Below are 57671 nucleotides of genomic sequence, written 5' to 3'. Positions count from 1 at the left end.
TGGACGTCGCGACGATGATCAGGTTCATGTTGTTGCGGTAGTCGACCTTGGACAAGGTACGAATGCCACTGGCAGCCACGGTACCAAACAACACGATACCGGCACCGCCCAGCACCGAGGTAGGCACCGCGGCGATCACCCGCCCCATGAACGGCAACAGGCCGAGGATCACCAGGAACAATCCGCCGGTGGCGACCACGAAGCGGCTCTTGATCCCGGTGACTGCCACCAGCCCGACGTTCTGGGCAAAAGCACTCTGGGTGAAGGAGCCGAAGATCGGCGCAATCATGCTCGACAGCATGTCAGCACGCAGGCCATCACCGAGGCGCTTGGAGTCGACCTTGGTGTGGATGATTTCACCCACGGCCAGGATGTCCGCCGAGGTTTCCACCAGGGTCACCATGACCACGATGCACATCGACAGGATGGCCGCGATATGAAAGGTCGGCATGCCGAAATGGAACGGCGTGGGCAGGCCAAACATCGGCCCCTGGGTGACGCTGGAGAAGTCCGCCATGCCCAGGAACAGCGCAATCACCGTACCGATGATCATGGCCAACAGAATCGACAGCCGGGAAATCGCCGCGCTGCCAATCTTGCTCAGCAGCAGTACCAGCGCCAGGGTGATGGCCGCCAGGCCGATGTTCGACATGCTGCCGAAATCCGCCGCACGACTGTTGCCACCCATGGCCCAGCGCGCCGCCACCGGCATCAGCGTGAGGCCGATGGTGGTAATGACGATGCCGGTGACCAGGGGTGGAAAGAATTTGGTGATCCGCGAGAACACCGGCGTGATCAGCAGGCCGATCAGCGAAGCCACGATCACCGCGCCGAGAATCGACTGGAAACCACCCTCGCCGCCGCTGGTAACGATTGCCACCATGGTCGAGACACCGGCAAAGGACACCCCTTGCACCAACGGCAGCTTGCACCCGAAAAACGGCACGCCGAGGGTTTGCAGCAATGTAGCCAACCCCCCGGCAAACAACGATGCGGCAATCAGCAGGCCGATCTCCGCCGGCGATAAACCTGCAGCCTGGCCGACGATCAGCGGCACAGCAACGATGCCGCCATACATGGTCAGGACGTGTTGCAGGCCATAAGCCATATTCGCGCCAATGCCCAAATTCTCATCTTCGGGCCGCTGCTGTGAAACCTGAGGGGTATTCATGGTGTGGGGTTCCCTGTTTTTGTTATGCGCACACTGTATGCAACATTAAAGACAACTGTCTATATAATTGTATACAGTTTATCGGCCAACCTTCAGGCACATCCCCCTTGCGATTGCGCGGGCTGAAATCGATCTCCAGCCGTCGAGACTTCGACCTCTTACAACCTGAAACCGCCCCACCGCTGCCTTGCAACCTCCACCCTCGGCAGTACTGACCGATCCTGCCACGAACAGCGTCCTCACTCCCACGCCTGGAAAACAGCATAAAAAAAGGGCCGACCTCTCAGGGAGATCGACCCTTGCTCTGAATCAGCAGCCTACTCAGGAAGCCGGCACGCGGATTTTGTACACATTTGGCGCAACACGAATCCACTGATCGCTCACCAGCGGGTAGACCCGGGTCCGAGACGACAATCGCAACAACTGCGAGTTGATATTGCCCAGCGTCTTCACGTTACCGTCGCGCAGGTAGCTTTGCATGTTGCTGCGCAGATTGACGATGGTGTTCCAGGTGTCCTGGTTATTGATGATGTACTGGGCATTGGTTTCGAACTCCTCACCCGGGTCGTCGTTGCGGCCATTGGGCCCCAGGAACAGGTTCCACGGCATCCAGGTGTAGAAACCATGAAAGGTATCCCAGCCCAAAGGCCTTGGCGGCACACCGGCATTGGCTCGCACCACGCCACGGCCGATCTCCTCGAGCAAGGTCTTGCCCTGGTCGTAGTCCGCCGCCACTGGCGGGGTGACGTTGACCCCGTTATCCCGCCCATAGCTGGTGAAGCGCCCGCCAAAACCGTCCCAGAAGCCTTTCAGCTCCTTCAGGTGCCCACGCTGCACCACGGACATGTAGAAATCCCGCAGCTGGTTATAGGCAATGATGTGATGTCGGCTCACCGCAACCGTGTAGGCCGGCCCAACGCCCGAGGTTTTGAGATCAACGCTGTAGTTGTCGGACGGAGGAAAGGGCGAGCCGGCCCGGGCATCCATGTTGAGGTTGTAGTCACCGGCAGGGTTGGGCACCGCGAAACTGCTGGTCGAGCCCAGGCTGAGCAGCCCGAGCAGCCCTGCAAACAACCCTTGGCGCAGACGTCGTAACGGTGATGCGGAACTGCAAGACCTGTCTGATCGGTTGATTTTCTGCATGATTCTCTCCATAGAAAAGTGCCGTTTCGGCAGTCGATTCTAAGGAGCGACGATCCCCGAATTTAACCGGGAACCGATTCCGTGCCCGAGCGCTGCAGCCTTATCGAACGCAGCGGCTCAGGCCTCCAGCAACTGTTCGAGAACCCGCGGTAGGTCAGGATGCAACGGCAGGCGCAAGCCGAACTCATCCTGCAGCAGGCCCATCAGTTCCCGGGCATCAGTGATTTCCCGACGCTCGCTCGGCAGCCCCATGCGATGCAACGCATAGCTGCCATTGTTCAAGGTGCGACGTATTCCCGGCCCCATCAGCGCTACCTTCAGCTGACCGAGAAAAGGCGAATCCTTGTGGGTCGAGACGTACCAGTTGCCCATCTCGTAATCCACATCGCCCTGCACCTGCAGATCGAAGACATACATCGCCCGCCATTCATCCATGACCTTGACGCGCAAGGTGTAGCTGCCTTCGCGCTCAGTGATGCGGTAGGGCTCATGGGGCGTGGCCTGCTCCTCACAGGTATCCAGCAGCAACGGCGCAGTGGGCACCATGCCGCCAAAGCCGACATCGACAATGTACCGTCGCCCCTCCAGGTGCAGCAGCGCCAGGCGATGACTGCGCGCGGTATGCGCATCTTCTGGCCCACCGATCACCACGCGCCCAGTGATGCCCCGAGCCTCATAGCCCAGGTGCTGCAACAGCACCAGGAAGGTCTGATTGAGTTCATAGCAGTAGCCGCCACGCCCCTGATGGAGAATCTTGCGCTCCACCGAAGCCAGGTCGATGGGCACCGGCACTCGCAGCAGGGTCGAGAGACTCTCGAAGGCAAAACGGCAGACGTGCCGCAGTTGCAGCTCCTGCAGGGTCTCCAGGGTCGGCGGTGGCGCACGGTCATAACCGAGTCGGCGCAGGTAGAGGTCGAAGTTCATCAGGTGCGGCTGGCTCATGCACAAGTCCTTGAAATGAGTGTCGCGCAGGGACCCGATCCTACTTTTCCGGCCCTGACATATCGGAGCCATGTATAAGCCAAAAGAGCGAGCCCCCAACAATCAATTCGGTTGATATTTTTTATCGTACCAGCGCTGGACTGGCACTTGCCCAGCCAGCCCTGATCGCTCAGAACCCCAATCCGAGCACTCGGTTCTTCAAGAAAGGTTGGTGCTCGCTCAACGATCGGAGCGCTGCAATAGATCCTCGGCGGTTTCCCCTGACAATGTCGCTACTCGGTTGCGGCCATTGGCCTTGGCCTGATACAGCGCCGCATCCGCCCGTTCGATGAACACCTCGATGCTGTCGCGCCCAGCGGGGACAAAGGAGTAACAGCCCAGACTGACCGTCACACACCCTACCGGGGAGCCGGAGTGGGTGATATTGCGCGCCATGACGCTTTGGCGAATCTGCTCGGCCATGGCCAGCGCGCCATGAATATCAGTGTCGGGCAGCAGCACCGCGAACTCTTCGCCGCCATAGCGCACGGCCAAGTCGGCCTTGCGCTGGCAGCAGCCCTTCAGGGCTTGCGCCACCTCCGTCAGGCAGTGGTCACCCGCCACATGCCCGTAGGTATCGTTGTAGCGCTTGAAGTAGTCGATATCGGCCATGATCAGGCTCAGCGGCGTGCTCTGCCGCGCCCCCCGACTGAACTCGATCTCCAGGGAGCGCTCGAACAAGCGCCGATTGGCCAGGCCGGTCAGGCTGTCATGGGTAGCAATCACTTCCAAGGCTTCCTGGGCCTCTCGCAGGTCAGCCTCGATCCGCTCGCTATTGCGCACCTGATGCACAAACACCCAACCGAACAACCCCACCCCCAGCAAGACCAGGGCGACGATGGCCGTGGACTGATAGGCCGAGGCATACCAGCCCTTGAGAATCGAATCCCTGGAGTTCGCCGCCGCCACCACCAACGGATACGCCTGCAATTGGCGGTAGCCATACAAGCGCGTCACTCCGTCCACCACCGAGGTGATCATCGCGTTGCCAGCGGTAGCTTCAGGCAAGTACTTGCTGAAAATCTCGCCACGCGACAGCGAAGCACCGATCTGGCGCTCCTCGAAGGGGCGCCGCGCAATCAGGGTGCCGTCGGACAAGGCGAGGAACATCGAGCCCTGCTCATCGATATTGAAGCTTTTGAAGAACTGATCGAAGTACGCCAGCTTGATGCCAGCCATCAGTACACCCTGGAAATTCCCGTCTTCGTCATTGATTCGGCGTGAGATGGGAATGATCCATTCACCGTTGGCACGGCTGCGAATCGCTGGACTGATGTGCGCCTGCAGCGAGGCATTCTGCTGGTGGAAACGGAAGTAATCGCGGTCCGCTACGTCCTTGCCGTGGGGCGAATCATTAAAGGAACTGACGACCCACTGTCCCTGCTTGTCGTAGAGAAACACCCCGCTGAGCTGCGCCAGGGCCTGCACCCGCCGGGCGAAGATTTTCTGCAGACGCGACTGCTGCTGGGAAACCCCACCCAGAGCCTGGATCCAGTCGGAGAGGCTCATCAGCACCAGGTCTGCCTCCATGAAGGTGTCCTCGGCCTGCTGGGCGATGGCCCGGGTCAAGTTGGTGGAGTTGACCTCCGCCTGGGCCAGGTCATGGCGCCAGGACTGCTCCAACTGGAGATACAGCAGACCGCACAGGCACAGAAAGACTGTGGAGATGAAAGCCACCGCAGCCTTGAGCAATGGCAAGCGCTTCAGTGTGCCACCAGGGGCATGATGAGCATCGTATATGGGGACAGGCAAAAAGGTCGTCCTGAAGGGAAAAGGCGTGAGTGGCCTCGCCTCACTCGGAGGTTATCGGCCACACAGGGCAATGCCTAAAGCGTAGATCGCCGGCTGCAAGCATATTCGATGATGACCTTAGACAGCGCCGCAACCATGGCCGGGTCCGACTCGGGCGCGGTGAACAAGCGGAACTGGGCATCGGGCAACGCCGGTAAACCGTATTCTGCGCCCAACGCGGCGAGCCCTGGTCCCAATTGGCTGACCGCCATCGGCGCCACGGCAAAACCGGACAACACCGCCGCGCGCAAGGCCGCGTTGCTGCTGCAGAGCATTGCCGTACGCTGCGCGATACCGGCCTTGGCCAGCCGGCTCAAGGCCACGGCCCGATAAGGGCAGGGTTCAGGAAACAAGGCCAGAGGCAACGGCTCGGGCAGACGCGTAACCGGCTGTGGCAACCCGACCCAGACCAGAGGTTCGGACCAGAGCAACTGGCCCGACTCGGAGGTTTCACATAACGACCCCACCACCAACTGCAGACTGCCCTGGGCCAGACGGTCCAGAAGAGTACCGGGAACACTGACCTCTACGTCGATCTGGATGCCCGGGTACTGGCCGGCAAAATCTTGCAATGCCCGCAGCAGGCGAGGCTCGGCGAAATCCTCAGACAGACCGATGCCCATTCGTCCATGAAACGCCACCCGCTTCAGTTCGGTCCAGGCATCGCGGTTCAATGCCAGGATGGCCCGGGCATAGGCCATCAGCCGCTCGCCATCGGCGGTCAGTTGCTGTGAACGGGTCGTGCGCAGCAGCAGTGGCTTGCCGACCTGCTGTTCCAGGCGACGCAGGTGGCCACTGACTGCCGACTGGGTCAGGTGCAGTTTGTGCGCAGCACGACTGAATCCTTCCTCATCGACGACAGCGACAAAAGTGCGGAGCAACAAGACATCGAACATATTTCGATACGCCATCAATTGAGCGCTAATTGACAATTTATATTTAAAAAATAGCTATGTTGCAATAGTCGCTCCCCCTCCACCAAGAGACCTGTTCATGACCCGGCTCCTGCACATCCAATGCTCGCCTCGCCTACGCCGCTCCGCCTCACTGGAAATCGCTCGCAGCTTCATCCAACGCTTTCAACAGCATGTACCGGACGCCGAGGTCAGCACCCTGGACCTGTGGAATCTGCAACTGCCGGAACTCGATCAAACAACGATGGACGCCAAGTACGCCCACCTTGGCGGCCACTCATTGACTACAGCCGAACAGAGCGCCTGGACCCGCCTTCAGGAACTGGCCACCCCTCTGCATCAGGCCGACCTGCTGGTGCTCTCCATACCGCTGTGGAATTTCAGCATTCCCTACAAGCTCAAGCACTTCATCGACCTGGTGTCGCATCAAGGCATTCTGTTCAGCTTCAACCCCGAGCGTGGACTGCATGGCCTGCTACAGGACAAGACGGCCGTAGTGGCCTATGCCCGGGGCCTGGACTTTTCCACCCAGTCAAGCACGCCGGCACCCGCGTTCGACTTCCAGAAGCCCTATATCGAAGCCTGGTTGAATTTCATCGGTATCGACGACCAGCATTCGCTGATTGTGGAAAAAACCATCCTCGGAGCGGACACCGACCAAGCCTCCCGAAAAGTCACATCCCTGCAGGCACAAGCCCTGGCGGATCGCCTAGCAACACGATATCGCTAGTTTGATCGGCAAGCCTGGCGGACCGGCCAACGGACTCCGCCAGCCCTTCGCGAACCACCTTCCGGATGCTCCTCAAGAATGCCCTTCGGCCAATGCTGATAAAAAATACTTTTCACATCCTCGCTTCATGCATTTCTGGTCTATACACAATCCATTGAAATGCTTCGATTAAAACCGTCACCCCATTTCTCTGTACCTCTAGTAGCCGTACATGTCGTGATGTTGGAAGCTGATTGCCAAGGAGTGGACGTTGACAAGGGGTAACGCGCTGAATCGTTTTACTTTCAGGCCCTGGCGCCATCAAGAACTGCTATTGGCCCTGATTGAGCGCGAAGTCCTCGGCAGATATCGAGGTTCGATCGCGGGACTGCTCTGGTCCTTTCTCAACCCCCTTTTCATGCTGCTGGTGTACACCTTCGTATTCAGCGTGGTGTTCAAGGTGCGCTGGGGAAACGGCAGCGACTCCAAAAGCGAATTCGCCCTGCTGGTATTCACCGGCATGATGGTCTTCAACCTGTTTTCAGAATGCATCAGCCGCGCCCCCGGACTGATCCTGAGCAACGTCAACTACGTCAAAAAAGTGGTCTTCCCCTTGCATATCCTGCCGTGCGTGATGCTCGGGGCCGTAATGTTCCACACCTTGGTGAGCTTCATCGCCTGGCTGCTCTTCTATCTGCTGATGTTCGGCCTACCTCCGCTCACCGCCCTGCTGTTTCCCTTGGTGTTGCTGCCCTTGGCGCTGTTCACCCTCGGGCTGTCATGGATACTCGCCTCGCTGGGGGCCTATCTGCGGGATATCGGCCAGGTCATCGGGGTGCTGATGTCAGCCTTGATGCTGCTCTCCGCAGTGTTCTATCCGGTGAGCGCATTGCCTGAGTCCTACCAGCACTGGCTCTATCTGAACCCGCTGACCCTGGTGATCGAGTTCGCCCGCGACGTACTGATCTGGGGCGTGGTGCCCAATATCAACCTGTGGCTGGGGCAAATGGTGGTGGCTGCCGCCGTGGCATTCTGCGGGCGGGCGTGGTTCGAGAAAGCCCGCCAGGGGTTCGCCGATGTGCTCTGATCTAGCAATCAAGACCCAAGAACTGGGCAAGTGCTACCAGATCTACGAACAGCCCCGGGACCGCTTGCTGCAATTGCTGCGGCCTCGCGGCAAGCGACGCTATCGCGAGTTCTGGGCCCTGAAAGCGGTCTCGCTAGAGATTCGCCGGGGCGAGACCGTAGGCATCATCGGCCGCAACGGCAGTGGCAAGTCGACCTTGCTGCAACTGATCTGCGGCACCAGCACCGCCTCCACCGGAAGCGTGGTCTGTCACGGCCGGATCGCCGCCCTGCTGGAACTGGGTTCAGGCTTCAATCCGGAGTTCACCGGCCGCGAGAACGTCTATCTGAACGGCGCGGTGCTGGGCCTGAAGCGTGCGGAAATCGAGGCACGCTTCGACGAAATCGCCGCCTTCGCCAATATTGGCGAGTTCATCGACCACCCCACCAAGACCTACTCCAGCGGCATGCTGGTGCGCCTGGCCTTTGCCGTTTCGGTCTGTGTCGAGCCAGACATCCTGATTGTCGACGAAGCCCTGGCGGTCGGCGACGCGTCCTTTCAGTTCAAGTGCCTGGAGCGGCTGGATCGCCTGACTCGCCAAGGCATGACCCTGCTGTTCGTGTCCCACGACATGAGCATGGTCAAACGCTTCTGCAACCGGACGCTGTACCTACGTGACGGCGAGATTCGTGCCAGTGGTACGTCGGAGGCGATGGCCGAGCTCTACCTGCTGGACATGCGCGACGAGCAACGACGCTGGGCCAGTGACGGAGCGATTCAGGTCACCCCAAAAACGGCGCTCAACCCGGAGCGTGGCATGGCGTTCGGCACCGCTGAAGGACGGATCACCTCGGCCGTGTTCTGCAGTACCGGAACGCTGTACTCCAGTTTTGTCTATGGGGACACGATCGAGATCGCCGTCGACACCCTTATCAGCGATGCCATTACCCGACCCAATATCAGCCTGACCATCCAGGAAGCCCGGCTACTGGTGGTCAGCGGGATCAACGTGCCGCTGTGCAGCGATGCCGCCCGCAACGGCTGGCGCGACGCCCGGATCCGCCTGAAATTCGCTGCCAACCTGGCTGCGGGGCGCTACCACATCACCCTCAAGCTGATGAACGGCGAAACGGAAGAAACCTCCCACCTGATCGAAAAACAGGTGGCCCTCCTGGCCTTCGACATGCTGCCAGGCACCAAGCATTTCCTGGGAATCGTCGACTTGCACATCGAACCTGTACCCGCCGAACTTCAAGAACCCACGGCAATCGAGGAGCGCTCATGAGTGACAAAGAGTGGCAAGTCGCGATCTTCGGCACCTTTGACGTGGCCAATTACGGCGACCTGTTGTTTCCCCTTATCGCCAAGACAGAGTTGCAGGCACGCCTGGGCGCAGTGCAACTCCACGCTTTCTCCTATCACAGTCGCTCCACGCCGGAGTGGCCTTATCCGGTGACCTCGGTCAGCGAACTGCCGCGGTTGATAGACACCCTGGACGGAGTGCTGATCGGCGGCGGCTTCATCATTCGCTTCGACAAGCTGGTGGCCAGCGGTTACTACCCGCCGACTCCGGAGATTCACCACCCTACCGGGTATTGGCTGTCGCCGGCGCTGCTTGCCCTGCAACACGGTGTACCGTTGATATGGAACGCACCGGGCATGCACTGCAACGATATTCCGTCCTGGGCGACGCCGCTGCTCAAGCTGACCCTGGAACTCAGCCCCCACGTCCAAGTGCGCGATGCACTGTCGCAGGCAACCCTGTCGGCCTTGAGTGACCAGGCCCGGGTCGAGGTACTGCCGGACACCGCCTTTGGCCTGCCCAACCTCATCGACCTGCAGCAGCCGTCCAACGAGTACCGCCTGCTCTGTGAACAGGCCGGTTTGAACGGCCCCTACCTGGTGGTGCATTCGATTGCCGGCCTGGAAAGTTTTCTACAACTGTGGAAAACCCACTCGGCGCTATTTGCCCCTTGGCAACTGCTACTACTGCCCATCGGCCCAGTGCTGGGTGATCACGAGTCGATTCTCGGCGCCGACCTGCCACGGGCCGTGAGCCTGCCGACCTGGCCAGCCCCACTGCTGCTGGCTGAAATCCTCGGCCACGCCCAGGGCGTGATCGGCCACAGCTATCACCTGGCGATTACCGCCCTGGCCTTCGGTGTCCCCATCTTCAGTTCGGCCAACCTGAACAGCGGCAAATACACCGCCCTGCTGCAGTACCAGGGGATCTACCCACTGCACGCCAACCAGGTCATCGATCCGCAGTGGTTTGTCGAACGCCTGGGCCAGCGCTGTTCCTGCTCCAGATTGATCGAGTCCCAGGAACAGTTGCGCCGTCATTGGGATCAGGTGGCCGAACTCATCACCCAGGGTCATCGCCCCACCAGTCAGCCAATGAACCAGTTCTGGCAGTCACTGCCCAGCCTGCTGGAAGAAACCCGTCTGGACGGGCGCGAGGAATGCCTGAGCCAACAAGCAGAGCTGGATCAGTTGAAAACGCAGTGGCAGCAGTTGACACAACTGCACAGGCAGCAACAGGAACTCATGAGCCAGACCCGCAGCGAACTCGACCGGATGTATCGCTCCAGCTCGTATCGAATCACCGCACCGCTGCGCTCCATCCGCCGCCGTTTCAAATATCTATTGGGAAGATGACCACGATGCTAGACCTGACCAAGCTCACCAAACAGCCACTGCACAGCCAACCCTTTCGCTGGGGACAGATCGGTAATCTTTACTCAGCCGAGAATGCTGCCGCACTGGCAGCCACTTACCCCCATGACGCCTTCAAGAGGGTTTACGGGTATGGCGGAGAAAAAGACTACGAATATCAGGCACGACAACTGGTGGAAATGGGCACCGGGCGCATTGTCAATGCGCAAAGCCTGAGCCCTGCCTGGCTGCAACTGGCCCAAGAGCTGACTGCACCGGCCTATCGCCTGGCGCTGTCGGAACTGACCGATATCGACCTGCGGACAGCGCCCATGGAGGTCAACGTCTTCCACTATGGGCCGCAAGCCTGCCTGGGCCCTCATCCCGACCTCAGCGACAAGCTAGTGACCCATATCCTGTATTTCAACGATTCCTGGAACATCGAGGATGGTGGCTGCCTGAACATCCTGCACTCTGCGAACCCGAAGGATGTGATCGCGGTGATACCACCACTGGTGGGCAACTCCGCAGTGCTGGTGCGCGCCGACCATTCATGGCACGCGGTGTCGCAAGTGGTGGACAGTTGCCAAACCTCGCGCCGCAGCATGACCGTCACCTTCTACCGCCCGGACTCCCTGAGTTCGATGTGGCCAACTGGAGACCAGACACCACTGCATGACTATGAGGCCCCTCATGGCTAAAGCACACTCGCAGCGAATGGACCGCGCCGCCGCTCTGCAGTCAGCCAAGGATCACAATGCCTGATCGTGCGACGCTGTTCCGACATCTGCGCAATGCCTATCGAAGGCTGCCACTGCCCTATTCCCTGAGGGCATTATTGAGCCGGCTCTATCAGCGGATGTTGTTGCCTGCCCAAAAGGCAACCCGCCGACAGGTCCTGGCACATATCGAGTTTCAGCCTCCACCCGGTGTACTGCAGGAATCGCTCTCGAACCTTCCGGACTACATATTCTGGGGAGTTATCGACTGGGATTTTCGCCACCAGCGGCCACAGCATCTGGCCCAGGGACTGAGCCTCGGCGGACGCCGGGTGTTCTATGTCTCGGCCACTCTGGAAGATGACCTGCGCGCCGGCTTTTCGCTACGACCACTGGATCAGTCGGGGCGCCTGTTTGAGGTACGGCTGTTTGCCCGCGCAGCCCCGATCATCTACCACTCTGCTCCGGATCAGGCGGTGGTCCACCAGTTGCGCCACAGTATCGGCGAGCTCCTTGCCTGGGCGAACTCTACCCAGGTGATATCGCTGGTCCAGCATCCCTTCTGGTGGCCCATCGCCGGGGTGCTCCCCAACAGCCAAGTGGTCTATGACTGCATGGATCACCATCAAGGGTTTGGCAACAACGCCCAAGGTCTGTTGCCGCTGGAACAAGAGCTGATACACGAAGCCGATATGACGCTGTTTGCCTCGGCGTGGCTTAAACAGTACTGGAGCGAACACAGCCCGGTAGCACCTGGCAAACAGCGCGAGGTGCTGCGTAACGCCGCCGATTTCGGCTATTTCTCCAAGGTTCCGGAGCGCTGCTATCAGGACCCGCAAGGACGCCCGGTGATCGGCTATTACGGGGCGCTGGCGCCCTGGTTCGACTTAGAACTGGTATCCGCTATCGCCGACGCCTTTAGCGACTGTACGGTGCTGCTGATTGGCGCAGATACCGACCGCATAGGCCCACGCCTGCGGCGTCATGCCAACATCAAGCTGACCGGCGAAGTGCCTTATGGGCAACTGTCCGCTTACCTGCAGGCTTTCGACGTCTGCCTCCTGCCGTTCCGGATCGAGGCTCTGACTCTGGCGACCAATCCGGTCAAGGTTTACGAGTACCTGAGCGCCGGCAAGCCAGTGGTGGCGGTGGATCTTCCCGAATTGCATGAGTTCAGCCAGCAGGTCAGGATCGCCAAGGACGCCCCCGCCTTTATCGAGGCCATCGCCCAGGCGCTGAAGGAGCCCTTCCCCTCCACCGCCTCACGCCAACGCCAGGACTTCGCCGCGCAACAGACTTGGGAGCACCGGGTACAGACGCTGGTTGCCCTGACCGAGGGCGTTCATCACGAGCCGCTGGTGAGCGTGATCGTGGTGACCTACAACAATCTGGCTTTCACCCGCGACTGCCTGGCGAGTCTGGCCGCCGATCCCCAGGGGCAGCAGCTGGAAATCATTGTCGTCGACAACGCCTCCACCGATGGCAGCGTCGAGTTTCTACAGCAATGGGCCACCAACACTGGACACTCACTGATCCTCAATAGCGCCAACCTGGGCTTCGCCGCAGCCAACAACCAGGGACTGGCCCTGGCCAAGGGCGAGTTCCTGGCCCTGCTCAACAACGACACCCAGGTCACGCCCGGCTGGGCGCAGAGCCTTCGTCGTCACCTGCAGCGTAATCCCGGGCTCGGTCTGATCGGGCCGGTCACCAACAACATTGGCAATGAAGCGAAGATCGACATCAGCTACCCGTCACTGAGGGACATGCCGATCCGCGCCCGGCAATACACCTGGCGCCATATCGGCCTGACGATACCCTGCGCCACGCTCGGTTTTTTTGCCGTGATGCTGCCAAGATCAACCTACCAACGCGTGGGACCGCTGGACGAAGCCTTCGGCCTGGGCTTCTTCGAGGACGACGACTACTGCCGCCGGGTCGAACAAGCGGGGTTGTCCTGCGCCTTTGCCGAAGACGTGTTCATTCATCATCATCTTTCGGCCTCGTTCAACCAGATGCCCGAGAGCAAGCGCCAACAGCTGTTCGACCGTAACAAGGCCCTCTATGAAGCCAAATGGGGTCGCCCCTGGATCCCTCACACCTCCCGGGACACGCCATGAGGCTGGTCTATCTCTCGCCGGTCAGCTGGCACAGTTTTGCACAACGACCTCATGAACTGGTCCGGCAGTTCCACGCCAGAACCCAGGCCCCGGTGCTGTGGATCGACCCCTATCCCACACGCCTTCCGGTGGTTGCAGACCTGTTCACCCGGCACACACACCGCCAGCAAGACGAACCCACACCCGATTGGCTTACCCTGATCAAACCCTGGGCCCTGCCAATCGAGCCTCTGCCAGGCTCAGGCTGGCTGAATCGCCTGTTCTGGCAGGGCTTGATGCAGCAAGTTCGACACTTTGCCCAGGGGCCGACCCAACTGGGCATTGGCAAGCCCTCGCGACTGGCCCTGCAACTGTTGCAGGAGCCGATCTTCGACAACAGCTTTTACGACATCATGGACAATGTGCCCGCCTTCTACCGAGGCTGGTCGCGCCGCGCCATGCGTCAACGCCAGCACGAAACGGCCAAAGCCGTGACCACCGCCCTGGCCTCTTGCTCGACCTTGCAGCACTACTGGCAGCGGCAACAGGTTGACACGCGATTGCTGCTCAATGCCTGCGCCAGTGAACGACTGCCCTCTGTGCCGCTATCCCGGCCCGCTGGAAATGCCGGACGCCCCGTGTTCGGCTACGTCGGCACCCTCGCCAAGTGGTTCGACTGGGACTTCGTACTCTCCCTGGCACTGGCCTTTCCCCAGGCCGAAGTACGCTTGATCGGCCTGCAACACGGAGCCTCACCCACGTCACTGCCAGCCAATATTCTGCGCTTGCCAAGCCTTCCGCACTTGGCTGCACTGGCAGCAATGACTGAGTTCGACGTCGGTCTGATTCCGTTCAAGAGCAACGACATCACCCGTTTTGTCGACCCGATCAAGTACTACGAGTACCGGGCCCTGGGCTTGCCGGTGGTCAGCACGGCGTTTGGTGAAATGACCGTGCGCCGCCATATACCAGGGGTTTTTCTCAGCGATAGCGTCGCGGATATCCCCCGAAGCATCCAACAGGCATTGGCGTTTAGCGAACCGCTTGCGGACACCCTGAAGTTCCGCGAGGCCAACTCCTGGGCCAAACGTTTCGAGTCGGCCCATGCCGCAATCCTGTGACGTGGTGGTGGTCAACTACAACGCCGGCTCTCTGCTGGAAGATTGCGTGGCCTCGGTACTGGCCCAAGGGGTCAACAGCCTGGTACTGGTCGATAACGACTCCCATGACGACAGCCTGCAACGGCTACAGGCCCGCTACGGCACCGATCCACACCTGATCATCCTGCGCAATGCCAGCAACACCGGCTTCGCCGCTGGCTGCAACCTCGGCACCACTCAGTGCACGCGGCCCCACATCCTGTTCCTGAACCCCGATACCGTACTGCAAGCCGGGGCAATCGAAGAGATGATTGACGCCTTGTGCCGCTCCGAAGAGCTCGGCATGGCGGGCGGTTTGCTGTGCAACTTCGACGGCAGCGAACAGCCTGGTGGCCGCAGGGTCTTTCCTACCCCACGCCGAGCGACAGTCCGCGCCTTCAACCTGTCAGGCCTGGCCTGGCTATCGCCCCGACTGTTTTCCGACTTTCTCCTGCATCGAGAGCCCCTGCCCACCCGGCCGATGAACGTTGAGGCCATTTCCGGTGCCTGCATGCTGGTCAAGCGTGAAGCGCTGGACAGCGTCGGCGGCTGGGACGAAGGCTATTTCCTGCACTGTGAAGACTTGGACCTGTGCATGCGTTTCCGCCAGGGTGGCTGGAAGGTCTGCTTCGTGCCCCAAGCCAAGGTCTTCCACGCCTGGGGTGCCTGCAGCCGCTCACGACCGCTGTTTGTCGAATGGCACAAACATCGGGGCATGATTCGCTTCTATGGCAAGTTCTTCCGGGATGACTATCCCAAGGCTCTGTCCTGGTGCATTTGCGCCGGGGTGTGGACGAGGTTTGGCTTTATGGTGGGGTACCACTCGCTGACGCGCTTGGGTCGGATGTTTGGCATCAGCCAATGACTCGCTAAACGACCTCCGATGGTCCATTCCGGCTGAGGAACCAGCAGATTGCGCACCAACTTTCCTGATAAACTCGACGCCATCCATTCTTTTGTTCACGGTGCGAAGAAGCTTGCTTCATTTGCCGCCGCTACGCCTCAAAGCAGAGCCTCATGCCCTCGAACACCACCGCCTCCGTGCAGCCAATCCTTTCGCGCCGCTTCTCCGTGGCGCCGATGATGGATTGGACTGACCGTCACTGCCGCTACTTTCTACGTCTGCTGTCCAAACACACCCTGCTCTACACCGAAATGGTCACCACCGGCGCGCTGCTCAACGGCGATCATGAGCGGTTCCTGCGTTACCACCAGTCCGAGCATCCACTGGCGCTGCAACTGGGCGGCAGCACTGCGGCGGATCTGGCTGCCTGTGCACGCATGGCGCAGGAGCACGGCTACGACGAGGTCAACCTCAATGTCGGCTGCCCCAGCGATCGGGTGCAGAACAATATGATCGGCGCCTGCCTGATGGGACACCCGGCACTGGTGGCCGATTGCGTGAAGGCCATGCGTGATGCGGTGTCGATTCCGGTGACGGTCAAGCATCGGATCGGGATTAACGGACGTGACAGTTATGCCGAGCTGTGTGATTTCGTCGGTCAGGTTCATGAGGCCGGCTGTACCAGTTTTACCGTACATGCACGAATCGCCATTCTCGAAGGCCTGTCACCCAAGGAGAATCGGGACATCCCGCCACTGCGTTACGACGTGGCCGCACAGTTGAAGGTAGACTTTCCACAGTTGGAGATCATCCTCAATGGTGGAATCAAGACCCTGGAGGCCTGCCATGAGCACCTGCAGACCTTTGACGGGGTGATGCTGGGGCGTGAGGCCTATCACAATCCCTACCTGCTGGCCGAAGTGGACCAACAGTTGTTCGGCAGCAACGCACCGGTTATTTCCCGAGCGGAGGCACTGGCACAACTGCGGCCTTATATTGCTGACCACCTGGCGTCCGGTGGCGCCATGCACCACATCACTCGACATGTGTTGGGTTTGGGGACGGGGTTTCCGGGCGCACGTAAGTTCCGCCAACTATTGTCGGTGGACATTCACAAGACCAAGGACCCGCTGGCCCTGCTGGATCAAGCCGGGCAACTGCTTGAAGGACGTTAACCGCCAGCCGAGTTGAACCTGATCCGGCTTTTGGCATCGTATCTATCTGGATAGCGCCCCGGCATTCAAACACCTGTTTTCAGGTCGTTGCCTCCGGGGCCTTTGTAAGCATTCCGCGCCCTTGAGCGCCTGGCGGCGCTCGGGTAATGTCATCAGACCCACAGGACAGAGCACGCTCATGACTTCCAAGCTGGAACAACTGAAGAAATTCACCACCGTGGTGGCCGACACCGGCGACTTCGATGCCATCGCCCGGGTCAAGCCGGTGGATGCCACCACCAACCCTTCACTGCTGCTCAAGGCTGCGGCCATTCCTGGTTATGCCGACCTGCTGAACGCTTGTGTCCGCGACTGCAAAGGCGATGTCGGCCTGGCCAGTGACCGTTTTGCTGTTGCCGTCGGCCAAGAGATTCTCAAGGTCATTCCGGGCCGTATTTCCACCGAAGTGGACGCCCGCCTGTCTTTCGACACCGAAGCCATGCTCAAGCGCGCCCATCGCCTGGTCGAACTCTATGAGAACGCCGGCGTGGGTCGCGATCGGGTGCTGATCAAGATCGCTTCCACCTGGGAAGGTATCCGCGCTGCCGAGAAGCTGGAGCGTGAAGGCATCCAGACCAATCTCACCCTGCTGTTCTCCTTCGCACAGGCCGTTGCCTGCGCCGAAGCCGGAGTGTTCCTGATTTCGCCATTCGTGGGCCGGATCTACGACTGGTACAAGAAGGCCAACGGCAATGACTACACCGGCGCTGATGACCCAGGCGTTCAGTCGGTGGCTCGCATCTACAACTACTACAAGGCCAATGACTACAAGACCGTGGTCATGGGTGCCAGCTTCCGCAACCTGAACCAGATCGAGCAACTGGCCGGCTGCGACCGCCTGACCATCAGCCCGGACTTGATCGAGAAACTGGCAGCCGATACTGGCAAGCTGGAGCGCAAGCTGAGCCCGGGCAAGACTGGTGAAACTCGCCAGAGCCTGAACGAAGCGCAATTCCGTTGGGCCTCCAACGAGGACGCCATGGCCACCGAAAAACTGGCTGAAGGCATTCGTCAGTTCGCCCGTGACCAAGAGAAGCTTGAGGCCCTGTTGGCCGCCAAGCTCTGATTGCTCAGCAGCAACGCAAAAAGGGCGAACCCTCACAGGTTCGCCCTTTTTTGTGCGCCGGCGCTTCAGTCGATCAGTGACGCTCCAGGGCATTCACCAGATCGTGGAAAGCTTCGCGATTGGAGTCGTTGAGGCCCATGAGGATCTTATGGGCCTCCAGAACCTTGATCCGCACCACTTCTTCCGACTGGTCCTGAGACGGCAGGTCGGTCAGGCACTCGGGGCAAGGAATTGGACGATCGACGATGTTGAACACCTGATCGAAGCCCATGGACTGCAACAAGCGGGTGATGTCTTCGTGGGTGGTGACGACAGTGGGCAACAGACCGACCTTCTGCCGCGACAGGATCGACAATTTGGCCAGCAGGCCCAAAGTTGTGCTGTCGATGCTGCGGGTTTCAGTCAGGTCGATCACGATCGCCGAGAAGTTCAGCGCCGTGAAAATCCGCTCAATAGTCGCATCCAACGCCGAACATAGGGTCAGGCGCACTTCACCGACGAACTTCAAGACGAAGGTGCCGTCCTGCTCGGCGAACTGGATTCTACCGGTACTCATTAAAGGTTCCTGCTCAACACTAACAGGGCGATATCATCCGGCATCTCCCCTAGCGTGGCCAATCCAAAAACTTGCCGCAGGCCATCCAGGCTGCCGCCCGCCGCCCTCACCCGCTCGGGTAAGGCCGCTTCTTTCTCTTTGAGTGTAGGCTCAGGCAAAAGGTCCAGAATGCCGTCAGACATCAGCGTCAAGCTGAACACCGGCGGCAACTCCAGAATATGGTCTTCATAGGTGGCCTCATTGAACAGGCCTACCGGCAAACCACGCCCGTCCAGATAACCCACGCTGTCTGGGGTGTACAACACCGGCAACGGCAAGTGCCCGCCAATGCTATAGGTCAACAAACCAGTCTCCTCGTCGATGACTCCACCGACCATCGTGACATGCTTGCCCAGCTTACAGCTGATCAGGCCGCGGTTGATATGACCCAACACTTCCGAAGGCTTGAATTCCGGCAAAGTGCCGTTTCGCTTGGATTCGAACAGCAAGCGCGTGGTCATGAACTTCAACAGCACCGTGACAAAGGCCGAAGATGCGCCATGCCCGGAAACATCCGCCAGGTAAAAGGCCACCCGACGCTCGTCGACACGAAAATAATCGACAAAATCCCCCGACAGGTACAACGACGGGATGATCTGGTGAGCGAAGTTGAATTCATCGATCGACCAGGGACTGGTCGGTAGCATATTCATCTGCACCTGGCGACCGGCGTTCTGGTCTTCCTGAAGCAGGTTGAGGCTGGCTTCCAGCTCACGATTGGCCGCTTCGAGCTTGTCCCGGTAACGCTGGTTCTCCAGCAACAGGCGCGCGCGATCCAGGGCCCGGCGCACCGAGTGCTCGAGCACCGCCAGATCTTCCAACGGCTTGATCAGGTAGTCCGCCGCTCCCAGGCGCAAGGCTTCGACCGCATCGTTCATCACGCCCGCACCTGAAACCACGATCACCGGAGTTTGCGGCGAACGCTCAGTCACTTGGCGGATAAGCTCGAGACCGCCCATCTGCGGCATGCGCAGATCGCAGATCACCAGATCGGGGTTGTCGTGCTCGAATACCTGAAGACCCTGCTGGCCGTTAGCGGCCTGCAGAACGCTGAAGCCACTGTCTTCCAAATAGGCCGCGAGACTCGCGCGCACTACTTCGTCGTCATCGATTATCAGCAGCGTGGCACTGGTTTTTGGCATGTGGGCAAACGGCGCCAGAATTAGGTTGGCGTAGGTGGCTTGGCCTGGGGCCTGACGCACGCTACTGGATTTGCTTTCTAGCCACTCTTGAGGCGGAACCAGGACCCTCGGCCCTGCACGCCCGACCATCAGAGGTGCCCTTCTAAGGCGCAGACGGTACTCCCATCCGCGGGGCGTTTCAAGCTCATGCCGATGGTCGCCTGACGTCTTTACACCGCAAATCACTGGGAGTTATAAAAACCGCTAAAACCGCAACTCAATCGCAGGATGGAACCCATGAATCAAAACCAGCGCGACTACAGTGAAAAGCGCGATTACATCCGGATGCGGGTGGATGCCGAGGTCACGCTGATCCACCAGGGACAGGTGATTGAAGCAGTCTGCATCGATCTTTCCAGCAGCGGCATGCAGGTTCAGGCGCCCCGCTCCTTTCAGGTCGGAGATCAACTGAGTGTACGTATCGATTCGGAGCACGCAGCCCTCAGAGGATTGGAAGCGGAGACCGAAGTGGTCTGGATCCATTCACAGGAGGATGGCGGCCAGAAACTTGGGCTTACAATCATTAAAATGAAGTAAACCCGAGCCCCATGAAAAAGGCGGCCCGAGGGCCGCCTTTTTGGTTCAACAAGACAGTCAGTCGATTAAAAATCGTCTTCGACCTTGCCATCCTTGACCTTGAACTCACGGTTTTGCAGGTAGGCATTGCGAATGAAGGTGTACCTGTCGCCGCGAACCAGCTTGTCCGCTGACAACAGGCTGGCACGGGTATCAATGATGTCCACGCCGATGGTGGTGTTGCGCGCCGGAATGTCATTCATGTAGCGGTAGGGTTCGGTGTAGCTATCGACATACTTGGCCGGCGCATCGCGCAGGGTGCTTGGCCCCAGCAGCGGCAGCATGACGTACGGACCGCTACCCACGCCCCAATGGCCGAGGGTCTGACCAAAGTCTTCGTCGTTGCGCTGCAGGCCCATCTTGGTGCCGACATCAAAGAAACCGGCCAGGCCCAAGGTGGTGTTCATCAACAGGCGCGCAGTGTCGACACCGGCGGCGCGGGGCTTGGCCTGGAGAATGTCGTTGGCCAGGTTGCCGACGTCACCGATATTGCGAAACATGTTGTGGATGCCGTCTTCCAGAAACTGCGGCGTGACCGCCTGATAGCCTTGAGCCAATGGCTTCAGGGCATAGGTATCCAGCGTGTCGTTGAACGTGAAGATGGGACGGTTGATGCTTTCCCACGGATCCTCTTCGGCCGCCTGAGCGGCCAAGGGAGCCAGCGTCACACCGGCACTCATACATAGCGGAACTAGATAACGGCTCCAGCGCATAGCAGGAAACTCCTTGGATTGTTCTCTCGTGGGGCTATGCCCTGAGGGTAAGTTCAGGAGTATAAAACGGATAAGCCGGTTTAGGCAGCTTCACTGCAAGCAGTCTTGATACATTGGCCAGTCAATGCCGCTTACATTCACTCAATTGTCACCTGGATGTCATGTTCCACAGCTAGCCTCGAAAGGTATTTCAAGGATGCTGACATGCCCCACGCCGATGCCTCAGTGCAACCCTCTCGCCCTCTGGCTGCCGTGCTCTTCGGGCTCAGTGGCTGCCTGGTAGACTTCGGCGCGCGAACGCGCCTGCAAACCGCCGAGCAGCCTAGCCCGGAGCAGGCCCAGGCCACACCCGGAGCGCTGGATACCTTGCGCCGCCTGCATCAGCAAGGCATACCTTGCGCCTGGCTGGAACAACTGCCTATCGCCAGCAGCCGCCACCTGGCCGCCACCTTGCCGGAATGGCTCAAATCTACCCCGAACGCCCCTGCCCCCTGGCCCGCTCCCGACGCCTGCTGGCAGGCATTGATGGCACTTGAGGTCAAGGGGATCGACGGGTGCGTGTTGGTCAGCGGTGAACCACAGTTGCTGCAATCGGGGCTCAATGCTGGCCTCTGGACCATCGGCCTGGCGTCCTGCGGCTCTCTGTGCGGCATGACCCCCAGCGAATGGCAGGTGCTGAGCCAGCAGGAGCGCGAACTCAAGCGCGGCAAGGCCACCGTGCAACTCTTCGGCCTGGGCGTGCACTCGGTCATCGATCATCTGGGCGACCTGGGTACCTGCCTGGCGGACATCGAACTGCGCAGGCTCAAAGGCGAAAAACCCTGACATAAGCCTGTTGATCAGGATCATGCACAGCGCCTGGGAGTGGATTACTCTACGTTCTGGGCATGGACCTTTGCCTGAACCTCGTGGTCCATCCCTGTGCCTATCAATAAAGGGAGAACGCCATGCCTGCCCGCGAACTGCAAGAACAACTCGACACCCTGCGCGAGCAATTGGAGCAGAACCCTCCGCTTTCGGAAGCCGAGCGCACCAACCTGCAAGAGCTGATGCAGCAGATCGAGCTGCAACTCAAGCTGGAGACCAGCACCCACGACAGCAGCCTCGCCGACGGCGTCAACCTGGCGGTGGAGCGCTTCGAGTTGGAACACCCGGCCATTGCCGGAACCCTGCGCAATATCGTCCAGACCCTGGGCAACATCGGTATCTGATGACCGCCCGATAACACCAGCCCCATAAAACCAAAGCCCCGCACTGAGTGCGGGGCTTTGGCTTACTGGCGTACCAGTCGGTGATTGGCGAAATCCACCGTCTCGGTACTGCGGTAAGGGTTGATATCCAGCCCACCGCGACGCACATAACGGGCATAGACGGTGAGCTTCTCTGGCTTGAGCAGGCGCTGCAGATCGAGGAAGATCCGCTCCACGCATTGCTCATGGAAATCCGAGTGCTGCCGGAAACTCACCAGATAAGCCAGCAGGCTGGCGTGATCCAGCGCGGCGCCACGGTACTCCACCACCACACTGCCCCAGTCCGGCTGGCTGGTCACCGGGCAATTGGATTTGAGCAGGTGGCTGTGCACGCTCTCCTCCACCAGCCGCGAAGCATCGCAACGCAACAGTTCCGGACGCGGATGCGCATAGCTGTCGACGCTGATCTCCAGCTCGTCAATACATACCCCGGGCAGCGCCACCACACCCTCCGCCTCGACCTCACCGAGACTGCGTATACGCACGCCCACCGGTTTACCCGCAGCGGCCGACAGGTCATGACGCAAGGTTGTCTCCAGCGTCGCGCGGTCGGCGAACGGTGTCTGGTTCAGCGAGTTGAGGTACAGCTTGAAGGATTTGGACTCGATGATGTTCGGTGAATCCGCCGGAATGCTGAACTCGCCGATGGCCACCACCGGCTTGCCCGATGGCAATAGCCAGGACAGTTCGAAGCAATTCCAGAAGTCCACGCCCTTATACGGCAGGGTGTCGGCAGTCAAACCCAGCTCGGCCCATTTTGCTGCCCGGGGAATCGGGAACAGCAGGGACGGGGTATAGGTGGAAACGTATTCACTGGACTTGCCCAGCGGCGAATGTTCGGCTGCGGGATGCATGGCGGAAACCTGACTGAATAATCAGCGGATTCTATCAGCCTTTGCTCCCGCCTTTGAGCCCCGACTGCTTATGGAGTGACCGTCAGCTTGCCAACCATCCCCGCCTGATAGTGCCCAGGAATGTTGCAAGCGAACTCCAGGCTGCCGCTCTTGCTGAAAGTCCAAGTCAGCTCGGCCCACTTGCCCGGCTCCACCAGCACACTATTGGGGTCGTCATGCTTCATCCCGGCACCATGCTCCATGCCCGCCATCGAGCCGTGCCCCATGGCGGAGTGGTCCATGCCGCCGGCCGCCATGTCCTTGACTGCGGTGGGAGTGAGCATGCCACTCTGCTGCATCTTGAGCATCTCTTGCTGATGCTGGGCATGCATCGCCGCATCCCCCAGGTTGAACTCATGCAGCAACTGGCCCTTGTTGATCAGGACAAAGCGCACGGTTTCGCCAGCCTTGATCTCCAGAGACTTGGGATTGAAGGTCATGTCCCCCATCACCACTTCAATACTGCGGGTGGCCTTGGCCGCTGGCGCTGGCTGACCGAAATCATAGGATGCCGCTGGCGAAGCCCAGAGCGGCGCGCTCAATAGCATCAGGCAGCCCCCCAGGATCGATCGGCTTTGCAACAACAGGTTTTGCACACTCATTATCAGACTCCAACAAGATCAGTATTCAGCCTGTGGCACACTCTAGAACCCCGCCGCTGCCAGCCAGCTGACGACTAGATTACAACTTTGTCAGTTTGATCTGCCCGACGAGCCTGCAAGGTATAAAGCCCGGGGTCCATACGCCACGAGTCCCATCATGAAACTGCTGATCGTCGAAGACCAACCGAAAACCGGCCACTATCTGCGCCAGGGCCTGAACGAAGCCGGCTTCAATACCGAACTGGTAGCGGATGGCAGCACCGGCCAACACCTGGCGCTGACCGGTGACTACGCCCTGTTGATTCTCGACGTGATGCTCCCGGGGCGCGACGGTTGGCAGATTCTGCAAGCAGTGCGCAGTGCCGGGCTGGATATACCGGTGCTGTTCCTCACCGCCCGGGACGCCGTGGAGGACCGAGTCCACGGCCTGGAACTGGGAGCCGACGACTACCTGGTCAAGCCCTTCGCCTTTTCCGAACTGCTGGCCCGGGTGCGTAGCCTGCTGCGCCGAGGCAGCGCCGTCACCCAGGAAACCTGCCTGCAACTGGCGGACCTGCGCCTGGACCTGATTCGCCGCCGGGTGGAGCGCCGCGGCCAGCGCATCGACCTGACTGCCAAGGAATTCGCCCTGCTGGAAATGCTCCTGCGGCGCCAGGGCGAAGTCCTGCCCAAGTCGCTGATTGCCTCCCAAGTCTGGGACATGAATTTCGACAGCGACACCAACGTCATCGAGGTAGCGATCCGCCGCCTGCGCCTGAAGATCGATGACGACTACCCCAACAAACTGATCCACACCGTACGCGGCATGGGCTACGTGCTTGAAGAGCGTCAGGCCTGATGCCCCGCCTGTCCTTGAGTGGGCGCCTGGCGCTGTTGTTCGCCGCCTGCACTGCCGTGGTCTCGCTGTTGGCGGGGGTGTTGTTCAACCGGGCCAGCGAGGCGCACTTCATCGAGCTGGATCAGCAACTGCTGGATGGCAAACTGATTGCCCTGCGCAGCGCCTTGCAGGGCGTTACCGAGGCCAGGGATTTCCCCCGGCACCAGGCGAGACTGCTGGATGAGCTGAGCCACCAGCCGGACCTGGCACTTCGGGTCAGCAGCGCCGACGGTCAGCTATGGTTCGACAGCGCCCCAGGCCTGCCTGTCTCTCTACCCTCTGCCGCCGGCCTGCACAGCCTGAACCAGGCTGGCACCGCCTACCGGATCTACCCAGCCCCACTGACTCCCGGCCGCGCCGACTCGCCGCAGCTGACCCTGGTGCTCGACATCACCCATCACCAACACTTCCTGCAGCGCATGCAGCATCTGATCTGGCTCACCGTAGGCTTGTCAGCCCTGGCCACCGCCCTGCTTGGCGCCTGGGCCGCCCGCAGTGGGTTGCAGCCCTTGCGGCACATGAGTGCAGTGGCCGCCGGGGTCTCCGCCAACTCCCTGACCCAACGCCTGCCCCTGGAACAAATGCCCGCTGAACTGGCAGAACTGGCCAGCAGCTTCAATGCCATGCTCGGCCGCCTAGAAGAGTCGTTCCAACGCCTCTCGGCCTTTTCCGCCGACATTGCCCATGAGTTGCGCACGCCGCTGTCGAATTTGCTGACCCACACCCAGGTCACCCTGACTCGGCCCAGATCAATCGAGGACTACCGCGAAACCCTGCACAGCAACCTCGAGGAACTGCAATGGATGGCGCAACTGGTCAACGACATGCTGTACCTGGCCAAGGCCGACCACGGCCTGCTGACCCCGAAGCGTGAAGCGCTGGACCTGGCCCAGGAGACCGACATGCTGCTGGAGTTCTACGGCCCCCTGGCCGAAGACGCGCAGATCGAACTGGCCCGCGAAGGCCATGCCGGCTTTGCCGGGGACCGCAGCATGCTGCGCCGGGCGCTGTCCAACCTGCTGGACAACGCCCTGCGCTTCACCCCTGCCGGGGGCTCGATCAAGGTACGGATCAACGACAGCGCCCGACACCTGAGCCTGAGTATCGAAAACACCGGTGAGGGCATTGCCAAAGAGGTATTGCCGCGCCTGTTCGACCGTTTCTACCGGGCGGACCCGGCGCGGCGCGAAGGCAGCAGTGAACATGCGGGGTTGGGACTGGCGATCACCCAATCGATCATTCGTGCCCATGGCGGGCAGATTCGTTGCGAATCAGCGGCGGGTCGGACCCGTTTCGTGATCGAACTGCCAAGGCAGGATTGAGGGCCTGCTCGCCGGCTCCTACAAGGTCCGTGTAGGAGCCGGCTTGCCGGCGAAAGCGGGTCTCAGGAGTAACGCAAGGCGTGCGCCGGTTCGACCTTGGACGCCCGCCACGCCGGATACACGGTCGCCAGGAAGCTCAGGACAAACCCGGCACCGCAGATCAACGCCACGTCGCCACCCTGCAACTCGGAGGGCAGATTGCTGACGAAGTAGACGTCGGAACTGAAGATCTGCTGACCGCTGACCCTTTCCAGCCAACCCACCAGCTCACTCACGTTCAACGCCGCGATCACTCCAAGCACCCCACCGATCAAGGTGCCGACAATCCCGATCACCGTGCCCTGGACCATGAAGATTGCCATGATCTGTCGCGGCGTGGCGCCGATGGTGCGCAGGATCGCGATGTCCGCGCCCTTGTCGTTCACCACCATGATCAGGGTGGCGATGATGTTGAACGCCGCCACCGCGACAATCATCAGCAGCAACAGGCCGATCATGGTCTTTTCCATCTTCATCGCGCTGAACAGGCTGCCCTGGGTGTGGGTCCAGTCATCAGCCCGGAAATCAGCTCCCAGGCCTTTGGCGATGTCCGCCGAGACCTGTGGCGCGGCATACAGATCCTTGACCGCCAGGCGCACGCTCTGCACTTGGTTCGGTTGCCAGTGCTGCATCTGCGCCGCGTCGGCGACATGGATCAGGCCCATGGAGCCATCCAGCTCGGCACCGACCTTGAACACCCCAACCACATTCAAGCGCTGCATGCGCGGGGTAATCCCTCCCGGCGCGCTACTCACTTCAGGCACGATCAGGGTCAGCTTGTCACCGACATTCAGGCGAAAGCGCCGTGCAGTGATCTCGCCGATCACCACCCCGAACTCACCCGGTTTCAAGTCCTGCAGGCTGCCCTGGACAATATGCTGGGCAACGATGGAAACCTTGCCTTCCTGATCCGGGTCGATGCCGCTGATCTGGATCGGCTGCATCGCGCCCTTGTAGGAGAGCATGCCCTCCATCTCGGTGAACGGCACTGCCGCCGTGACTTCCGGGTTTTTCAGGGCCGCGGCGGCCACCGGCTGCCAGTCATCAATGGGCTTGACCCCGACGATGGTGGCATGGGGCACCATGCCGAGGATCCGCGAACTCATTTCCCGCTGGAAGCCGTTCATCACCGACAACACCACGATCATCGCCAGCACGCCCAGGGCGAGGCCGATCATCGAGGTCATGGAGATGAACGAGACAAAGCGATTGCGCCGTTTGGCGCGGGTGTAGCGCGCGCCGATAAAGATCGATAAAGGTCTGAACATGGGCACGTCACCCTGGAAAAATTAATGACCCGGCGCCGGCGAGCATGTCGTCGACGCCGTGTGCGGCCGCATCAGATCGCGACCAGGTGACCTTCTTGCAGGTGCAGTACGCGGTCCATCTGCCGGGCCAGGTTCATGTCGTGGGTCACCACCAGGAAGGCGGTGCGCATCGAAGTGCTGAGTTCCAGCATCAGGTCTTGAATACCCTGGGCAGTATGCGAGTCGAGGTTGCCGGTGGGTTCGTCGAGCATCACCAGCCCCGGCTTGTTCACCAGGGCCCGGGCGATGGCTACGCGCTGGCGTTCACCGCCGGACAACTCCGATGGCTTGTGCTCCAGGCGATGGCCAAGGCCAACCCGCTCCAGCAATGCGCTGGCGCGCTGACGAGCCTCAGGGATTGGCGTACGGCCGATCAGCAACGGCATGCAGACGTTCTCCAGAGCAGTGAACTCCGGCAGCAGATGGTGGAACTGATAGACGAAACCCAGGGAGCGATTGCGCAGTTGACCACGGGCCTTCTCGCCCAGTGCCGACAATTCTTCACCGGCCAGCCAGACGCTGCCCTTGGAGGGTGTATCCAGGCCGCCCAACAGGTTGAGCAAGGTACTTTTGCCAGAGCCGGACGTACCGACGATGGCCACCCGCTCACCCGGGTGCAGTTCCAGTTGCAGGCCGGACAGGACCACCACCGATTCCGGGCCCTCATCATAGGCTTTGCCCAAGTCACGGCAGCTCAGGATTGCTTTTTCACTCATGCCCAACTCACTCATAACGTAGCGCCTCCGCAGGCTGGGTGCGCGCAGCACGCCAGGCTGGATACAGGGTGGCGAGGAAACTCAGGACTAGCGCCGCACCGCAGACCATCAACACGTCCTCAGCCATCAGTTGCGACGGCAGGTAGTCGATGAAGTACACGTCGGCATTCAGGAATTTGTGCCCGATCAGGCCTTCCAGACCGGAGATCGCGGCGCTGACATTCAACGCAGCGAGCATCCCCAGTACCGCGCCGATCAAAGTGCCGACCACGCCAATCACCGTGCCCTGGACCATGAAGATCGCCATGATGGTCCCGGGGGTCGCGCCAAGGGTGCGCAAGATGGCGATATCGCCCTTCTTGTCGTTCACCACCATCACCAGGGTCGAGATGATGTTGAACGCGGCCACCGCGACGATCAGCAGCAACAACAGGCCGATCATGGCTTTTTCCATGCGGATGGCCTGGTACAGGTTGCCGTGGGTACGGGTCCAGTCACGAGCGTAATAATGGTTCTCACCCAACTGCTGGGCGATTTCCCAGGCAGTGCGCGGCGCCTGGAACAGGTCGTCGAACTTCAGCCGCAGGCCCTGGACCTGATCCGGCTTCCAGCGATGCAGGCGAGCCAGGTCTTCGAGGTTGGTCAGGCCCAGGTAACCGTCGATCTCACCGGCGCCGACGTGGAAAATCCCCACCACGGTAAACCGCTTCATTCGCGGGAACATGCCGGCCGGGGTCACCGTGACTTCCGGAGCGACGAAGGTCAGCTTGTCGCCCAGGCCAACGCCCAGCTTGGCCGCCGCCTTGTCACCGATGACGATGCCGAAGCTGCCGGGCGCCAGTGCGTCCAGCTGACCCTGTTGCATGAAGTGGTCGATGATCGACACCTGCCGTTCTTGGGCCGGATCGATGGCATTGAGCAGCACCTTCTGCACCTGACCCTGGTTGGTCAGCAGGCCCTGCATCTGGGTGAACGGCGCCACAGCCAGGACTTTCGGGTTCTGCTTGACCTTGTCGGCCAGGCCTTGCCAGTCGCTGATGGGCTCACCGGATTCGATGGTGGCGTGGGGCACCATGCCCAGCACGCGAGTGCGCATCTCATGATCGAAGCCATTCATCACCGACAGCACCACGATCATCACGATCACGCCAAGGGCGAGTCCGATCATCGAGGTCAGGGAAATGAATGACACAAAATGATTGCGACGCTTTGCACGGGTATAACGCGTGCCAATAAATGCAAACAGAGGTCTGAACATGTCGGGGCTTGTTCGGAGGAAAAGAAGACGTCCTTGTGGCGGGGCCTGGTAAGCAGCTTTACACTCAGACCACTGCCTCTACCATGGGTTCGCCATGTCGACATTAGATGAAGAAGATCGCCGCGAATACTACCGTATCGAGGACACGATCGCACTGGAAATTAGCCCCTTGTCCGCCCATGACGCGGCGAGCAAGGAAGTGTTGCAGGATGAGTCCCCACTGTTCAATTTGCTCAGTGAACTGCACCTCAGCGAATTCGAATCCCAGCACCTGCTGCGCCAGGTCAGCGAGCGCGACCGCACCCTGGCCAACTACCTCAAGGCCATGAACAAACGCATCGACCTGCTCGGCCAGGTGGTGGCACAGACCGTGTTCGGCAAGTTCGGCGAGCCGCAGCGGGTTGTCCTCTCCGAAGGCGGCATCGAGTTCAACCATCACCAGTGCTACCCCAGCGGCAGCCACCTGGCGGTCAAACTGCTGCTGATGCCGCAGGCCTCGGGCCTGCTGCTGCGGGCCAAGGTCACTCACTGCGAACCACAGAGCTTTGGCACCTTCGAGATCGGTACCGAGTTCGAAGCATTGACCGATGCCCAGCGTCAGTTGCTGGCGCGCTATATCCTGCAAAAACAGGCCCAGCAACGCCGTCTGGCCCGGGAGCAGAACGACCCGGCCGCCAGTTGAGCAACTGCCTGACCCTCTCTTAACGAACAACATCCGTGAAGGAGCAATTGTGACCCTGATCTATGGCCATCGCGGCGCTAAAGGCGAAGCACCGGAAAACACCCTGACCAGCTTTCAGGAATGCCTCAAGCACGGCGTCCGCCGTTGCGAGCTCGACCTGCACCTGTCCATGGACGGCGAGCTGATGGTGATTCATGACCCGACCCTCAAGCGCACCACAGACCGGCGTGGCAAGGTAGTGGAACATTCCGCCGCCAACCTGGCGACCTACGATGCACGCAAAGGCGGCCCGGGATGGATCACCCCCTGCCCTATTCCGCGCCTGGAGGAGCTGTTCGAGAAGTGCGATTTCGAGCACTGGCAACTGGAAGTCAAAAGCGCCTCGCGCACCCGTGCCGCAACTACGGTACTGGCGATTCGCGAGATGGCCCAACGCTTTGGCCTGCTGGACAAGGTCACTGTGACCTCAAGCTCCCGGGAAGTGCTGAAGGCCGCGGTCGAGCTGACCCCGGACCTGTCTCGCGGACTGGTAGCCGAATACGCCTGGCTCGACCCGTTGAAGGTCGCCCAGAGCTATGGCTGCGAGATTCTTGCGCTGAACTGGACCCTGTGCACCCCGGAGCGGCTGCAACGGGCGCAGCGTCAGGGTTTGCATGTGTCGGTATGGACGGTCAACGAGCCCGCGCTGATGCGCAGACTCGCCGACTTCGGCGTAGATAGCCTGATTACAGACTTTCCCGGTTTGGCCAGCGCCACTCTCGAGAATTACTGAAATCGGTCTCCCCGGCCGGCTCAGGCCACCGGCCGGAGCCGCTCAAAAAAGCCGGTTGAGGCCGTCGTACGCGGCTACCCGATAGGCTTCGGCCATGGTCGGGTAGTTGAAGGTGGTGTTGACGAAGTACTTCAGGGTGTTGTGCTCGCCCGGCTGGTTCATGATCGCCTGGCCAATGTGGACGATTTCCGAAGCCTGGTAGCCGAAGCAGTGCACGCCGAGGACTTCCAGGGTTTCCCGGTGGAACAGGATCTTCAGCATGCCTTGCGGCTCGCCAGCGATCTGCGCACGGGCCATACCCTTGAAGAACGCCTTGCCCACTTCGTAAGGCACCTTGGCCTGGGTCAGCTCCTGCTCGTTCTTGCCGATCGAGCTGATCTCGGGAATGGTGTAGATCCCGGTCGGCACGTCGTTGACGAAGCGCCAGCTGCCATTGTCGACGATGCTGCCAGCGGCCGAACGACCCTGGTCGTGAGCGGCACTGGCCAGGCTCGGCCAGCCGATCACATCACCGGCACCGTAGATGTTCGGCACGCAAGTGCGATAGTTCTCGTCCACTTCGATCTGGCCACGGCTATTGACCTTGACCCCGATATTCTCCATGCCCAGCTTGTCGGTATTGCCGGTACGGCCGTTGCACCAGAGCAAGGCGTCGGCCTTGATCTTCTTGCCGGACTTCAGATGCAGGATCACCCCGCTATCTACGCCTTCAACGCGGTCATATTCCTCGTTGTGGCGCACGGTGATGTTGTTGTTGCTGAAGTGATAGCTCAGGGCCTGGGAGATCTCGGAGTCGAGGAAGCTGAGCAACTGGCCGCGGTTATCCACCAGCTCTACCAGCACCCCAAGGCCGCTGAAGATCGAAGCGTATTCGCAACCGATGACCCCAGCACCGTAAACGATGAGTTTGCGCGGGGTGTGGCCGAGACTGAGGATGGTGTCGCTATCGTAGATACGCGGGTGGCCAAAATCGATGTCCGCCGGGCGATAAGGGCGCGAGCCGGTGGCGATGATGATGTGCTTGGCCACCAGCTTTTCCACTACGCCGTTGGCGCAGACCACTTCAACGGTCTGCTCGTCAGCAAAGCTGCCGGTGCCGAAGAACACGTCGACCCGGTTACGGGCGTAGTAGCCGGTGCGCGAAGCCACCTGCTTGGAGATAACCTTCTCGGCGCTCTTGAGCACGTCCGGAAAGGAAAACCAGCGCGGCTCGCCAATGGCCCGGAACATCGGGTTGGTGTTGAACTGCATGATCTGCCGGACCGAGTGACGCAGGGCCTTGGACGGAATGGTACCCAGGTGGGTGCAGTTACCGCCGACCTGACGACGGCTATCGACCATCGCCACTTTGCGTCCTGCTTTCGCGGCGTTCATTGCCGCACCTTCTCCAGCGGGGCCTGAGCCCAGCACCACTACGTCGTAGTTGTAGACAGCCATGCGTACTCCTCAGAACAGGCCGAGATGCCCTTCTGGCATCTCCGGCTAAATCATGCCGCGGCCAGCGGCATGAAGGATCAATTTGGCTCGGTTACGAACCCGGGCACAGTCTATAGAAGCGTCAACGCCGCGCACATTAACCCTTGGTCGCGTCGTAGGCTACTTTTGCCTGCACTACAGCTGCGCAAGGCTAGTGTTTTGGCCCAGCGAACAGCCGATCGAACTCCGGGTTGCTGCGTGTGACGAATCCTGTATCGGCACGCATCACAAAAAATGCTGCGATCGCGTGTTTTTCCGCGTAATCCCAACCGGCCTCCGGGCCGAGTATCAACAACAACGTCGATAAGCCATCGGCCATCAGCGTCGAAGGATGAATCACCGTCACCGAGGCCAACTGGTGAGTAATGGGCTTGCCGGCTCGAGCATCAAAAGTGTGGGAGTAACGCTGGCCGTCCTGCTCGAAGTAATTACGGTAGTCGCCGGACGTGGATACACCATAACCGTCCAGAGCAATTACTCGCTGGGCCACTTGCTGATCATCCCGGGGCTCTTCCAGGGCAATGCGCCAGGGTGAACCATCAACCTTGTGACCCACCGCCTTGAGCTCGCCCGTGGCCTCGACAAGGAAACTGTCGATCCGCAATTCCACAAGCCTGGCAGCGATACGGTCCACGGCGTAGCCGGCGGCAATGCTATTGAAGTCCACCTCCACTGCCGCGTCCTTGCACAATTCCGCCCCCTTGATATGCAACTGCTCATAGCCAACCCGCGCCCGCACCTCGGCCAGCGCCGCGGCGCTCGGGACCTTTTCCTCTCGCCCCTGGGGACCAAAACCCCAGAGATTGAGCAGCGGCTCCACCGTCAGGTCAAAAGCGCCATCGCTGTCCCGGGACAGCTGCTCGCCCACCCGCACCAATTGCAGCACCGGTTCAGGCATCGGCTGACAACTGTTGGCCGGCAAATCATTGAAACGCTCGATATCCGAATCACTGCGATAGGTGGACATCTGCCGATCGACCTCAGCCAAGATTCCCTCGACCTCGGTCTTGACCAGCGACGCTGCCGGGCCATTGGCATGGCGCACATACTGCACGGAATAGGTGCTGCCCATGGTCGGACCGGAGACGCTCTCCAGGTGATCGCCCCCACATCCCGCCAACAGCAGCATCGCCGCCCATGACATCCCCCATCGCCACCGCTGGTTACCTGGCAAGGCTTTCTCTCCCGATCAACCACCCCGCAGGGCTGGCTCTCAATGCAAAACGCCATTATGCGACAGACGGCGTCTGCCTGCGCACCTCCCTACAGCCCTCGCCCACGGGCCGAACCCCGACCTAGAGCCGGCAAAGTCCATCCAAGAGTTTTTGTTGCTGGATGGCTTTTATACACATATCGTTACAAAACTGTTCAGCGTGCAGCCTCGAGCCCCGACTTTGCAGTGAGGGACGCATAACGACCAGGGATTGCTAACAAGACAGCCAAAGTGAGTGAAAAACATGTCCACGACCACGGGCAAAGGCAAGGCGATTTTTCGCGTTGTCAGCGGCAACTTTCTCGAGATGTTCGACTTCATGGTCTATGGCTTCTACGCCACCGCAATCGCCAAGACCTTCTTTCCTGCCGAGAGTGCATTCGCCTCGCTGATGCTGTCCCTGGCGACCTTCGGTGCCGGCTTCCTGATGCGCCCTTTGGGGGCGATCTTCCTCGGTGCCTACATTGACCGTCACGGCCGCCGCAAGGGCCTGATCATCACCCTGGCCCTGATGGCCGCGGGCACCGTATTGATTGCCTGCGTGCCAGGCTATGCCACCCTTGGCGTTGCCGCGCCATTGCTGGTGCTGCTGGGACGCCTGCTGCAGGGCTTCTCCGCAGGCGTCGAACTGGGCGGCGTCTCGGTGTACCTGGCCGAAATTGCCACTCCAGGCCGCAAGGGCTTCTTCGTCAGCTGGCAATCGGCAAGTCAACAGGCCGCAGTGGTGTTCGCCGGCTTGCTCGGCGTTGGCCTGAACCACTGGCTGAGCCCCGAGCAAATGGGGGATTGGGGCTGGCGCGTGCCATTCCTGGTGGGTTGCATGATTGTTCCGGCGATTTTCATCATCCGCCGCTCCCTGGAGGAAACCCCGGAATTCCAGGCCCGCAAGCATCGCCCTTCGTTGCAGGAAATCGTCCGCTCCATCGGTCAGAACTTCGGCATTGTCATCGCCGGCATGGCCTTGGTGGTGATGACCACCGTGTCCTTCTACCTGATCACCGCCTACACCCCGACCTTCGGCAAGACCGAACTGCACCTGTCGGATTTCGACGCTCTGCTGGTGACCGTGTGCATCGGCCTGTCGAACTTCTTCTGGCTGCCGGTAATGGGCTCGCTGTCGGACAAGATCGGGCGCAAGCCGCTGCTGCTGAGCGCCACCATCCTGGCAATCCTCACGGCTTATCCAGCGCTGTCCTGGCTGGTAGCCAATCCGAGCTTCAGCCACCTGCTAATCGTCGAGTTGTGGCTGTCCTTCCTCTATGGCTCGTACAACGGCGCCATGGTGGTGGCCCTGACCGAGATCATGCCAGTCGAGGTGCGCACCACTGGTTTCTCCCTGGCCTACAGCCTCGCCACCGCAACCTTCGGTGGCTTCACTCCAGCGGTCTGTACCTATCTGATTCACGTACTGGGCAACCAGGCGGCACCGGGGATCTGGCTCAGCGGCGCAGCGGTGCTGGGGCTGATCGCCACCCTGGTGCTGTTTCGCGGCAATCGTCACGCCTTGCGCACAGCGCAAGCGGCAACCGTCGGCGGTGCCTGAAAGGCCTAGCTGGCAAGGCGCCCCCTACGGCAATCTCGCCTCTTCCATGTAGGGGTTGGCTTGCCGGAGAAGGCCACAAACAAAAACGCCCCGACATGTCGGGGCGTTTTCATTTCTGCAGAGTGCTTAGCGTGGGAACGCTGGCGGGTTGACCCCAGCCATGTCTTCCATCACCCGCACTACCTGGCAGCTGTAACCGAACTCGTTGTCGTACCAGACGTACAGCACAACGCGGTTGTCCTGAACGATGGTCGCTTCAGCGTCGACCACACCGGCGTGACGCGAGCCCACGAAGTCAGTGGACACCACTTCCTGGGAATTGACGAAGTCGATTTGCTTGTGCAGATCGGAGTGCAGCGCCATGTAGCGCAGGTACTCGTTCATCTCTTCACGGGTAGCGGCTTTCTCAAGGTTCAGGTTGAGAATGGCCATCGACACGTTCGGCGTTGGAACGCGGATCGCGTTACCGGTCAGCTTGCCGGCCAGCTCAGGCAGGGCCTTGGCAGCAGCGGTAGCAGCACCGGTTTCAGTGATCACCATGTTCAGCGCGGCGCTACGGCCACGGCGATCGCCCTTGTGGAAGTTGTCGATCAGGTTCTGGTCGTTGGTGTACGAGTGAACGGTTTCGACGTGACCGTTGATGATGCCGAACTTGTCATTCACAGCCTTCAGCACCGGCACGATGGCGTTGGTGGTGCAGGAAGCGGCGGACACGATCTTGTCGTCAGCGGTGATTTCGCTGTGGTTGATACCGTGAACGATGTTCTTCAGCTTGCCTTTGCCAGGCGCGGTCAGAACAACGCGGTCGATACCCGGGCAGGCCAGGTGCTGGCCCAGGCCGTCGGCGTCACGCCATACACCGGTGTTGTCCACCAGCAGCGCGTTCTTGATCCCGTACTGGGTGTAATCCACTTCAGTCGGGTTCTTCGCGTAGATAACCTGGATCAGGTTGCCGTTAGCGGTGATGGTGTTGTTTTCTTCGTCGATAGTGATGGTGCCGTTGAACGAACCATGAACCGAATCGCGGCGCAGCAGGCTGGCGCGTTTGGTCAGGTCGTTTTCAGCGCCTTTACGCACCACGATGGCGCGCAGACGCAGGCCGTCGCCACCACCGGTTTTTTCGATCAGGATGCGTGCCAGCAGACGGCCGATACGACCGAAGCCGTACAGCACCACGTCAGTGCCTTTGCGGGCCGAAGTATTTTGCTGACCAACCACGTCAGCCATTTCTTCGCGAACGAACTGCTCGGCGCTGCGGCCATTGCCTTCGTTACGGAATTTGAACGCCAACTTGCCCAGATCTACCGAAGCCGCGCCGAGCTTGAGCTCGCTCATGGCCTTCAGCAGAGGGAATGTTTCGTGGACGGAGAGTTCGCTGTCGTCGGAGGAACGGTGGCGAGCAAAGCGGTGGGCTTTGAGAATCGCGATGACAGACTGGTTGATCAGGCTGCGGCCATAGATCGAGCTCACCACATTGTTATTGCGGTACAGCTGACCGATAAGCGGAATCATCGCTTCTGCGAGTGCTTCACGGTCGATCCATTCACCAAGACACTGGTCGGGCTTCTGAGTCACGGGAACCTTCCACATGTAGGGGCAGAAAAAAGGGGCTACATTATGCCGCCGAGAACCTCGCGTAGCAATGCGCGCCTGTCGTGCGGAACGTAACAAAAAGCCCTTGCAAAAAAATACCACTGCGCTAGAGGCCAGTAAACACGGGGCCTCCAGCAGCGTCAATTTTTTGGAGGTCCAGCCAAACTGTCTGTAACCCTCCGTAACACTGCGCCAATCCCGCACTACATTTCGCCCTGAAAAGCGCATTTTGTTGTCATAGCCACTACATTTCCTCCAACCAGCGTAATAGACGCATCAGCCACTGACAGTGACTGCCCGGGGCCGTTACAATTACCGACTTTGTCGCAACGCTTGGAGCTTGACCGTCCGTGCCCGTCCTGCGTCTACCGCTACTCCCTGCCGCCGCCGGCAAACAGCATTGGGGCAATCTGCCCGGTGCCGCCCTGAGCCTGGCCATCGCCGAAGCCGCTAGCGCTGCAAAGCGCTTCACCCTCCTGCTGACCGCCGACAGCCAAAGCGCTGACCGACTGGAACAGGAGCTGAGCTTCTTTGCCCCGGATCTGCCGGTGCTGCATTTCCCTGACTGGGAAACCCTGCCCTACGACCTGTTCTCGCCGCACCAGGACATCATTTCCCAGCGCATCGCCAGCCTCTACCGGCTGCCGGAGCTGGAGCATGGTGTGCTGGTGGTACCGATCACCACCGCCCTGCATCGCCTGGCGCCAACCCAGTTCCTGCTGGGCAGCAGCCTGGTACTGGACGTTGGCCAGAAGCTAGATGTCGAGCAGATGCGTACACGCCTGGAAGCCAGCGGCTATCGCTGCGTGGATACGGTCTATGAGCACGGCGAGTTCGCCGTGCGCGGTGCCTTGATCGACCTGTTCCCGATGGGCAGCAAGCTGCCCTACCGCATCGATCTGTTCGACGATGAAATCGAAACCCTGCGCACCTTCGATCCGGAGAACCAGCGCTCCATAGACAAGGTCGATTCGATCCGTCTGCTGCCGGCCAGGGAATTCCCTCTGCAGAAAGACGCGGTGACCCGCTTCAAGGCGCGTTTTCGCGAGCGCTTCGATGTCGATTTCCGGCGCTGCCCGATCTTCCAGGACCTGAGCAGCGGGATTACCCCCGCCGGTATCGAGTACTACCTGCCGCTGTTTTTCGAGGACACCTCCACTCTGTTCGACTACCTGCCCCAGGACACCCAAGTGTTCTCCCTACCGGGCATTGAACAGGCGGCAGAGAACTTCTGGAACGACGTACGCAATCGCTACGAAGAGCGCCGCGTCGATCCGTCCCGGCCTTTATTGCCACCAGCGGAACTGTTCCTGCCGGTGGAAGACTGCTTCGCTCGCCTGAAAAACTGGCCGCGCGTGGTCGCCAGCCAGCAAGACATCGAAACCGGTGTCGGCCGCGAACGCTTCCCCGCCCATGAGCTGCCCAACCTGGCCATCGAGGCCAAGGCCAACCAACCCCTGGCAGCGCTTTCCGGCTTCCTCGACGAGTTCCCCGGCCGGGTGCTGTTCACCGCCGAATCCGCCGGGCGCCGCGAGGTGCTGCTGGAGTTGCTGGAACGCCTGAAGCTGCGGCCAAAAACCGTCGACAGCTGGCCGGATTTCGTCAAAAGCAAAGAGCGCCTGGCGATTACCATCGCTCCGCTGGACGAAGGTCTACTGCTGGACGACCCGGCCCTGGCCCTGGTGGCTGAGAGCCCGCTGTTCGGCCAGAGAGTGATGCAGCGTCGGCGCCGGGAAAAACGCGCCGACGCCAACAACGATGCCGTGATCAAGAACCTCACCGAGCTGCGCGAAGGCGCGCCGGTGGTGCATATCGACCACGGCGTCGGCCGCTACCTGGGCCTGGCGACCCTGGAAATCGACAATCAGGTCGCTGAATTCCTCACCCTGGCCTACGCCGAGGGCGCCAAGCTCTATGTGCCAGTGGCCAACCTGCACCTGATCGCCCGCTACACCGGCAGCGACGATGCCCTGGCCCCGCTGCACCGCCTGGGCTCGGAAACCTGGCAGAAAGCCAAGCGCAAAGCCGCCGAACAAGTGCGCGACGTCGCCGCCGAGCTGCTGGACATCTACGCCCGCCGCGCCGCACGCGAAGGCTACGCGTTTGCCGATCCCAAAGCCGACTACGCAACCTTCAGTGCCGGCTTCCCTTTCGAGGAGACCCCGGACCAGCAAACCACCATCGAAGCAGTACGCGCCGACATGCTCGCGCCCAAGCCGATGGACCGCCTGGTGTGCGGCGACGTCGGCTTCGGCAAGACCGAAGTGGCAATGCGCGCAGCTTTTATTGCCGTGCACGGCGGTCGCCAGGTGGCGATCCTGGTGCCCACTACCCTGCTCGCCCAGCAGCACTACAACAGCTTCCGCGACCGCTTCGCCGACTGGCCGGTGACCGTGGAGGTGATGAGCCGCTTCAAGTCGACCAAAGAGGTCAACGCCGCGGTGGCCGACCTCGCCGAAGGCAAGATCGACATCGTCATCGGCACCCACAAGCTGCTGCAGGACGATGTGAAGATCAAGAACCTCGGCCTGGTGATCATCGACGAAGAGCACCGCTTCGGTGTTCGTCAGAAAGAACAGCTCAAGGCCCTGCGTAGTGAAGTCGACATCCTCACCCTGACCGCCACGCCGATCCCGCGGACCCTGAACATGGCCGTCTCGGGCATGCGCGACCTGTCGATCATCGCCACCCCGCCGGCCCGACGCCTGTCGGTGCGGACCTTCGTCATGGAGCAGAACAAGAGCACAGTGAAAGAAGCCCTGCTGCGCGAACTGCTGCGCGGCGGGCAAGTGTATTACCTGCACAACGATGTGAAGACCATCGAGAAGTGCGCCGCCGAGCTCGCCGAGCTGGTGCCCGAAGCACGGATTGGCATCGGCCACGGACAAATGCGCGAGCGCGAACTCGAACAGGTGATGAGCGACTTCTACCATAAGCGCTTCAACGTGCTGATTGCCTCGACCATCATCGAGACCGGCATCGACGTGCCGAGCGCCAACACCATCATCATCGAGCGCGCCGACAAGTTCGGCCTGGCCCAGTTGCACCAGTTGCGTGGCCGGGTCGGGCGCAGTCACCACCAGGCGTATGCCTACCTGCTGACGCCGCCGCGCCAACAAATTACCCCGGACGCGGAAAAGCGCCTGGAAGCCATCGCTAACACCCAGGACCTGGGAGCCGGTTTCGTACTGGCCACCAACGACCTGGAAATCCGCGGCGCCGGCGAACTGCTGGGCGACGGCCAGAGCGGCCAGATCCAGGCCGTAGGCTTCACCCTTTACATGGAGATGCTCGAGCGCGCGGTGAAAGCCATCCGCAAGGGCGAGCAGCCGAACCTCGACCAACCCCTGGGCGGCGGCCCGGAAATCAACCTGCGCCTGCCGGCACTGATTCCCGAAGACTACCTGCCGGATGTCCACGCCCGCCTGATCCTCTACAAGCGCATCGCTTCGGCCACCGACGAGGATGGCCTGAAGGACCTGCAGGTGGAAATGATCGACCGTTTCGGCCTGCTGCCGGAACCGACCAAGAACCTGGTCCGCCTGACCCTGCTGAAACTCCAGGCCGAACAACTGGGGATCAAGAAAGTCGACGGCGGCCCGCAGGGTGGCCGCATCGAGTTCGCCGCAGATACCCCGGTGGACCCATTGGCACTGATCAAGCTGATCCAGGGGCAACCCAAACGCTACAAATTCGAAGGCGCAACACTGTTCAAGTTCATGGTGCCGATGGCGCGTCCGGAAGAGCGCTTTAATACATTGGAGGCGTTGTTTGAGCGCCTCACCCCGAAAACTGCTTGAAGGACGCCCCATGCGCCTGCTCTGTTCGTTGACCCTGCTCCTGGCCCTGGTCGCGCCAATGGCTTTTGCCGACGACCTGTACCAAGTGGAATTGATCCTTGTCCGGCAGAACGCCGAGCCGCAGATCCTCAGCCACGCGGCCCCGGAAGATTGGGCCGCCGGCGCCCAGCACCTGGCTGCGGACAACCAGCGCAGCCCATCCCTGGGCGGCATCGTCGAGAAACTCGGCGCCAGCGCTGACTACAGCGTGCTACTGCACAAGGCTTGGCAACAGACCCTGAGCGAAAACCCGGTCAAGATTGCCCTCAGCGACGGAACGGAACAGTTTGGCCAGTACCCCATCGAAGGCACCCTGAGCCTCAAGCTCGGGCGCTTCACCGATGTCGAGGCGGATTTCTGGATCAACCAGATCGACAGCAATGGCCTGGTCACCCGCAGCGAACACCTGAAGCAGCAAAGCCATACCAAGAACGGTCAGCTCAACTATCTGGACAACGGCCACCTGGCGCTGCTGATCAAGATCACCTCGCTGACCGCGCCCGCGCCCCGCCCTGCTCCAACTGAAATACCGGACTGATTGAAGTCCCTATGACCCCGCCCCTGACCAAACCCCTCGCCCCGTCCTGGGTCAATCGCTTCAAGGAACAAACCTTGGAGCGCGGCCGACGCTACGCCCTGGATAAACGCGTGCGTATCGTCAGCGCTGGAGACAGCGCTATCAATGCCAGCTGCGAAGGCTCTGGCGGCAACGTCTATCGGCAGACCATCAGCCTGCGTGAGTCGAGCAAAGGCAACCTGCTGCTGATCGACGGGCACTGTAGCTGTCCGGTCCACAGCAACTGCAAGCACGTCGCCGCAGTCCTGATGCAAGTGGAAGAAACCCTGGCCTACCCGGCGGCGGCAAAAGACGCCGAGCTGCTGGAGAAACTTTCTGCCGTCCTCGACAGCCGTCGCCCTGCAGCGCTGCCACAACAGTTGCTGGAGGATGTCCAGCCAGTGCCGCGCCTGTGGCTGGCGAGCATCGAATTCAGCGCCTTCGAACCACGCAACGGCAAGATGCAGCGCTATATCCAGCACCGCGCCGCGCTGTCGTTCAACTATAGGGGCGAGTACGTCAGCGGCCAGAAAAATGCCGACCTGATCATCCGCCAGGAACACCAGACCCTGCGGATCAAACGCCAGCCGGAGATGGAACAAGGCTACCGCGAGCAACTGCGGGGCCTGGGCTTCAAGATCGCCACCCGACAGAGCAAGGCCCTGCCGGAAAGCGCCGGCGATCTGTTCGAGATGACCAATGACAGCGCCTGGCTAACCTTCACTCTCAATGAACTGCCCAAGCTGCGCAGCCAGAACTGGGAGTTGCAGATCGATGAAGACTTCGGTTTCGACCTGACAGCAGTGGACGACTGGTACGCCAGTGTCGACGAAGCCCCCGGACGTGACTGGTTCGATCTGGAGCTGGGGATCATCGTCAACGGCGAACGCCTGAGCCTTCTGCCCATCCTGCTCAACCTGATGCGCTCCCACACCGAGATCCTCAACCCAGAGCGCCTGGCCAGGCGTCGCGATGATGAACTGATCCTGGTGAACATTCCCCATCGCCCCAACTCCGCGCATGGCCCGCTGCAAGTGGCACTGCCGTACGGGCGCCTGAAGCCGGTGCTGGCGACCCTGGGTGAGTTCTATCTGCAAGAACCTGGCGAGACCACCCTGCGCCTGAGCAGTGCCGACGCCATACGCCTGAACCCGCTGCAGGACCTGCCACTGCTCTGGGAGGGCGGCGAGCACATCCGCACCTTTGCCCAGCGCCTGCGGGACATCAAGGACTACTCGGCACCGGTCCCGGAGGGTTTGAACGCGACTCTGCGCCCCTACCAGCAGGAAGGCTTGAGCTGGATGCAGTCACTGCGTCAGCTGGAAGTCGGCGGCATCCTCGCCGACGACATGGGCCTGGGCAAAACCCTGCAGACCCTGGCGCACATCCTCAGCGAAAAAAACGCCGGCCGCCTGGACCGCCCCTGCATGGTAGTCATGCCCACCAGCCTGATTCCCAACTGGCTGGACGAAGCGGCGCACTTCACTCCGCAGCTCAAGGTCCTGGCCCTGTACGGAGCCGGGCGCAAAAAGCACTTCGGGCAGCTGGCCGATTACGACCTGCTGCTGACCACCTACGCGTTGCTGCCCAAGGACATTGAACAACTGGCCGCACAACCCTTGCATGTACTGATCCTCGACGAGGCGCAGTACATCAAGAACCCGTCGAGCAAGGCCGCCCAGGCTGCCCGGGACCTCAATGCCCGCCAACGCCTGTGCCTGTCCGGCACGCCCCTGGAGAACCACCTGGGAGAACTCTGGTCACTGTTCCACTTCCTGCTGCCGGGTTGGCTTGGTGACGCCAAGAGCTTCAACCGCGACTATCGGGTGCCGATCGAAAAGCATGCCAGTGAAGTACGCCTGCAGCACCTGAATGGCCGGATCAAGCCTTTCCTCCTGCGCAGAACCAAGGAACAAGTGGCAACCGAGCTGCCGCCCAAGACCGAGATCATCCACTGGGTCGAGCTCAACGAAGCGCAGCGTGACGTCTACGAAACCATGCGCCTGGCCATGGACAAGAAAGTCCGCGACGAAATCACCCGCAAGGGCGTGGCCCGCAGTCAGATCATCATTCTCGAAGCGCTGCTCAAGCTGCGCCAGGTGTGCTGCGACCTGCGCCTGGTCAACGATTCGCCACCGGCACGGGGCAGTACATCGGGCAAGCTCGACAGCCTGATGGAGATGCTCGAGGAGTTGTTCGAAGAGGGTCGGCGCATCCTCCTGTTCTCGCAGTTCACCTCAATGCTGAGCCTGATTGAGGCTGAGCTGAAACGACGCAACATCGCCTACGCCCTGCTTACCGGCCAGACCCGGGACCGACGTACACCGGTGCGCGACTTCCAGAGCGGCAAGCTGCAGATTTTCCTTATCAGCCTCAAGGCCGGCGGCGTCGGTCTCAACCTGACCGAGGCCGACACCGTGATTCACTACGATCCCTGGTGGAACCCGGCAACCGAGAGCCAGGCCACCGACCGCGCCTATCGCATTGGCCAGGAAAAACCGGTATTCGTCTACAAGCTGATTGCCCGGGGCACCGTGGAAGAGAAGATCCAGCACCTGCAACAGGAGAAATCGGACCTCGCAGCAGGCGTATTGGATGGCCGCAAGGCCGGTGATTGGAAGCTGCAGAACGAAGATATCGAAGCACTGTTCGCTCCGCTGCCGGATAAACAAGCAGCCCGCTAAACAGCTGAGGACGAGCCAGCGTCCACAGTGCAGCCGACAATGACTGCACTGCGAACGTCATGATCTGTCAGCCATGTCGAGGCAACAGCCTCAACTGCCACCTCGCTCACCGACAAGCGCAAGACACCAATGCCAAGCGCCCTCAATCAATCAGTTGAGCGGCCCTCAGCGCACCCAGTGCGGCAAGCCAGCGAGGTGCCTGCTTGTACTCGACACTGGCAACAGCCTGGCCACGCATTCGCGCGATGCGCGGCGACGGCCGCACCTTCAGGCGCTGCACCGCGCTGAGGGCCAACTCAGCCGCCGCGCGATCGTTGCACACCAGGCCCATGTCGCAACCGGCGGACAGCGCAGCTTCGATGCGGCTCGCCGCATCCCCCACCACATGAGCACCGGCCATGGACAAGTCATCGCTGAAGATGACCCCATCGAATTGCAGCTCGCCACGCAGAATGTCCTGCAGCCAGCGGCGGGAGAAGCCTGCCGGCTGCGGATCGACTTGTGGGTAGATGACATGGGCTGGCATAACTGCCGCCAGCTGCCTGCTCAGGCGGGCGAACGGCAGCAGGTCCTTGGCACGGATTTCATCCAAGCTGCGCTCGTCGCAAGGAATTGCCACATGGGAGTCGGCTTCGGCCCAGCCGTGCCCCGGAAAATGCTTGCCGGTAGCAGCCATGCCAGCACCGTTCATGCCACGGATAAAGGCCCCGGCCAGCAGCGCCGCCAGCTCGGGATCCCCCTCGAAAGCACGACTGCCCACCACCGCGCTGCGCTGGTGATCAAGATCCAGGACTGGAGCGAAACTCAGGTCCAAGCCCACTGCCAGCACTTCGGTGGCCATGATCCAGCCACATTGCTCGGCCAAGTACTCGGCATTCGGATTGTCCGCCAGGGCGCGCATGGCCGGCAGGCGGACAAAGCCCTGACGCAGCCGCTGCACCCGGCCCCCCTCCTGATCCACCGCCAGTAGCAGGTCCGGACGAATCGCGCGAATTGCCGCGCTGAGTTCACGCACCTGGCGCGGATGCTCAATATTGCGGGCAAATATGATCAGGCCGCCCACTTCCGGATGACGCAGGAGTTGGCGATCTTCAGCCGTCAGCCAGGTACCGGCGACGTCCACCATCAAGGAGCCTTGCAGGCCAGCGGTCATAAACATTCCTTAAGCACAGATGCGCGCACCATCAACGATGGATTCCAATGAACGCAGACAGGGCCGGATCCGCCACGGATGCAACCGGGCCAATCGGCGTCGGCGAGAGGAGAAGGCACAGGGGGTATAAAACAAGAATCGGCATGGGCGGCTAGCTTAGCGGATGTAAGCTGTCGCGCCCAGCCGTGAGGTCAAGCCTTGGCGACTGCCGGGGCTGACTTGCTGCGCGGCTTGAGCTGGGCGCTGGCCATGGCTTCGTCAGTGACACCGGTTTCGGCACGCATGCCTGCTGCGAGAAACGGCACCATCAAGCGCATGACCTGCTCAATCGAGGTATTGACCCCGAAATCGGTCTCGGCGATGGCCCGCAATGCCTTGATCCCCGACATGCTGAACGCCGCCGCACCCAGCATGAAGTGAACGCGCCAGAACAGCTCGATGGGTGGAATACGCGGCGCTGCTTCGTTGACCAGCAGCATGTAACGGCGAAACACCTTGCCGTACATGTCTTCCAGATAACGCCGCAAATGCCCCTGGCTCTGACTGAAGGCCAGCCCTAGCAGGCGCATGAAGATCGACAGGTCATTGCCGCTACGCGGCTGCACTACCAACGCCTGCTCGACGAGGATCTCCAGCAGTTCTTCCAGGCTCGGCTTGTTGTCCGGCTTGGACTGGCGTCGCTCCAGCTCGCGATCGAGGCTGATGCAGAACGGCCCGAGAAAACGCGAGAACACCGCCTGGATAAGGGCCTTTTTGGAACCGAAATGATAGTTGACCGCTGCCAGGTTGACCCCGGCCTTGCTGGTGATCAGCCGCAACGAGGTCTCGGCAAAACCTTTTTCCGCGAACAACTGCTCGGCAGCATCGAGAATGCGTTCAACGGTTTCCGACTGGGCCATGGCTACTCCGCCTGACAAACACTTGTTTGAAACATACGTTTCAGGCTCTGCAATGTCAAGCCTGCAAGCCTCCCCAGAGGCCGTTCGGCGCGCTATTTAATCACACCTGCCGGCCACTGTAGCCAGCCTTCGGCGGCGGACTCCGACACTTGGATGACAACCTCCCGGCCAACCATGGGAAAAGGAGGATTGCCAAGCGACGTTCACTGTATATAATCCCAGTCACTGTATAAAAAGACAGAGCGATCGACATGCTAAAACTGACGCCACGCCAAGCTGAGATTCTGGCTTTTATCAAACGCTGCCTTGAAGACAACGGCTACCCGCCTACCCGCGCCGAAATTGCGCAGGAACTGGGGTTCAAATCCCCCAATGCCGCAGAAGAACACCTCAAGGCCCTGGCCCGCAAAGGCGCGATCGAGATGACTCCCGGAGCCTCCCGCGGGATCCGCATTCCCGGTTTCGAGGCCAAGACTGACGACTCGCTGCCCATCATCGGCCGTGTCGCTGCCGGCGCACCGATCCTGGCCCAGCAGCACATCGAAGAGTCCTGCAACATCAACCCGGCCTTCTTCCATCCCCGTGCCGATTACCTGCTTCGGGTCCACGGCATGAGCATGAAGGACATTGGTATCTTCGACGGCGACCTGTTGGCGGTCCACACCACTCGCGAAGTCCGCAACGGCCAGGTAGTGGTGGCGCGCATCGGTGACGAGGTCACGGTCAAGCGCTTCAAGCGCGAAGGCAGCAAAGTCTGGCTGATGGCCGAGAACCCTGAATTCGCCCCCATCGAAGTCAACCTGAAAGACCAGGAACTGGTGATCGAAGGCTTGAGTGTCGGCGTCATTCGCCGCTAAAGGAGGCTCCATGCAGTTCCCCCACACACCACAGCAAGCACAACTGCCACTGTTCGAAGCGTTTCTGCTCCAGCCATTGGCGCCAGCGCTCAAGGAAGTAGTCGAATCGCCCTGGAACAAAGATCCAGAAGCTTTCAGCGAACTGTCGTTACGCGGTGCCACCGGGAACTGCCTGAACCTCCTGGCACCGATCCTCAGGGAACTGAGCCAGGATCAGGACGCTCGCTGGCTAACCCTGATTGCGCCTCCCTCTAGCCTGACCCAGAGCTGGTTGCGGGACGCCGGACTGAATCGCGAACGTATTCTGCTGCTACACCCCCGCGGAAACCAGAGCCCGCAACAGCTGGCCTGTGAAGCCCTGCGCCTGGGCCGCAGCCATACGGTGGTCAGCTGGTTGAACCCACTGAGCGGCGGCGCCCGGCAACAGCTGATCAGCGCCGCACGCACAGGCGATGCGCAAAGCCTGAATATTCGCCTGGGATAAACACCGGAAAGTCGCTGGAAATTCGCCTGAATGGCGCAAGGCTTCTCCAGGATTGAGAAGCCGAAACAAATACGACGAGCAGCAAGAAGAAAACCGATAAACGGACTTAGTGAAGAACCCGCGGACCGTCTTCCTTGTCGATTTCACCCTCAACCAAGCGACCAGCCATCTGTACGCCGACGCTCAACATGGCCTTGGCCACTTCCACATGCTGACCTTGCAGAAAGGCTTTGGCGTCCTCGGAGAAATCCAAAGTAACCAGAGAACCCTCGTCCTCAGCTCTGCGCAGCTCGATACGACCGTCTGGCAACTCGACAATTTCTAGAAAGGACGTTGGCATAAAAGTCTGTTCTCCACGAAAGGGCGAGATTATATCAGTCATCGCCCCGCCCTCGCTCGGGATCTTGAGCAAGCTTAACTGACTCACCAGCACAGCTCTCCGCCTATATCCCCCTAATCAAGGCCAACCACCCTTCCAGCCGTTACTGCCCTATTCCCTCGGCAACGACCAAGGAAAACTCAGGAGCGGGCTCCTGCAACTCCGCCAGCCGATGCACCAGCTCCAATATCGGGTACAACCCCGGCAATTCGATACCCGCCTTGATCCGCTCACGAAAGGACGGAAGATCGCTGAGCGGCCCGGGATCGGCATAAGCCATGACTTCGGCATCGTCGAAGCTCAGGCACAGTCGCCCCTGGCTGGAAAATTCCAGGTTCACTTTTTCCAGGCGGCGTGCAAGCCCCATCAAGAAGAGCTGGATCGCAGGCGTGGCGAAGCTCGTGCAACAGGCCTGGTCACTGCCGCGCAACACAAAAGCCTGATTGAAATCGTCGCAATCAACCTTGAAGCGCCGACCTGTCAATGATCGTTCCTGGGGGTCGGTCAGGGCCGAAATGCCTCTGACCCAGGGAAAATCCAGTACCAGGCTATAGCGACTGAAGGTCTCATAGACCGTATTGTAGCTGCCGCCTGCTCCACGTTCGCTTCGCGAGCTCACGTACTGCAGATGGTAATACTCGAACGCCAACGAGTGTCGGACTCCGTGGTAAATGCCCTGGATCGACTCCACGATATAGCGACGCTCATTACCTCGGTCGTAATCAACAAACTCGTTGTTCAGCCTCTTCAGGCACCAGTCTGCGTCACTATCGACTTCACTCAGGTCATTACTGAATAGCGCACACTTGCGGGCGATATTCGACGCCAGCCCCGTCAACGAGCCAGACAACCCCTTCATGACGTAGTAGCTGAAGAAACAGCAAGCCAAGCCCACCCAGAACATGACCCCCATGTCATCCATCAACAGCAAGGCAGCGAACGAAGCAATGGCCAGGACCAGCAGCGCTATTGACTGCACATGGTCAAACTCCAGCCCGCCAGGGAATATCTCGAGCCTGTCGAGCACTTCCAGCAGATCCGCCTTGGACCGGGCGCGAGTGACCCGCACCTGACTATCGTCCAGCAGGCGAACCAGCGCCTGATCACGTAAAAAAAACAGCATGACTCATCCTTGATCAAATCATCGAACGTCGAATCAACCGGCGATCAGCCTCAACACTCGTTCAGACCATCACGAAAGCGAATCGCCAGAGCCTTGAGGTTCTGCCGCCAGCTCTCCAGCTCTTCCCGACTCAGTTCCTCTTCCGGCTCCTGCTCATCCAGGTTGACTGCCACAATCAGTGGCTGAGTCACATCACCCTTGGGCTTGTGCGGCGCACGGGGCGGCTGGAACAGCGCGCCATAGGCCGACAACAGCTGAGCCAGCCAGGTTTGCGGACTATTCGCCAGCTCCAGCAACTCCGCCAACTCAGGAATGGCAATGCTCTCCAGCACCTCACGGCTGAGGATCTGCTCGACACGAGCGGCATTGGCCTGTGGCAACCTGTAGAACCCGGCAATTTCATGGCAAAGCCCCAGCAAGGCTCCGTACAGATGAAACAACACCGACTCACGACCTGCCTGAACCTGCGCCTGAGCATTCATCGCCCGCGCCTCTTCAGCGCGGGCCAAAACCTCCAGCGACAAGCCGGCAAAATAGATTTTCTGATTGGTACGGGTATAGAGCTCGTGGGCCATATAGGCAGCCTCCACCAGGAGAGAGAACCGAATGCGGATGGCACAGTTTCAGGGATCACTCCGGCTTGCCGCAAGCCAAAAGAAAGGCCGCATGAGACCCGGGGGCTTCATGCGGCCTTGTCCAACAGCGCGCCGAGAAACAAGTCTCGGCGCCCCTGTCACTTGGTGCGTTTGTCTTCGACCTTCCAGCTGCCGCCGTCGTAGAAGGCACGCCAGCCGGTGGGTTTACCATCGACCTCGGTCTGTACGTACTGCTCCTTGGTCTTGCGGCTGTAACGCACCACTGCTGGACGGCCATCCGGATCCTTCTTCGGCGCTTCGCAGAGAAAGTGATACTTCGGATCGATTTCGTCCTTGTGCGGGATCAGCTCAAGCACCAACGGCGCACGGGTCTCGCGGTTTTTCGGGAACTGGCTGGCAGCCAGGAACAGACCCGATGCACCATCGCGCAAGATGTAGGTGTCGTTGACCTTCTCACACTTCAGCTCAGGCATCTTCACCGGATCCATCTTCGGTGGCGCCGCATCACCACTCTTCAGCAACTTGCGAGTGTTCTTGCAGGTCGGGTTGGTGCAACCGAAGAACTTGCCAAAACGGCCGGTCTTGAGCTGCATCTCACTGCCGCACTTGTCGCACTCCAGGCTCGGACCCTCATACCCCTTGATCCGGTAACTGCCTTCTTCGATCTCGTAGCCGGCGCAATCCGGGTTGTTACCGCAGATGTGCAGCTTGCGCTTCTCGTCCAGCAGGTAAGCATCCATCGCCGTGCTGCAGATTGGGCAACGGTGTTTTCCGCGCAGCACCAGGGATTCGGACTCACCCTCATCGTCTGCAGCGATCTCGTCACCCGGCACCAGGTTGACGGTGGCCTTGCAACGCTCCTTAGGCGGCAGGCTATAACCCGAGCAGCCAAGGAACACGCCAGTCGACGCAGTACGGATCTGCATAGGCCGACCGCAGGTCTGGCACGGAATGTCGGTCATCACCGGCTGGTTGGCGCGCATGCCGCTTTCAGCGCTCTCGGCCACTTCGAGCTTCTTCTTGAAGTCGCCGTAGAACTCGTCGAGCACATTCTTCCAGTCGCGCTCGCCCTGAGCCACGTCATCGAGGTTCTCTTCCATGCCGGCGGTGAAGCCGTAGTCCATGAGATTGGAGAAACTCTCGGAAAGACGCTCGGTGACGATGTCGCCCATTTTTTCCGAGTAGAAACGACGGTTGTGCAAAGTCACATAACCGCGATCCTGAATGGTCGAAATGATCGCAGCGTAGGTCGATGGACGACCGATACCGCGCTTTTCCATTTCCTTCACCAGGCTGGCTTCGGAGTAGCGCGCCGGCGGCTTGGTGAAGTGCTGGCTCGGGTCGAGCTTGATCAGCTTCAACACTTCGCCCTGAGCCATTTCCGGCAGCACATCGTCATCGCCCGGCTTGGCCATTTGCGGCATGACCCGGGTGTAGCCGTCGAACTTGAGGATGCGGCCCTTGGCACGCAGTTCGAAGCCACCCGCAGCAACACTGACGGTGGTAGACAGGTACTGCGCTGGCAGCATCTGGCAAGCCAGGAACTGACGCCAGATCAGCTCGTAGAGACGCTCAGCGTCACGCTCCATGCCCGACAGCTTGCTTGGCTCGGTGTTGGCATCGGAAGGGCGAATCGCTTCGTGAGCCTCTTGCGCGCCTTCCTTGCTGCTGTAGACATTCGGGTTTTCCGGCAGGTACTTCTTGCCGAACTCGCCTTCAATATAAGTACGCGCCATCGTCACGGCATCAGCCGAAAGGTTGGTCGAGTCGGTACGCATATAGGTGATGTAGCCCGCTTCATACAGACGCTGAGCCATCATCATGGTCTTCTTCACCCCGAAGCCCAGGCGGTTGCTCGCGGCCTGCTGCAGGGTGGAAGTAATGAACGGTGCCGACGGCTTGCTGCTGGTGGGCTTGTCTTCACGCTTGGCAACGCTGTAGGCCGACGCCTTGAGCTTCTCCAGGGCAGCCATGGCCTGGGTCTCATTGAGCGGCTTGAAGGCTTCACCGTTTTCACGAGCCACTTCAAAACGCACATTCGAACCCTTGGCGGTACCAAGATCCGCGTGTATTTCCCAGTATTCTTCCGGGATGAAGGCACGAATCTCACGCTCGCGCTCTACCACCAGCTTCACTGCTACCGATTGCACACGACCGGCCGACAAGCCGCGGGCGATCTTCGCCCACAACAGTGGCGAGACCATGTAACCCACAACGCGGTCGAGGAAGCGTCGGGCCTGCTGCGCATTGACCCGATGAATATCCAGCTCACCCGGCTTGGAAAACGCCTCTTGAATAGCTTTCTTGGTGATTTCGTTGAACACCACGCGCTTATAACGGCTGTCATCACCACCAATGGCTTCCCGCAGGTGCCAGGCAATTGCCTCCCCCTCGCGGTCCAAGTCCGTTGCGAGATAGATGGTGTCAGCATCCTTGGCGAGCCGGCGCAGCTCTTCGATGACCTTTTCCTTGCCTGGAAGGATCTCGTACTTGGCTTTCCAGCCATGTTCCGGATCAACACCCATGCGCGAGACCAGCTGCTTGCGCGCTTTCTCTTTAGGCGAAAGCGCGGGCGCCTCACCAGCGGCAGCCTTGCCACGCTTCGCGGCTGGCTCTTTGGCGGCACTTGCCGAACCGCTGGTGGGCAGGTCTCGGATATGGCCGATACTCGACTTCACCACGTATTGGTTACCCAAGTACTTGTTGATGGTCTTGGCCTTAGCCGGGGATTCCACAATGACCAGCGATTTGCCCATGGATCAGAAAATTCCTGAATTCGAGAAGTGAAAGGCGGTTGGCGCCTGACGCGGCACCGCTATATATAGTGGCAACAAGGTGAGGTCAAGCGCAGGGTACTGCGCGACCTGCGCTTATGCCGGTAAAAAAAGACTGGGTTCGACCTGCACTAAAGCAAAGCGCGGGACCTGCTCGCCGTCAACTTCGACCGACTCCAGGAACATGCTCAAGGGCCGCACCCAAAAGCCGTAATCGCCATACAGGGCTTGGTAAAACACCACTTCTTCTTCCGTTTCCGAGTGCCGCGCAACGCTGAAAACGCGGTACTGCGGCCCCTTGTAATGCTGATAGAGCCCGGGTTGTAACTGCATACTCTGGCCTTCGTGGAAAACTTTTAAAAAAAACAAATAAATCTTCAGAAAAACAAAAACCGGGGCACTGGGCCCCGGCTTCCATCAACCAAACGCTTACACGCGTTCGAAGACGGTCGAGATGCCCTGGCCAAGGCCGATGCACATGGTGGACACACCGAAGGTGCCGCCATTCTGCTTCATGACGTTGAGCAAGGTCCCGGAGATACGCGCACCGGAGCAACCGAATGGGTGACCCAAGGCGATCGCGCCGCCGTGCAGGTTAACCTTCTCGTTCATCTTGTCGAGCACTTTCAAATCTTTCAGCACTGGCAGGGCCTGTGCTGCGAAAGCTTCGTTGAGCTCGAAGAAGTCGATATCGGCGATCCCCAGGCCCGCACGCTTCAGGGCTTTCTGCGTGGCCGGTACTGGACCATAGCCCATGATGGCCGGATCCACACCCGCCACTGCCATCGAACGGATCACCGCCATCGGCTGGATGCCCAGGTCCTGGGCACGCTGGGCCGACATCACGATCATGCACGAGGCACCATCAGTGATCTGCGACGAAGTACCGGCAGTCACAGTACCGCCCTTCGGATTGAACGCTGGCTTCAACGCCGCCAGGCTTTCCAGGGTGGTCTCGGGACGAATGGTTTCGTCGTAGTCGAACAGCTTCAGGAAACCGTTCTCGTCATAACCCTGCATCGGGATGATTTCATCCTTGAACTTGCCTTCCACGGTCGCCTTGTGGGCGAGTTGGTGGGAACGCACGCCAAAGGCGTCCTGGGCTTCACGAGTGATGCCATGCATCTTGCCCAGCATCTCGGCGGTCAGCCCCATCATGCCCGAGGCTTTCGCCGCGTACAGGGACATGTGCGGGTTCGGATCGACACCGTGCATCATGCTCACGTGGCCCATATGCTCGACGCCACCCACGACGAACACGTCACCGTTGCCGGTCATGATCGCTTGTGCAGCAGTGTGCAGAGCGCTCATGGACGAGCCACACAGGCGGCTGACGGTTTGACCTGCAGCCGTGTGCGGGATCTGAGTCATCAGGGAAGCCATGCGGGCGATGTTCCAGCCCTGCTCCAGGGTCTGGTTCACGCAGCCCCAGATCACGTCCTCGACTTCGTTGGGGTCAACCTTGACGTTGCGCTCCAGCAACTTGCTGATCAGGTGCGCAGACATGTCTTCGGCGCGGGTGTTGCGGTGCATGCCGCCCTTGGAGCGGCCCATCGGAGTACGACCGAAGTCGACAATCACGACGTCTCTAGGATTCAAGCTCATATGTTCACTCTCGCTCTAGTGTGGGCGCTTAACCGAAGAAGCTCTGGCCGTTCTTGGCCATTTCACGCAGCTTCGCAGTCGGGTGGTACAGCGCGCCCAGATCGGCGTACTGGTCGGCCAGGGCAACGAACTCGGCGACACCGATGGAATCGATGTAACGCAGCGCACCGCCACGGAATGGAGGGAAACCAATACCGTAGACCAGACCCATGTCAGCTTCGGCCGCAGTTTCAACGATGCCGTCTTCCAGGCAACGAACGGTTTCCAGGCACAGCGGGACCATCATCCAGTTGATGATGTCTTCGTCGGTGACTTCACGCTGCTCGTAAACGATCGGCTTGAGCACTTCCAGTACCGACGGATCGACAACCTTCTTCTGCTTGCCGCGCTTGTCGGTCTCGTAGGCGTAGAAGCCCTTGCCGTTCTTCTGGCCCAGGCGCTTGGCTTCGTAGAGCACGTCCACGGCCGAACGACGGTCATCCTTCATGCGATCCGGGAAACCCTCAGCCATCACATCGCGACCGTGGTGGCCGGTGTCGATGCCGACCACGTCCATCAGGTACGCCGGGCCCATTGGCCAGCCGAATTTTTCCATGATCTTGTCGATGCGCACGAAGTCCACACCGGCGCTGACCAGCTTGGCGAAACCGCCGAAGTACGGGAACAGCACCCGGTTGACCAAAAAGCCCGGGCAGTCATTGACCACGATCGGGTTCTTGCCCATTTTCTTGGCGTAGGCAACGGTGGTGGCAACCGCCAGCTCGCTGGATTTTTCACCACGAATCACTTCAACCAGCGGCATCATGTGCACCGGGTTGAAGAAGTGCATGCCAACGAAATTTTCCGGACGCTTGAGGGCCTTGGCCAGCAGGCTGATGGAAATCGTCGAGGTGTTGGAGGCGAGGATAGTGTCCTCTTTCACGTGCTCTTCGACTTCAGCCAGAACGGCTTGCTTGACCTTCGGATTCTCGACAACGGCTTCGACAACTAGGTCGACGTGGCCGAAATCGCCGTAGGACAGCGTAGGGCGAATGCCATTGAGCACTTCAGCCATCTTCGCTGCAGTCATGCGGCCCTTGTCAACGCGGCCCACCAGCAGTTTCGCGGCTTCCGCCAGCCCCTGCTCGATACCGTGCTCGTTGATATCCTTCATCAGGATCGGCGTGCCTTTGGAGGCCGACTGATAGGCGATGCCGCCACCCATGATACCGGCGCCGAGTACGGCAGCCTGCTTCACGTCCTTGGCGATCTCGTCATAGGCCTTGGCCTTTTTCTTCAGCTCCTGATCGTTCAGGAACAGGCCGATCAGGCTCTGAGCGGCAGAGGTCTTGGCCAGTTTGACGAAGCCTGCGGCTTCCACTTCCAGAGCCTTGTCGCGACCGAAGTTGGCAGCTTTCTGGATGGTCTTGATCGCTTCGACCGGGGCCGGGTAGTTCGGGCCGGCCTGGCCAGCCACGAAACCTTTGGCGGTTTCGAAAGCCATCATCTGCTCAATGGCGTTGAGCTTGAGCTTTTCCAGCTTCGGCTGACGCTTGGCCTTGTAGTCGAACTCGCCGGAAATGGCGCGCTTGACCAGGGCCAAAGCGGCGTCCTTGAGTTTATCGGGAGCAACCACAGCGTCGACGGCACCGACTTTCAGCGCATCTTCAGCACGGTTTTCCTTGCCGGCAGCAATCCATTCGATGGCGTTGTCGGCACCGATCAGGCGCGGTAGACGTACGGTACCGCCGAAGCCAGGGTAGATGCCCAGTTTGACTTCCGGCAGGCCGATCTTGGCGCTGGCAGCCATGACGCGGTAGTCCGCCGCCAGGCACATTTCCAGGCCTCCGCCCAGGGCGATGCCGTTGATCGCAGCAACGGTCGGTACATTGAGGTCTTCGAAATCGCTGAAGATCTTGTTGGCTTCGAGGTTGCCAGCCACAAGCTCGGCATCCGGCAGCTTGAAGTTGTCGACAAACTCGGTGATGTCGGCACCGACGATGAACACGTCCTTGCCACTGCTGACGATCACGCCCTTGATCGAAGCATCTGCCTTGATGGTGTCAACAGCCTGACGCAGTTCGTTCAGGGTTAGACGGTTGAACTTGTTGACGGACTCACCCTTGAGGTCGAAATTCAATTCGACGATGCCACTTTCAAGAGCCTTAACCGTGATGGCTTTACCTTCGTAAATCATCAACTGATCTCCACGATATGGAAGCTGAACAGTACACGTCGGACGCTGACTTCTGGCATGACACTGACGTCACCGTCGATGCTAACGCCAATCCGCCAGGCACACCCGCCAACGCGATAGTCGGGATTCTGTATAGAGTCGCTTGAGATACAAACGCTCATTTCATACGCCCGTTTGATTTGGGTACGCCACATTCAGGGAAAACCCGACAATTGTCAATCGTACAAAATACCGTTTGAAACGCGACTTTGCGGTCACTTCATCGCCCCAGAATGATCAACACACCCACGCACTTATAACCATTCATAGGATCAATATTTAGAAAAGTCGCCCTAAATCGTCCACCAACAGGGACAAAGAGCAACTAAACTCGGGAAATATCTGAAGAAGAATTGCCCCGTCCTTGCACTCGGACAGCGAGGGTGATCAACATGCAGAGAGAGAGCCACTAAAGAGTGGCTCAAGAGAGCTTACCGGCCTGCCTGGCCATCCCGCCCGATGCTGATGTCGGGCTTTTTATTGCCAGGCGTTCGCGATTGCCGCGTGCACCCGCCTACTGTTTCAGGCCAACGCCTTGAGCAAAGAGGCAATATCCTGCAAAACACTGACTTCGCCACGTTCATTCCAGTACAAGGCGATCATCTGCTTGTCAGCCTCCACCTTGAACACACCCGACGGCAACGACTGCAGATGCTTGAGTAACAACTCATCGACACAAGGCTCACGCCACTGATTGACCCAACTCCCCGAGGCTACCTGCCAATAACTCCAACAGGCCGATTGCTGGCTACGCCGTGGCCGGTGGTACTGCGGACAAGGGTTAGGCGGCTCCTGGCCCAGCCAGTGCGGCCACTCCTGAGGCGACAACTGCATGGCCAAACCCATGCGGCGCGCCTCCATCCGCAAGGCGATCAGCCCGCTTTGTCGGCGCGAGGGCCGCAGCCACGCCAACGGGCTTAGAACCACTGCAAGGATTGACACCACTATCCAGACCGTCATATCTGTACTCTCGATTCTTGATGAGCGGGGCGACGATGAAACCGACCCGCTTGAAACCAGCCATACTTGAAGCTATTGCAATCCTCAGGAGGAGCGCCTCATGTCCTACCACCATGTTCTGGTCGCCGTAGATCTAACCGAAGAGTGCGATCCTGTTATCCACCGCGCTCGCGAGCTGTCGGTAAGCAATGGAGCCAAGCTGTCCCTGGTGCACATTGTCGAACCCATGGCCATGGCGTTCGGCGGTGATGTGCCCATGGACCTCTCGCAACTGCAACAACAGCAGTTCGACCAGGCCAAGGAGCGTCTGGACCGGCTGATCAACAAGTATCCGGAGCTGACCAAGGAGTACAGCCACCTGACTTATGGCCAACCGCGCCAGGAGATTCACCACCTGGCCAAGGAACAGGAATGCGACCTGATCGTGGTTGGCAGCCACGGCCGTCATGGCCTGGCCCTTCTCCTGGGCTCCACCGCCAATGATGTCCTGCATGGCGCGCCTTGTGACGTGCTGGCAGTGCATCTGGCCAAACGCTGAGCCTACTCCAGGCACTTGCCGATCAGAAAATCCCGGCCTCCACGCCGACAAAAAGCCCGACTATTAAGTCGGGCTTTTTTATCAACCGTCGATCACTCAGGCATCCAGCTCCGCCCAACGCTCGACCATCTGCTCCAGCTCGGCATTCAACTGCTCCAGCCGGGCAATGACAGCAGCGGTTTCTGCCGCTGGGCGCTGATAGAAAGCGCCATCGGCCATTTCCGCCTCGACACCGGCAATCTGCTGCTCCATGGCATCAATCTGCCCAGGCAATGCCTCAAGCTCGCGCTGCAGTTTGTAGCTGAGTTTCTTCTTTGCCGCCGGCTCCTGTGCAGGAGCCGGCGCTTCGGCTTGCACCGACGGCACTACGGCGGAATTCAGCTCGGCCTTGCCGGACTTGTTCTCGCTCACTCCCAGCAGCCGCGGCGAACCGCCCTGGCGCAGCCAGTCCTGATAACCGCCAACGTATTCACGAACCTTGCCCTCGCCTTCAAACACCAGCGTGCTGGTAACCACGTTGTCGAGGAAGGCCCGGTCGTGGCTGACCATCAGCACAGTGCCCTGGAACGTCAGCAGCACTTCTTCCAGCAGCTCGAGGGTTTCCACGTCGAGATCGTTGGTCGGTTCGTCGAGAACCAGCAGGTTGGCCGGTTTGCTGAACAGCTTGGCCAGCAACAGTCGTGCACGCTCACCACCGGACAGCGCCTTGACCGGCGTGCGGGCACGCTGCGGGCTGAACAGGAAGTCACCGAGGTAACTCAGCACGTGACGGCTCTGACCATCGATGTCGATGAAGTCGCGACCTTCGGCGACGTTGTCGATCACGGTCTTTTCCAGGTCCAGCTGGTGACGCAACTGGTCGAAATAGGCCACATCGATCCGCGTGCCCTCTT

General features: G+C 60.1%; 52 protein-coding genes (2 of these 52 running past the window's edge). 25 read left to right on the top strand and 27 right to left on the bottom strand.

Going from position 1 to position 57671, the window contains the following annotated elements; genetic code table 11:
• The 5 genes from GV818_RS15925 to GV818_RS15905 form a co-directional block, all read right to left on the bottom strand.
• On the bottom strand, positions 1-1171 hold the 5' portion of the coding sequence (locus tag GV818_RS15925) for a nucleobase:cation symporter-2 family protein (protein WP_161759575.1). It extends 359 nt beyond the left edge of the window; 1171 of the gene's 1530 nt are visible here — the first part of the coding sequence; its start codon is at positions 1169-1171; its stop codon lies off the left edge, out of view.
• Between the two features lie 321 nt (positions 1172-1492).
• On the bottom strand, positions 1493-2314 hold the full coding sequence (locus GV818_RS15920; protein ID WP_161776984.1) for a hypothetical protein: 822 nt from the start codon (positions 2312-2314) through the stop codon (positions 1493-1495).
• A 117-nt stretch (positions 2315-2431) separates the two neighbouring features.
• Positions 2432-3256, bottom strand: a complete 825-nt coding sequence (locus tag GV818_RS15915) for an arylamine N-acetyltransferase family protein (RefSeq protein ID WP_161759573.1) — start codon at positions 3254-3256, stop codon at positions 2432-2434.
• Positions 3257-3475: 219 nt separating this feature from the next.
• Positions 3476-5047, bottom strand: coding sequence for a sensor domain-containing diguanylate cyclase (locus GV818_RS15910; RefSeq protein ID WP_161759572.1), 1572 nt, complete (start codon positions 5045-5047; stop codon positions 3476-3478).
• A gap of 74 nt (positions 5048-5121) precedes the next feature.
• The gene (locus GV818_RS15905; RefSeq protein ID WP_161776983.1) at positions 5122-5982 is read right to left on the bottom strand and encodes a LysR family transcriptional regulator; all 861 of its coding nucleotides are present in this window, start codon (positions 5980-5982) and stop codon (positions 5122-5124) included.
• A gap of 97 nt (positions 5983-6079) precedes the next feature.
• Between GV818_RS15905 and GV818_RS15900 the strand changes: the two genes are divergently transcribed.
• The 10 genes from GV818_RS15900 (at position 6080) to tal (ending at position 17508) form a co-directional block, all read left to right on the top strand.
• Positions 6080-6730, top strand: coding sequence for an FMN-dependent NADH-azoreductase (locus tag GV818_RS15900; protein WP_161776982.1), 651 nt, complete (start codon positions 6080-6082; stop codon positions 6728-6730).
• A 319-nt stretch (positions 6731-7049) separates the two neighbouring features.
• Positions 7050-7796 (top strand): ABC transporter permease, encoded by a 747-nt coding sequence (locus tag GV818_RS15895; protein WP_256679477.1) that lies wholly within the window; start codon positions 7050-7052, stop codon positions 7794-7796.
• Complete coding sequence (locus GV818_RS15890) at positions 7786-9060, top strand: ABC transporter ATP-binding protein (RefSeq protein WP_161776980.1); 1275 nt, start codon at positions 7786-7788, stop codon at positions 9058-9060. Before GV818_RS15895 ends, GV818_RS15890 begins: the two co-directional genes overlap by 11 nt.
• Positions 9057-10433 carry a polysaccharide pyruvyl transferase family protein gene (locus GV818_RS15885; RefSeq protein ID WP_161776979.1) on the top strand — a complete coding sequence of 459 codons (1377 nt, stop codon included), beginning with the start codon at positions 9057-9059 and terminating at the stop codon, positions 10431-10433. The genes GV818_RS15890 and GV818_RS15885 overlap by 4 nt, the downstream gene beginning before the upstream one ends.
• Before the next feature lie 5 nt (positions 10434-10438).
• Positions 10439-11131, top strand: coding sequence for a 2OG-Fe(II) oxygenase family protein (locus GV818_RS15880; protein ID WP_161759565.1), 693 nt, complete (start codon positions 10439-10441; stop codon positions 11129-11131).
• Positions 11132-11187: 56 nt separating this feature from the next.
• Complete coding sequence (locus GV818_RS15875; RefSeq protein WP_161776978.1) at positions 11188-13266, top strand: glycosyltransferase; 2079 nt, start codon at positions 11188-11190, stop codon at positions 13264-13266.
• A complete protein-coding gene (locus GV818_RS15870; protein WP_161776977.1) occupies positions 13263-14366 on the top strand; it encodes a glycosyltransferase family 1 protein in 1104 nt (367 codons plus the stop codon). Before GV818_RS15875 ends, GV818_RS15870 begins: the two co-directional genes overlap by 4 nt.
• Positions 14350-15249, top strand: a complete 900-nt coding sequence (locus GV818_RS15865) for a glycosyltransferase family 2 protein (protein WP_161776976.1) — start codon at positions 14350-14352, stop codon at positions 15247-15249. The genes GV818_RS15870 and GV818_RS15865 overlap by 17 nt, the downstream gene beginning before the upstream one ends.
• 152 nt (positions 15250-15401) lie before the next feature.
• A complete protein-coding gene (dusA, locus tag GV818_RS15860) occupies positions 15402-16403 on the top strand; it encodes a tRNA dihydrouridine(20/20a) synthase DusA (RefSeq protein ID WP_161776975.1) in 1002 nt (333 codons plus the stop codon).
• Between the two features lie 178 nt (positions 16404-16581).
• Positions 16582-17508 (top strand): transaldolase, encoded by a 927-nt coding sequence (gene tal, locus GV818_RS15855; protein ID WP_161759561.1) that lies wholly within the window; start codon positions 16582-16584, stop codon positions 17506-17508.
• A 73-nt stretch (positions 17509-17581) separates the two neighbouring features.
• On the opposite strand, the gene rssC is transcribed toward tal, so the two are convergent.
• Positions 17582-18064, bottom strand: a complete 483-nt coding sequence (gene rssC / locus GV818_RS15850; protein ID WP_068587814.1) for an anti-sigma factor antagonist RssC — start codon at positions 18062-18064, stop codon at positions 17582-17584.
• Positions 18064-19245 carry a two-component system response regulator RssB gene (gene rssB / locus GV818_RS15845; RefSeq protein ID WP_161759560.1) on the bottom strand — a complete coding sequence of 394 codons (1182 nt, stop codon included), beginning with the start codon at positions 19243-19245 and terminating at the stop codon, positions 18064-18066. Before rssB ends, rssC begins: the two co-directional genes overlap by 1 nt.
• A 276-nt stretch (positions 19246-19521) precedes the next feature.
• Here rssB and GV818_RS15840 point away from each other — a divergent pair, with 276 nt between their 5' ends.
• Positions 19522-19821 (top strand): PilZ domain-containing protein, encoded by a 300-nt coding sequence (locus GV818_RS15840; RefSeq protein WP_161776974.1) that lies wholly within the window; start codon positions 19522-19524, stop codon positions 19819-19821.
• Between the two features lie 65 nt (positions 19822-19886).
• On the opposite strand, the gene GV818_RS15835 is transcribed toward GV818_RS15840, so the two are convergent.
• Complete coding sequence (locus GV818_RS15835; protein WP_161776973.1) at positions 19887-20573, bottom strand: MlaA family lipoprotein; 687 nt, start codon at positions 20571-20573, stop codon at positions 19887-19889.
• A gap of 204 nt (positions 20574-20777) precedes the next feature.
• On the opposite strand from GV818_RS15835, the gene GV818_RS15830 reads away from it, so the two are divergent.
• Positions 20778-21398, top strand: coding sequence for an HAD family phosphatase (locus tag GV818_RS15830; RefSeq protein WP_161776972.1), 621 nt, complete (start codon positions 20778-20780; stop codon positions 21396-21398).
• A gap of 122 nt (positions 21399-21520) precedes the next feature.
• A complete protein-coding gene (locus tag GV818_RS15825; RefSeq protein ID WP_161759553.1) occupies positions 21521-21784 on the top strand; it encodes a DUF4404 family protein in 264 nt (87 codons plus the stop codon).
• 62 nt (positions 21785-21846) lie between these two features.
• Here GV818_RS15825 and queF read toward each other — a convergent pair whose 3' ends face one another.
• Both queF and copI read right to left on the bottom strand, forming a co-directional pair.
• Positions 21847-22677, bottom strand: a complete 831-nt coding sequence (gene queF / locus GV818_RS15820; RefSeq protein WP_161776971.1) for an NADPH-dependent 7-cyano-7-deazaguanine reductase QueF — start codon at positions 22675-22677, stop codon at positions 21847-21849.
• A 68-nt stretch (positions 22678-22745) separates the two neighbouring features.
• Positions 22746-23318 (bottom strand): copper-resistant cuproprotein CopI, encoded by a 573-nt coding sequence (copI, locus tag GV818_RS15815; RefSeq protein ID WP_161776970.1) that lies wholly within the window; start codon positions 23316-23318, stop codon positions 22746-22748.
• A gap of 157 nt (positions 23319-23475) precedes the next feature.
• On the opposite strand from copI, the gene GV818_RS15810 reads away from it, so the two are divergent.
• Positions 23476-24156, top strand: a complete 681-nt coding sequence (locus GV818_RS15810; protein ID WP_161776969.1) for a heavy metal response regulator transcription factor — start codon at positions 23476-23478, stop codon at positions 24154-24156.
• Entirely contained in the window at positions 24156-25517 is a 1362-nt protein-coding gene (locus GV818_RS15805; RefSeq protein WP_161776968.1) for a heavy metal sensor histidine kinase, read from the top strand. Before GV818_RS15810 ends, GV818_RS15805 begins: the two co-directional genes overlap by 1 nt.
• 62 nt (positions 25518-25579) lie before the next feature.
• Here the strand turns inward: GV818_RS15805 and GV818_RS15800 are convergent, their stop codons facing one another.
• The 3 genes from GV818_RS15800 to GV818_RS15790 all read right to left on the bottom strand — a co-directional run bounded on the left by GV818_RS15800 (position 25580) and on the right by GV818_RS15790 (position 28837).
• Positions 25580-26824 carry a lipoprotein-releasing ABC transporter permease subunit gene (locus GV818_RS15800; RefSeq protein ID WP_161776967.1) on the bottom strand — a complete coding sequence of 415 codons (1245 nt, stop codon included), beginning with the start codon at positions 26822-26824 and terminating at the stop codon, positions 25580-25582.
• Positions 26825-26895: 71 nt separating this feature from the next.
• Complete coding sequence (lolD, locus tag GV818_RS15795) at positions 26896-27579, bottom strand: lipoprotein-releasing ABC transporter ATP-binding protein LolD (protein WP_178124932.1); 684 nt, start codon at positions 27577-27579, stop codon at positions 26896-26898.
• A 7-nt stretch (positions 27580-27586) separates the two neighbouring features.
• A complete protein-coding gene (locus tag GV818_RS15790) occupies positions 27587-28837 on the bottom strand; it encodes a lipoprotein-releasing ABC transporter permease subunit (RefSeq protein WP_161759545.1) in 1251 nt (416 codons plus the stop codon).
• A gap of 94 nt (positions 28838-28931) precedes the next feature.
• Here GV818_RS15790 and GV818_RS15785 point away from each other — a divergent pair, with 94 nt between their 5' ends.
• Entirely contained in the window at positions 28932-29519 is a 588-nt protein-coding gene (locus GV818_RS15785; RefSeq protein WP_161759544.1) for a PilZ domain-containing protein, read from the top strand.
• Positions 29520-29568: 49 nt separating this feature from the next.
• Positions 29569-30291 (top strand): glycerophosphodiester phosphodiesterase, encoded by a 723-nt coding sequence (locus GV818_RS15780; RefSeq protein WP_161759543.1) that lies wholly within the window; start codon positions 29569-29571, stop codon positions 30289-30291.
• A 42-nt stretch (positions 30292-30333) separates the two neighbouring features.
• Here the strand turns inward: GV818_RS15780 and sthA are convergent, their stop codons facing one another.
• Positions 30334-31728, bottom strand: coding sequence for a Si-specific NAD(P)(+) transhydrogenase (sthA, locus tag GV818_RS15775; RefSeq protein ID WP_161776966.1), 1395 nt, complete (start codon positions 31726-31728; stop codon positions 30334-30336).
• 190 nt (positions 31729-31918) lie between these two features.
• The gene (locus tag GV818_RS15770; RefSeq protein WP_372242095.1) at positions 31919-32911 is read right to left on the bottom strand and encodes an FAD:protein FMN transferase; all 993 of its coding nucleotides are present in this window, start codon (positions 32909-32911) and stop codon (positions 31919-31921) included.
• 313 nt (positions 32912-33224) lie between these two features.
• Here GV818_RS15770 and GV818_RS15765 point away from each other — a divergent pair, with 313 nt between their 5' ends.
• Positions 33225-34523: an MFS transporter gene (locus tag GV818_RS15765; protein ID WP_161759541.1), complete on the top strand. Its 1299-nt coding sequence runs from the start codon at positions 33225-33227 to the stop codon at positions 34521-34523.
• Positions 34524-34649: 126 nt separating this feature from the next.
• Here GV818_RS15765 and GV818_RS15760 read toward each other — a convergent pair whose 3' ends face one another.
• Positions 34650-36113 (bottom strand): glyceraldehyde-3-phosphate dehydrogenase, encoded by a 1464-nt coding sequence (locus GV818_RS15760; RefSeq protein ID WP_161759540.1) that lies wholly within the window; start codon positions 36111-36113, stop codon positions 34650-34652.
• Between the two features lie 353 nt (positions 36114-36466).
• Between GV818_RS15760 and mfd the strand changes: the two genes are divergently transcribed.
• From mfd to GV818_RS15745, 3 genes are read left to right on the top strand one after another with little or no spacing between them, the layout of a single operon-like run.
• Positions 36467-39916, top strand: coding sequence for a transcription-repair coupling factor (gene mfd, locus GV818_RS15755; protein ID WP_161776965.1), 3450 nt, complete (start codon positions 36467-36469; stop codon positions 39914-39916).
• A 10-nt stretch (positions 39917-39926) separates the two neighbouring features.
• Positions 39927-40493 carry a CsiV family protein gene (locus tag GV818_RS15750; RefSeq protein WP_161776964.1) on the top strand — a complete coding sequence of 189 codons (567 nt, stop codon included), beginning with the start codon at positions 39927-39929 and terminating at the stop codon, positions 40491-40493.
• 11 nt (positions 40494-40504) lie between these two features.
• Positions 40505-43195 (top strand): DEAD/DEAH box helicase, encoded by a 2691-nt coding sequence (locus GV818_RS15745; RefSeq protein ID WP_161776963.1) that lies wholly within the window; start codon positions 40505-40507, stop codon positions 43193-43195.
• A 142-nt stretch (positions 43196-43337) separates the two neighbouring features.
• Here GV818_RS15745 and nagZ read toward each other — a convergent pair whose 3' ends face one another.
• Both nagZ and GV818_RS15735 read right to left on the bottom strand, forming a co-directional pair.
• The gene (gene nagZ / locus GV818_RS15740) at positions 43338-44336 is read right to left on the bottom strand and encodes a beta-N-acetylhexosaminidase (protein ID WP_178124938.1); all 999 of its coding nucleotides are present in this window, start codon (positions 44334-44336) and stop codon (positions 43338-43340) included.
• A gap of 203 nt (positions 44337-44539) precedes the next feature.
• Positions 44540-45247 (bottom strand): TetR/AcrR family transcriptional regulator, encoded by a 708-nt coding sequence (locus GV818_RS15735; RefSeq protein WP_161776961.1) that lies wholly within the window; start codon positions 45245-45247, stop codon positions 44540-44542.
• A gap of 251 nt (positions 45248-45498) precedes the next feature.
• Here GV818_RS15735 and lexA point away from each other — a divergent pair, with 251 nt between their 5' ends.
• Both lexA and sulA read left to right on the top strand, forming a co-directional pair.
• Positions 45499-46104 (top strand): transcriptional repressor LexA, encoded by a 606-nt coding sequence (lexA, locus tag GV818_RS15730; protein ID WP_161753137.1) that lies wholly within the window; start codon positions 45499-45501, stop codon positions 46102-46104.
• 10 nt (positions 46105-46114) lie between these two features.
• Complete coding sequence (sulA, locus tag GV818_RS15725) at positions 46115-46588, top strand: SOS-induced cell division inhibitor SulA (protein ID WP_161753139.1); 474 nt, start codon at positions 46115-46117, stop codon at positions 46586-46588.
• 106 nt (positions 46589-46694) lie between these two features.
• Here sulA and GV818_RS15720 read toward each other — a convergent pair whose 3' ends face one another.
• From GV818_RS15720 to GV818_RS15685, 8 genes are all read right to left on the bottom strand, one after another.
• Complete coding sequence (locus GV818_RS15720; RefSeq protein WP_011060267.1) at positions 46695-46928, bottom strand: hypothetical protein; 234 nt, start codon at positions 46926-46928, stop codon at positions 46695-46697.
• Positions 46929-47070: 142 nt separating this feature from the next.
• The gene (locus GV818_RS15715) at positions 47071-48090 is read right to left on the bottom strand and encodes a hypothetical protein (protein WP_161776960.1); all 1020 of its coding nucleotides are present in this window, start codon (positions 48088-48090) and stop codon (positions 47071-47073) included.
• A gap of 50 nt (positions 48091-48140) precedes the next feature.
• Positions 48141-48665 carry a DUF6586 family protein gene (locus GV818_RS15710; protein WP_161753143.1) on the bottom strand — a complete coding sequence of 175 codons (525 nt, stop codon included), beginning with the start codon at positions 48663-48665 and terminating at the stop codon, positions 48141-48143.
• 158 nt (positions 48666-48823) lie between these two features.
• On the bottom strand, positions 48824-51442 hold the full coding sequence (topA, locus tag GV818_RS15705) for a type I DNA topoisomerase (protein ID WP_161753145.1): 2619 nt from the start codon (positions 51440-51442) through the stop codon (positions 48824-48826).
• Between the two features lie 114 nt (positions 51443-51556).
• On the bottom strand, positions 51557-51793 hold the full coding sequence (locus GV818_RS15700) for a DUF1653 domain-containing protein (RefSeq protein ID WP_161753147.1): 237 nt from the start codon (positions 51791-51793) through the stop codon (positions 51557-51559).
• Between the two features lie 96 nt (positions 51794-51889).
• The gene (fadA, locus tag GV818_RS15695) at positions 51890-53065 is read right to left on the bottom strand and encodes an acetyl-CoA C-acyltransferase FadA (RefSeq protein WP_161753149.1); all 1176 of its coding nucleotides are present in this window, start codon (positions 53063-53065) and stop codon (positions 51890-51892) included.
• A gap of 28 nt (positions 53066-53093) precedes the next feature.
• Positions 53094-55241, bottom strand: coding sequence for a fatty acid oxidation complex subunit alpha FadB (gene fadB / locus GV818_RS15690; RefSeq protein WP_161753151.1), 2148 nt, complete (start codon positions 55239-55241; stop codon positions 53094-53096).
• Positions 55242-55802: 561 nt separating this feature from the next.
• Entirely contained in the window at positions 55803-56207 is a 405-nt protein-coding gene (locus GV818_RS15685) for a hypothetical protein (RefSeq protein ID WP_372242097.1), read from the bottom strand.
• On the opposite strand from GV818_RS15685, the gene GV818_RS34490 reads away from it, so the two are divergent.
• Positions 56113-56310 (top strand): hypothetical protein, encoded by a 198-nt coding sequence (locus tag GV818_RS34490; RefSeq protein ID WP_256667351.1) that lies wholly within the window; start codon positions 56113-56115, stop codon positions 56308-56310. The genes GV818_RS15685 and GV818_RS34490 overlap by 95 nt on opposite strands.
• Before the next feature lie 30 nt (positions 56311-56340).
• The gene (locus GV818_RS15680) at positions 56341-56778 is read left to right on the top strand and encodes a universal stress protein (RefSeq protein WP_161753155.1); all 438 of its coding nucleotides are present in this window, start codon (positions 56341-56343) and stop codon (positions 56776-56778) included.
• A gap of 96 nt (positions 56779-56874) precedes the next feature.
• On the opposite strand, the gene GV818_RS15675 is transcribed toward GV818_RS15680, so the two are convergent.
• Positions 56875-57671, bottom strand: the final stretch of a protein-coding gene (locus tag GV818_RS15675) for an ATP-binding cassette domain-containing protein (protein ID WP_161753157.1). Its footprint extends 1123 nt past the window's final position; 797 of the gene's 1920 nt are visible here — the last part of the coding sequence; the start codon falls outside the window, past its right edge; its stop codon occupies positions 56875-56877.

Origin of the sequence: Pseudomonas sp. Fl4BN1 (assembly GCF_009908285.1) — a bacterium.
Classification (GTDB): Bacteria; Pseudomonadota; Gammaproteobacteria; order Pseudomonadales; family Pseudomonadaceae; genus Aquipseudomonas.
Note: the sequence above shows the minus strand (reverse complement) of the source record. Positions and strands in the feature narration are given on the sequence as shown.

Coding starts and splice junctions, on each gene's coding strand:
- GV818_RS15825 (WP_161759553.1), top strand. CDS start 21,521: ATGCCTGCCCGCGAACTGCAAGAACAACTCGACACCCTGCGCGAGCAA.
- GV818_RS15915 (WP_161759573.1), bottom strand. CDS start 3,256: ATGAGCCAGCCGCACCTGATGAACTTCGACCTCTACCTGCGCCGACTC.
- dusA (WP_161776975.1), top strand. CDS start 15,402: ATGCCCTCGAACACCACCGCCTCCGTGCAGCCAATCCTTTCGCGCCGC.
- GV818_RS15750 (WP_161776964.1), top strand. CDS start 39,927: ATGCGCCTGCTCTGTTCGTTGACCCTGCTCCTGGCCCTGGTCGCGCCA.
- GV818_RS15805 (WP_161776968.1), top strand. CDS start 24,156: ATGCCCCGCCTGTCCTTGAGTGGGCGCCTGGCGCTGTTGTTCGCCGCC.
- GV818_RS15700 (WP_161753147.1), bottom strand. CDS start 51,793: ATGCAGTTACAACCCGGGCTCTATCAGCATTACAAGGGGCCGCAGTAC.
- GV818_RS15905 (WP_161776983.1), bottom strand. CDS start 5,982: ATGTTCGATGTCTTGTTGCTCCGCACTTTTGTCGCTGTCGTCGATGAG.
- GV818_RS15720 (WP_011060267.1), bottom strand. CDS start 46,928: ATGCCAACGTCCTTTCTAGAAATTGTCGAGTTGCCAGACGGTCGTATC.
- GV818_RS15880 (WP_161759565.1), top strand. CDS start 10,439: ATGCTAGACCTGACCAAGCTCACCAAACAGCCACTGCACAGCCAACCC.
- GV818_RS15890 (WP_161776980.1), top strand. CDS start 7,786: ATGTGCTCTGATCTAGCAATCAAGACCCAAGAACTGGGCAAGTGCTAC.
- GV818_RS15870 (WP_161776977.1), top strand. CDS start 13,263: ATGAGGCTGGTCTATCTCTCGCCGGTCAGCTGGCACAGTTTTGCACAA.
- GV818_RS15875 (WP_161776978.1), top strand. CDS start 11,188: ATGCCTGATCGTGCGACGCTGTTCCGACATCTGCGCAATGCCTATCGA.
- GV818_RS15765 (WP_161759541.1), top strand. CDS start 33,225: ATGTCCACGACCACGGGCAAAGGCAAGGCGATTTTTCGCGTTGTCAGC.
- GV818_RS15810 (WP_161776969.1), top strand. CDS start 23,476: ATGAAACTGCTGATCGTCGAAGACCAACCGAAAACCGGCCACTATCTG.
- fadA (WP_161753149.1), bottom strand. CDS start 53,065: ATGAGCTTGAATCCTAGAGACGTCGTGATTGTCGACTTCGGTCGTACT.
- sthA (WP_161776966.1), bottom strand. CDS start 31,728: ATGGCTGTCTACAACTACGACGTAGTGGTGCTGGGCTCAGGCCCCGCT.
- copI (WP_161776970.1), bottom strand. CDS start 23,318: ATGAGTGTGCAAAACCTGTTGTTGCAAAGCCGATCGATCCTGGGGGGC.
- GV818_RS15735 (WP_161776961.1), bottom strand. CDS start 45,247: ATGGCCCAGTCGGAAACCGTTGAACGCATTCTCGATGCTGCCGAGCAG.
- GV818_RS15785 (WP_161759544.1), top strand. CDS start 28,932: ATGTCGACATTAGATGAAGAAGATCGCCGCGAATACTACCGTATCGAG.
- fadB (WP_161753151.1), bottom strand. CDS start 55,241: ATGATTTACGAAGGTAAAGCCATCACGGTTAAGGCTCTTGAAAGTGGC.
- queF (WP_161776971.1), bottom strand. CDS start 22,677: ATGCATCCCGCAGCCGAACATTCGCCGCTGGGCAAGTCCAGTGAATAC.
- GV818_RS15835 (WP_161776973.1), bottom strand. CDS start 20,573: ATGCGCTGGAGCCGTTATCTAGTTCCGCTATGTATGAGTGCCGGTGTG.
- lexA (WP_161753137.1), top strand. CDS start 45,499: ATGCTAAAACTGACGCCACGCCAAGCTGAGATTCTGGCTTTTATCAAA.
- GV818_RS15800 (WP_161776967.1), bottom strand. CDS start 26,824: ATGTTCAGACCTTTATCGATCTTTATCGGCGCGCGCTACACCCGCGCC.
- GV818_RS15900 (WP_161776982.1), top strand. CDS start 6,080: ATGACCCGGCTCCTGCACATCCAATGCTCGCCTCGCCTACGCCGCTCC.
- GV818_RS15715 (WP_161776960.1), bottom strand. CDS start 48,090: ATGCTGTTTTTTTTACGTGATCAGGCGCTGGTTCGCCTGCTGGACGAT.
- sulA (WP_161753139.1), top strand. CDS start 46,115: ATGCAGTTCCCCCACACACCACAGCAAGCACAACTGCCACTGTTCGAA.
- GV818_RS15830 (WP_161776972.1), top strand. CDS start 20,778: ATGCCCCACGCCGATGCCTCAGTGCAACCCTCTCGCCCTCTGGCTGCC.
- GV818_RS15680 (WP_161753155.1), top strand. CDS start 56,341: ATGTCCTACCACCATGTTCTGGTCGCCGTAGATCTAACCGAAGAGTGC.
- tal (WP_161759561.1), top strand. CDS start 16,582: ATGACTTCCAAGCTGGAACAACTGAAGAAATTCACCACCGTGGTGGCC.
- GV818_RS15920 (WP_161776984.1), bottom strand. CDS start 2,314: ATGCAGAAAATCAACCGATCAGACAGGTCTTGCAGTTCCGCATCACCG.
- GV818_RS15885 (WP_161776979.1), top strand. CDS start 9,057: ATGAGTGACAAAGAGTGGCAAGTCGCGATCTTCGGCACCTTTGACGTG.
- rssC (WP_068587814.1), bottom strand. CDS start 18,064: ATGAGTACCGGTAGAATCCAGTTCGCCGAGCAGGACGGCACCTTCGTC.
- GV818_RS15745 (WP_161776963.1), top strand. CDS start 40,505: ATGACCCCGCCCCTGACCAAACCCCTCGCCCCGTCCTGGGTCAATCGC.
- rssB (WP_161759560.1), bottom strand. CDS start 19,245: ATGCCAAAAACCAGTGCCACGCTGCTGATAATCGATGACGACGAAGTA.
- GV818_RS34490 (WP_256667351.1), top strand. CDS start 56,113: ATGGCCAAACCCATGCGGCGCGCCTCCATCCGCAAGGCGATCAGCCCG.
- GV818_RS15790 (WP_161759545.1), bottom strand. CDS start 28,837: ATGTTCAGACCTCTGTTTGCATTTATTGGCACGCGTTATACCCGTGCA.
- GV818_RS15760 (WP_161759540.1), bottom strand. CDS start 36,113: ATGTGGAAGGTTCCCGTGACTCAGAAGCCCGACCAGTGTCTTGGTGAA.
- GV818_RS15710 (WP_161753143.1), bottom strand. CDS start 48,665: ATGGCCCACGAGCTCTATACCCGTACCAATCAGAAAATCTATTTTGCC.
- GV818_RS15840 (WP_161776974.1), top strand. CDS start 19,522: ATGAATCAAAACCAGCGCGACTACAGTGAAAAGCGCGATTACATCCGG.
- topA (WP_161753145.1), bottom strand. CDS start 51,442: ATGGGCAAATCGCTGGTCATTGTGGAATCCCCGGCTAAGGCCAAGACC.
- lolD (WP_178124932.1), bottom strand. CDS start 27,579: ATGAGTGAAAAAGCAATCCTGAGCTGCCGTGACTTGGGCAAAGCCTAT.
- GV818_RS15770 (WP_372242095.1), bottom strand. CDS start 32,911: ATGTCATGGGCGGCGATGCTGCTGTTGGCGGGATGTGGGGGCGATCAC.
- GV818_RS15865 (WP_161776976.1), top strand. CDS start 14,350: ATGCCGCAATCCTGTGACGTGGTGGTGGTCAACTACAACGCCGGCTCT.